General features: G+C 52.4%; 39 protein-coding genes and 1 pseudogene (1 of these 40 running past the window's edge). 22 read left to right on the top strand and 18 right to left on the bottom strand.

Translation table 11 applies throughout. The annotated features are described in order from the left end of the window. From puuC to puuD, 3 genes are all read right to left on the bottom strand, one after another. Positions 1–1,291, bottom strand: the 5' portion of a protein-coding gene (puuC, locus tag OGV77_RS24130) for an aldehyde dehydrogenase PuuC (protein ID WP_087051676.1). It extends 197 nt beyond the left edge of the window; only the first 1,291 of its 1,488 coding nucleotides appear in the window; the start codon lies at positions 1,289–1,291; its stop codon lies beyond the left edge, outside the window. A gap of 138 nt (positions 1,292–1,429) precedes the next feature. Further along, positions 1,430–1,987: an HTH-type transcriptional regulator PuuR gene (puuR, locus tag OGV77_RS24125; protein WP_047413199.1), complete on the bottom strand. Its 558-nt coding sequence runs from the start codon at positions 1,985–1,987 to the stop codon at positions 1,430–1,432. 25 nt (positions 1,988–2,012) lie between these two features. Then, entirely contained in the window at positions 2,013–2,777 is a 765-nt protein-coding gene (puuD, locus tag OGV77_RS24120) for a gamma-glutamyl-gamma-aminobutyrate hydrolase (protein ID WP_043015313.1), read from the bottom strand. A gap of 212 nt (positions 2,778–2,989) precedes the next feature. Between puuD and OGV77_RS24115 the strand changes: the two genes are divergently transcribed. From OGV77_RS24115 to OGV77_RS24100, 4 genes are all read left to right on the top strand, one after another. After that, positions 2,990–4,408, top strand: coding sequence for a glutamine synthetase family protein (locus OGV77_RS24115; protein ID WP_087051675.1), 1,419 nt, complete (start codon positions 2,990–2,992; stop codon positions 4,406–4,408). 343 nt (positions 4,409–4,751) lie between these two features. Beyond that, complete coding sequence (locus OGV77_RS24110; RefSeq protein ID WP_047413195.1) at positions 4,752–6,140, top strand: APC family permease; 1,389 nt, start codon at positions 4,752–4,754, stop codon at positions 6,138–6,140. Between the two features lie 176 nt (positions 6,141–6,316). Next, on the top strand, positions 6,317–6,907 hold the full coding sequence (locus OGV77_RS24105; RefSeq protein WP_051642623.1) for a YiiX/YebB-like N1pC/P60 family cysteine hydrolase: 591 nt from the start codon (positions 6,317–6,319) through the stop codon (positions 6,905–6,907). 244 nt (positions 6,908–7,151) lie between these two features. Next, positions 7,152–7,715: a DJ-1/PfpI family protein gene (locus tag OGV77_RS24100; protein ID WP_043015316.1), complete on the top strand. Its 564-nt coding sequence runs from the start codon at positions 7,152–7,154 to the stop codon at positions 7,713–7,715. A 48-nt stretch (positions 7,716–7,763) separates the two neighbouring features. Here the strand turns inward: OGV77_RS24100 and OGV77_RS24095 are convergent, their stop codons facing one another. Continuing rightward, a complete protein-coding gene (locus tag OGV77_RS24095; protein ID WP_087051674.1) occupies positions 7,764–8,510 on the bottom strand; it encodes an SAM-dependent methyltransferase in 747 nt (248 codons plus the stop codon). Positions 8,511–8,520: 10 nt separating this feature from the next. Beyond that, the gene (locus OGV77_RS24090; protein ID WP_003021255.1) at positions 8,521–8,778 is read right to left on the bottom strand and encodes a YjhX family toxin; all 258 of its coding nucleotides are present in this window, start codon (positions 8,776–8,778) and stop codon (positions 8,521–8,523) included. A 1,312-nt stretch (positions 8,779–10,090) separates the two neighbouring features. Here OGV77_RS24090 and pepT point away from each other — a divergent pair. From pepT to OGV77_RS24065, 5 genes are all read left to right on the top strand, one after another. Next, a complete protein-coding gene (pepT, locus tag OGV77_RS24085) occupies positions 10,091–11,347 on the top strand; it encodes a peptidase T (RefSeq protein ID WP_047413179.1) in 1,257 nt (418 codons plus the stop codon). Then, on the top strand, positions 11,344–12,705 hold the full coding sequence (gene dcuC, locus OGV77_RS24080) for a C4-dicarboxylate transporter DcuC (protein WP_043015319.1): 1,362 nt from the start codon (positions 11,344–11,346) through the stop codon (positions 12,703–12,705). Before pepT ends, dcuC begins: the two co-directional genes overlap by 4 nt. Before the next feature lie 298 nt (positions 12,706–13,003). Next, positions 13,004–13,639, top strand: coding sequence for a DUF2913 family protein (locus tag OGV77_RS24075; RefSeq protein ID WP_043015320.1), 636 nt, complete (start codon positions 13,004–13,006; stop codon positions 13,637–13,639). Positions 13,640–13,730: 91 nt separating this feature from the next. Continuing rightward, on the top strand, positions 13,731–13,976 hold the full coding sequence (locus OGV77_RS24070) for a hypothetical protein (protein ID WP_043015321.1): 246 nt from the start codon (positions 13,731–13,733) through the stop codon (positions 13,974–13,976). Between the two features lie 286 nt (positions 13,977–14,262). Beyond that, positions 14,263–15,822 carry a methyl-accepting chemotaxis protein gene (locus tag OGV77_RS24065; RefSeq protein WP_087051673.1) on the top strand — a complete coding sequence of 520 codons (1,560 nt, stop codon included), beginning with the start codon at positions 14,263–14,265 and terminating at the stop codon, positions 15,820–15,822. A 90-nt stretch (positions 15,823–15,912) separates the two neighbouring features. On the opposite strand, the gene OGV77_RS24060 is transcribed toward OGV77_RS24065, so the two are convergent. Next, positions 15,913–16,542: a LysE family translocator gene (locus OGV77_RS24060; RefSeq protein ID WP_047413170.1), complete on the bottom strand. Its 630-nt coding sequence runs from the start codon at positions 16,540–16,542 to the stop codon at positions 15,913–15,915. 109 nt (positions 16,543–16,651) lie between these two features. Between OGV77_RS24060 and OGV77_RS24055 the strand changes: the two genes are divergently transcribed. From OGV77_RS24055 to foxA, 3 genes are all read left to right on the top strand, one after another. Further along, complete coding sequence (locus OGV77_RS24055) at positions 16,652–17,557, top strand: LysR substrate-binding domain-containing protein (RefSeq protein ID WP_047413165.1); 906 nt, start codon at positions 16,652–16,654, stop codon at positions 17,555–17,557. A gap of 121 nt (positions 17,558–17,678) precedes the next feature. After that, complete coding sequence (locus tag OGV77_RS24050; protein ID WP_075145097.1) at positions 17,679–18,662, top strand: helix-turn-helix transcriptional regulator; 984 nt, start codon at positions 17,679–17,681, stop codon at positions 18,660–18,662. 121 nt (positions 18,663–18,783) lie between these two features. Then, positions 18,784–20,892 carry a ferrioxamine B receptor FoxA gene (foxA, locus tag OGV77_RS24045; RefSeq protein WP_087051671.1) on the top strand — a complete coding sequence of 703 codons (2,109 nt, stop codon included), beginning with the start codon at positions 18,784–18,786 and terminating at the stop codon, positions 20,890–20,892. Between the two features lie 99 nt (positions 20,893–20,991). On the opposite strand, the gene OGV77_RS24040 is transcribed toward foxA, so the two are convergent. The 4 genes from OGV77_RS24040 to OGV77_RS24025 form a co-directional block, all read right to left on the bottom strand. Continuing rightward, positions 20,992–21,501, bottom strand: a complete 510-nt coding sequence (locus OGV77_RS24040; protein WP_223306664.1) for a hypothetical protein — start codon at positions 21,499–21,501, stop codon at positions 20,992–20,994. A 182-nt stretch (positions 21,502–21,683) separates the two neighbouring features. Further along, complete coding sequence (locus OGV77_RS24035; protein ID WP_087051709.1) at positions 21,684–22,781, bottom strand: 4Fe-4S binding protein; 1,098 nt, start codon at positions 22,779–22,781, stop codon at positions 21,684–21,686. Positions 22,782–23,000: 219 nt separating this feature from the next. Next, positions 23,001–24,389 (bottom strand): diguanylate cyclase, encoded by a 1,389-nt coding sequence (locus OGV77_RS24030; protein ID WP_047413160.1) that lies wholly within the window; start codon positions 24,387–24,389, stop codon positions 23,001–23,003. A 79-nt stretch (positions 24,390–24,468) separates the two neighbouring features. Next, the gene (locus OGV77_RS24025; protein ID WP_043015327.1) at positions 24,469–25,101 is read right to left on the bottom strand and encodes a LysE family transporter; all 633 of its coding nucleotides are present in this window, start codon (positions 25,099–25,101) and stop codon (positions 24,469–24,471) included. Between the two features lie 247 nt (positions 25,102–25,348). Here OGV77_RS24025 and yahO point away from each other — a divergent pair, with 247 nt between their 5' ends. Then, positions 25,349–25,624, top strand: coding sequence for a DUF1471 family periplasmic protein YahO (gene yahO / locus OGV77_RS24020; RefSeq protein ID WP_003830901.1), 276 nt, complete (start codon positions 25,349–25,351; stop codon positions 25,622–25,624). A gap of 32 nt (positions 25,625–25,656) precedes the next feature. Here yahO and prpR read toward each other — a convergent pair whose 3' ends face one another. Continuing rightward, on the bottom strand, positions 25,657–27,267 hold the full coding sequence (gene prpR, locus OGV77_RS24015) for a propionate catabolism operon regulatory protein PrpR (protein WP_087051670.1): 1,611 nt from the start codon (positions 27,265–27,267) through the stop codon (positions 25,657–25,659). 252 nt (positions 27,268–27,519) lie between these two features. On the opposite strand from prpR, the gene prpB reads away from it, so the two are divergent. The 4 genes from prpB to prpE all read left to right on the top strand — a co-directional run bounded on the left by prpB (position 27,520) and on the right by prpE (position 33,112). Further along, positions 27,520–28,401, top strand: a complete 882-nt coding sequence (gene prpB, locus OGV77_RS24010) for a methylisocitrate lyase (RefSeq protein ID WP_087051669.1) — start codon at positions 27,520–27,522, stop codon at positions 28,399–28,401. A gap of 124 nt (positions 28,402–28,525) precedes the next feature. Then, a complete protein-coding gene (gene prpC, locus OGV77_RS24005) occupies positions 28,526–29,695 on the top strand; it encodes a bifunctional 2-methylcitrate synthase/citrate synthase (protein ID WP_043015330.1) in 1,170 nt (389 codons plus the stop codon). 39 nt (positions 29,696–29,734) lie between these two features. After that, positions 29,735–31,186 (top strand): bifunctional 2-methylcitrate dehydratase/aconitate hydratase, encoded by a 1,452-nt coding sequence (locus tag OGV77_RS24000; RefSeq protein WP_087051668.1) that lies wholly within the window; start codon positions 29,735–29,737, stop codon positions 31,184–31,186. A gap of 39 nt (positions 31,187–31,225) precedes the next feature. Continuing rightward, entirely contained in the window at positions 31,226–33,112 is a 1,887-nt protein-coding gene (prpE, locus tag OGV77_RS23995) for a propionate--CoA ligase (protein WP_087051667.1), read from the top strand. Between the two features lie 44 nt (positions 33,113–33,156). Here the strand turns inward: prpE and OGV77_RS23990 are convergent, their stop codons facing one another. The 5 genes from OGV77_RS23990 to OGV77_RS23970 form a co-directional block, all read right to left on the bottom strand. After that, positions 33,157–33,429 carry a YceK/YidQ family lipoprotein gene (locus OGV77_RS23990; RefSeq protein WP_087051666.1) on the bottom strand — a complete coding sequence of 91 codons (273 nt, stop codon included), beginning with the start codon at positions 33,427–33,429 and terminating at the stop codon, positions 33,157–33,159. A gap of 153 nt (positions 33,430–33,582) precedes the next feature. Next, positions 33,583–34,194: a galactoside O-acetyltransferase gene (gene lacA, locus OGV77_RS23985; protein WP_043015334.1), complete on the bottom strand. Its 612-nt coding sequence runs from the start codon at positions 34,192–34,194 to the stop codon at positions 33,583–33,585. Positions 34,195–34,223: 29 nt separating this feature from the next. Further along, positions 34,224–35,477, bottom strand: coding sequence for an MFS transporter (locus OGV77_RS23980; protein ID WP_087051665.1), 1,254 nt, complete (start codon positions 35,475–35,477; stop codon positions 34,224–34,226). Positions 35,478–35,534: 57 nt separating this feature from the next. Beyond that, positions 35,535–38,612, bottom strand: coding sequence for a beta-galactosidase (locus OGV77_RS23975; RefSeq protein WP_087051664.1), 3,078 nt, complete (start codon positions 38,610–38,612; stop codon positions 35,535–35,537). 121 nt (positions 38,613–38,733) lie between these two features. Beyond that, a complete protein-coding gene (locus OGV77_RS23970) occupies positions 38,734–39,825 on the bottom strand; it encodes a LacI family DNA-binding transcriptional regulator (protein WP_141110925.1) in 1,092 nt (363 codons plus the stop codon). 155 nt (positions 39,826–39,980) lie between these two features. Here OGV77_RS23970 and OGV77_RS23965 point away from each other — a divergent pair, with 155 nt between their 5' ends. Then, positions 39,981–40,589 carry a class I SAM-dependent DNA methyltransferase gene (locus OGV77_RS23965; RefSeq protein WP_087051663.1) on the top strand — a complete coding sequence of 203 codons (609 nt, stop codon included), beginning with the start codon at positions 39,981–39,983 and terminating at the stop codon, positions 40,587–40,589. Here the strand turns inward: OGV77_RS23965 and OGV77_RS23960 are convergent. After that, positions 40,586–41,536, bottom strand: a complete 951-nt coding sequence (locus OGV77_RS23960; RefSeq protein WP_087051662.1) for a GlxA family transcriptional regulator — start codon at positions 41,534–41,536, stop codon at positions 40,586–40,588. The genes OGV77_RS23965 and OGV77_RS23960 overlap by 4 nt on opposite strands. A gap of 19 nt (positions 41,537–41,555) precedes the next feature. Further along, the gene (locus OGV77_RS23955) at positions 41,556–42,332 is read right to left on the bottom strand and encodes an MBL fold metallo-hydrolase (RefSeq protein ID WP_087051661.1); all 777 of its coding nucleotides are present in this window, start codon (positions 42,330–42,332) and stop codon (positions 41,556–41,558) included. A gap of 307 nt (positions 42,333–42,639) precedes the next feature. On the opposite strand from OGV77_RS23955, the gene OGV77_RS23950 reads away from it, so the two are divergent. The 4 genes and pseudogenes from OGV77_RS23950 to OGV77_RS24935 form a co-directional block, all read left to right on the top strand. After that, positions 42,640–44,277, top strand: a complete 1,638-nt coding sequence (locus tag OGV77_RS23950) for a ShlB/FhaC/HecB family hemolysin secretion/activation protein (protein WP_226792009.1) — start codon at positions 42,640–42,642, stop codon at positions 44,275–44,277. Between the two features lie 12 nt (positions 44,278–44,289). Continuing rightward, a complete protein-coding gene (locus OGV77_RS23945; RefSeq protein WP_286503000.1) occupies positions 44,290–56,142 on the top strand; it encodes a hemagglutinin repeat-containing protein in 11,853 nt (3,950 codons plus the stop codon). A gap of 5 nt (positions 56,143–56,147) precedes the next feature. After that, positions 56,148–56,522 carry a CDI toxin immunity protein gene (locus OGV77_RS23940; protein WP_000171782.1) on the top strand — a complete coding sequence of 125 codons (375 nt, stop codon included), beginning with the start codon at positions 56,148–56,150 and terminating at the stop codon, positions 56,520–56,522. A gap of 707 nt (positions 56,523–57,229) precedes the next feature. After that, positions 57,230–57,671, top strand: a pseudogene (locus tag OGV77_RS24935) (VENN motif pre-toxin domain-containing protein); the annotation flags it as partial.

Genomic DNA, 57,671 nt, shown 5'->3' with positions numbered 1-57,671 from the left:
TCCAGACCGCAGCGCCCAGGCCGTAGTCACTGTCGTTAGCCAGCTTAAGGGCTTCGGCTTCGCTGCTAAAACGGGTAACGACCAGTACCGGACCGAAGATCTCATCGCGGCTGACGTGGGTTTGCGGCGCGGTATCGACAAAAATAGTCGGGCCGATAGCCGCCGGATGTACGTGGCTGCGGCCATCCAGCGCCAGCGTGCCTTGCGCTTCACCGTCGCGAATAAAACCGTGCACGGTGTCGGCATGCGCGTTGTCGATAAGCGTGCCCATCGTGGTTTCCGGATCCAGTGGGTTGCCGGGCTGCCAGTTTTTCGCCTGCTCTTTCAGCAGCGCGATGAACTCATCGGCAATACTCTCTTCCAGCAGCAGACGCGTACCGGCGATACAGACCTGACCCTGGTTATAGAAGATACCTGCCGCAGCATTCGCGGCGGCTTTCGGTAGATTCGGACAATCGGCAAACACGATGTTGGCGCTTTTACCTCCGGCCTCCAGCCAGACGCGTTTCATATTGCTGTCGCCCGCGTCTTTGAGCAGTTGCTTGCCGGTGCGGGTCGAGCCGGTAAAGGTGATCACATCAACATCCGGATGCAGCGACAACGCCTGGCCCGCTTCGTGACCATATCCGCTAACAACGCTGAGAACGCCATCGGGCAAACCCGCTTTTTTAGCCAGCGCAGCAAGGCGAATGGCGGTCAGCGGTGATTTTTCGGAAGGTTTGAGGATCACGCTATTGCCCGCAGCCAGTGCCGGGCCAAGTTTCCAGCAGGCCAGCAGCAGGGGAAAATTCCACGGGACGATAGCCGCAATCACGCCCACCGGTTCGCGCACAATCAGCGCCAGATCGTTCACCGAGGTGGTGGCAACTTCGCCATAGACTTTATCTATCGCCTCGGCGTACCAACGGATGGCACGTGCGGCGCCTGGAATATCATCACGCAGGCTATGGCGAATCGGTTTACCGGTATCGAGCGTTTCCAGTAGCGCCAGTTCCTCGTGATGCTGCTCCATTAAATCGGCGAGTTTGTGCAGTACCGCTTTGCGCTCCGTGGGTGAGGCTTGCGACCAGTCCCCGCGTTCAAATACGGTACGGGCTGCGGTGACCGCGCGGTCCACATCCGCTTTTTTACCGCGGGAGACTTTAGCCAGTGGACGTTGTCCTGCCGGATCCAGCGTAATAAAGGTTTCGTTATCAGCGGCGGTACAATATTCGCCGTTAATAAATAAACGGGTTTCCGGCGAATAATGGCTGGCTTTCTCACGCCAATATTTAAGATTCTGAAAGTTCATAGCTACTCCTTTTATATCAATAAGATAAAGTTCGTTGCTGTTCTTTTTCAGGCAAAATCAGGCTGCACGATGCCCCAGGGATGTACCCTGTTAATGCGCGTTACTTAAGAAGGCCTGAGAAACTCAGGCCGCTACTTATTAGAAAGTGGTGGGAGTGTGGGCACTGATGATGCGGCAGATCCCTGCCGAGGTGTTGCTGAAACTATGAGGTATGCCGGTGTTTATGGCATAACTTTGTCCTGCAACCAGAGGATACGTTTGACCATTGACGGTCAGTATCACTTCACCTTCCAGTATTGTGCCAATCTCTTCACCCTGGTGTTTAATTCTCTCCCCGGTTGTCGTGCCTGGCTGATAGGTTTCAAACATCATTGCCAGCGTACGATTCGGATTTCCGTTGTGTACCAGCTTCATGGATACTCCCTGACTCCCGATCTCAATCAAATCTTCCTGATTGATAACCACCTGCGGTTCGTCAGGCTTTTCCGGTTCCGCGAAGAACTCGGAGAGCGACAGCCCATATACTTTCAATAGCTTTTGCAGCGTACTGATGGCAGGACTGACTTTATCCTGCTCTATGGTGCTGATGGCGCTATGCGTTAACCCAGACAGTTCGGCGGCACGACGCTGCGAAAGACCCAATTGCTGGCGGATCTCTGACAAACGTTTACCCGGCGCCAGGCCGTCATCGCTCATAATTGCATTTCCTTAACAGTAGTGGTCAGAGTCGCTGTTTTTCAGCGAGGTGGTTCTGACAAGCGGTGATAAAACCTTCAAGTAACAAACGCGACAGGGCGTATTCGCTACTGTTCCATTCCGGGTGCCACTGCACGCCGAGCGCGAAAGGATGGTCATGGACGCTGGCAGCTTCCACTAATCCATCCTGCGAGCGTGCTTCCACGCGCAGCTGCGGGCCAAGTGTTTTTGCGCCCTGACCATGCAGGGAGTTAACCCAAAACGTGCTGCAACCTGGTATTAACTGAGATAGCAATCCTCCCTGTTGAACCTGAACTTCATGAGATGGCGCATATTGCTGCTCCACCGGGAGTTCTGCATCTTCACGATGTTCCAGGAACTGTGAGTGATCGCACAGGCGACGATACAGAGTCCCGCCAGTGGCGACAACTAATTCCTGTAAGCCCCGGCAGATGGCGAAAATGGGAATGCGCCTTTCGAGCCCGGCGGTAATTAGCGCCATGCTCAGAAGATCACGCCCGGGATCGGCGTCAGACTCATCGCCATTTTCACCATAGAGGTGCGGCTGCACATTGCTTGGGCTTCCTGGCAGGAAGATACCATCCAGTTTCGGTAACAGTGCGTTTAGCAATTCGGGTTCCGCGAGCGCATGGGGAAGCGCTATCGGTAATCCACCGGCATTTAATACCGCATTCAGGTACTTTTCTTGCAGAGTCTGGGTCTGGTGACCCTTAAGCCTGTTCCTGCACATCACGACACCAATAACTGGCTTGTCAAATATATTGCCCATGATCGACCTCACGTTTTGGAATAAATTATTGCCAAACGGTTCCTTGTTGCGCCATTCCGTTCATTATTTTCTCAATCTAGCAGCGGAATAACCTTCTAGCAAACTTAATTTAACATTTGACAAACAATTTATTTGCATCCAGAGTCGAAGAGTGGACATTATATTTAACAGTCAAATCACAGAACAGCTTACCAGGCCAACGGCGGTGAATCATGGAAACCAATATCGTAGAAGTTGAGAATTTTGTTCAGCATTCTGAAGAGAGACGAAGTAGCGCGTTTGCGCGTGAAGTTAAACAGTATCTGGAACGGTATCCCAATACGCAGTATGTGGATGTGCTGTTAACCGACCTTAATGGCTGTTTTCGCGGTAAGCGCCTTCCGGTTGCAGGATTACATAAATTAGAGAAAGGCTGCTATTTCCCGGCATCCGTTTTCGCGATGGATATTCTTGGCAATGTGGTCGAAGAGGCGGGATTAGGCCAGGAGCTTGGCGAACCGGATCGGACCTGTGTTCCGGTGGCCGGCACGTTAACCCCTTCGGCCGCCGATCCGGAGTTTATTGCGCAGATGATGCTGACGATGCTGGATGAAGATGGCGCTCCCTTTGACGTTGAGCCGCGGAACGTACTTAACCGACTCTGGCAGAAACTACGCCAGCGCGGTCTGTTCCCCGTCGTAGCGGTAGAGCTGGAGTTCTATTTACTCGATCGTAAGCGCGATCCCGAAGGTTATCTGCAGCCGCCGTGCGCGCCGGGAACGGACGATCGTAATACCCAAAGTCAGGTTTACTCTGTTGATAACCTGCACCACTTTGCAGATGTGCTCAACGATATCGATGAACTGGCCCGTTTGCAGCTGATCCCGGCAGACGGCGCGGTAGCTGAAGCCTCCCCGGGGCAGTTTGAAATCAATCTCTACCATACCGATAACGTACTCGACGCCTGCGACGACGCGCTGGCGCTGAAACGCCTGGTACGGCTGGTGGCAGAAAAACACAAGATGCATGCCACGTTTATGGCAAAGCCTTATGAGGAGCATGCCGGTAGCGGGATGCATATCCACATCAGCATTATGAATAACAAAGGCGAGAACGTGCTGGCAGATGCGAATGGCGATGATTCCGCATTACTTAAGCGTGCGCTTGCCGGGATGATTGATCTGATGCCCGCGTCAATGGCGTTGCTGGCGCCGAACGTGAACTCTTATCGCCGTTTCCAGCCGGGGATGTATGTTCCGACCCAGGCTTCCTGGGGGCACAACAACCGTACGGTGGCGCTGCGTATTCCCTGCGGCGATCGTGATAACCATCGGGTTGAATATCGCGTGGCGGGGGCGGATGCTAACCCGTACCTGGTGATGTCGACCATTCTGGCGGGGATCCTCCACGGTCTGGATAACGAACTGCCGTTGCAGGATGAGGTGGAAGGCAACGGACTGGAGCAGGAAGGGCTGCCGTTTCCTATCCGCCAGAGCGATGCGCTGTGGGAGTTCATGCAAAATGACAATCTGCGTGAATTGCTCGGGGAGCGTTTTAGCCATGTGTATCATGCCTGTAAAAACGATGAGCTGATCCAGTTTGAACGCCTGATAACCGACACCGAAATTGAGTGGATGCTGAAAAACGCCTGACCGTTGTACAGGCCATTAATAAAGAAGTTGCATCATGCGGGCTGAGCGGAGCCAGCCCGTAAAAATTGCAGGATCACCTGCCATTTCCCGGATGTCGCGTAATGGAGCGCGGGCGACAACGGGTCTTCAGATAACCGACAGAGTTTGTGACGAGGAAATGTGATGATGCCTATGTTTAAAAAACAGCCCCGCGTGAGCATCCATGGCTCCCGCAGTAAGTACGGACCGCTCCTGTGCGGTGCAACATTGACGCCTTTCTTATGGCTCTCCTCCCCGACACGACCCAGGTCTGCTGTACCCACGTTTCGAACGCAGATCAGGGCTCGTCGCGGGGAGGAAAGCTATGTCGACTAATCCTTCTGCGGATCATGCTGCCCAGCCGGGCAAAGCACAGCTGCGAAAATCCCTGAAGCTGTGGCAGGTGGTGGTGATGGGGCTGGCCTATCTCACACCGATGACGGTGTTTGACACCTTTGGCATTGTTTCGGGTATCAGCAACGGCCATGTTCCGGCCTCTTATCTGCTGGCCCTGGCGGGAGTACTGTTTACCGCCATCAGTTATGGAAAGCTGGTGCGCCAGTTTCCACAAGCCGGTTCGGCCTATACCTACGCGCAAAAAGCGATTAATCCGCATGTGGGGTTTATGGTCGGCTGGTCGTCACTGCTTGACTATCTTTTCCTGCCGATGATTAACGTCCTACTGGCGAAAATTTACCTTTCCGCGTTGTTCCCGGGGGTTGCGCCATGGATTTGGGTAGTGATGTTCGTGGCGATCCTCACCGCGGCCAATTTGAAAAGCGTTAACCTGGTGGCGAACTTTAATGCGCTGTTTGTCCTGGTACAGGTGGCGATAATCGTGGTGTTCATTTTCCTCGTGGTACAGGGGCTGCATAAAGGCGAGGGGGTAGGGACCGTCTGGTCGCTGCAACCGTTTATCAGCCAGAATGCGCATTTGATCCCGATTATCACCGGGGCGACCATTGTCTGTTTCTCGTTTCTCGGTTTTGATGCGGTAACGACGCTCTCTGAAGAGACGCCGGATGCCGCACGTACCATCCCAAAAGCTATTTTCCTCACCGCGCTGTACGGCGGACTGATCTTCATTGCCGCTTCGTTCTTTATGCAGTTGTTCTTTCCAGATATTAGCCGATTTAAAGACCCGGATGCGGCGCTGCCGGAGATTGCGTTGTACGTCGGCGGTAAACTATTCCAGTCAATTTTCCTGTGTACCACCTTTGTGAATACGCTGGCGTCAGGTCTGGCGTCGCATGCCAGTGTTTCGCGTCTGCTGTACGTGATGGGCCGCGATAATGTCTTCCCGGAGAAGTACTTTGGCTATGTTCATCCGAAATGGCGTACACCCGCGCTGAACGTCATTATGGTCGGGATTGTGGCGCTGTCGGCCCTGTTTTTTGATTTGGTGACCGCTACGGCGCTGATTAATTTTGGCGCGCTGGTGGCCTTTACGTTCGTTAATCTCTCCGTGTTTAACCACTTCTGGCGTCGTGAAGGACGCAAGCATACCTGGCAAGAGAAGTTGCACTATCTGGTATTGCCGATGGTCGGTGCCGCCACCGTTGCCGTACTGTGGGTGAATCTGGAGGTGACATCGTTGACGCTGGGACTGGTATGGGCCGGCGTTGGGCTGGTGTACCTTGCCTGGCTGACCGGACGTTTTCGTAAGCCGCCGCCGCAGTTTGATGCCGCGAAATCTGAGCGGGCCTGGGAGTGATGGGGAATAAATCAGACGACGAACCACATTGCTATTTCGGGTATTAACAACAGGGCGTGCCGTCAAGGGCGCCCTCGGCCGTAAAAAGAGATCCGGTATCGTTATTTCGTCGTAGAGAGATATAGCAGCAGGTTGGATAAACTTTTAATGCCATCCTTTTTCTGTTCGAGGTTCACATGCCAAATCATATTGATTTAGCACAAGTCAAAGCGATGAAAGTGGTTAATTATGCCACGTTGCGTGAAACGTTAAAATCAGGTGACCTTTTTTTCGCCTCCGGAGACTACCTGGTATCAAAAGCAATTGAAAAGATGACTGATTCACCATGGAGCCATGTGGGGATTGTTTTTGTTTTACCGCAAATAGATCGGGTGTTGCTCCTGGAAAGCGTGGAAGATATGGGGGTACGGCTTGCTCCATTATCAAAATACTTATCAGATTATGATGATATTGGGAAACCTTACAAAGGCCGGGTTGTTCTCGCCAGGTATGATGCGTTGTCTAAGTCTGCCGTTGAGCAAGTAGCCGCTTTTGGTCTTAATGAACTAACCCGTCCATATGATAAAGAAGAAATAGCACGCATCCTTGCGAGGATAGCACTTGGGAAGGGAAAATCGAAAAAGGACAGGGAATACATCTGCTCCGAACTCGTCTACGCTTGCTTCAACAATGCCGGAATTAGCATTGCATATAATCCGAAAGGATTTATTAGCCCTGAGGATGTATGGCAGGATTCTCATATTTCTTTGATAAATAGAATATTGTAAAGGCCGCCATTATTCAGAATAGTATTTAATACTGGTGCAATCACGGCATCATTATAGAGATTAAAATGGGTTCAGCCGGCGGTGAATCATCACATGCCTGTATCTGATGGAGGGACAAGGATAACTACTTTCTGACGTCGGTTACGGCGTGTTCTGTTGTCTTTATTAATGCCGTGAAATGCGTGGGCTATAGTAAAGATGGCCGTTATTTCTCATCATTAATAATCGAGAGCGGGGGATGTGAATGAAGAAGATACTGATGCTGGTCGGAGATTATGTCGAAGATTATGAAACGATGGTGCCTTTTCAGGCACTGCAAATGCTGGGCCATCGTGTTGATGCTGTCTGTCCGGATAAAAGCCAGGGTGACTACGTTCAAACCGCTATTCATGATTTTGATGGGGCGCAGACCTACAGTGAAAAGCCCGGGCATCGTTTTACGTTGAATGCGAATTTTGCCGAGGCGCGGGCCGCAGATTACGACGCGCTGCTGATCCCTGGCGGACGTGCTCCGGAATATCTCCGATTGAATCCGGATGTCATCAAGCTGGTGCAAGATTTCAACGCAGCCGGTAAACCTATCGCCGCGGTTTGTCATGGGCCTCAGCTGTTAGCGGCGGCGGGGGTGTTAGAAAATCGGACCTGTAGCGCCTATCCGGCCTGTGCGCCAGAGGTTCGTCTGAGCGGTGGACATTACGCAGACATCGGTATTGACCAGGCCCACGTTGATGGCAATCTGATTACCGCGCCGGCATGGCCCGCGCATCCGCAATGGCTGGCTAAATTTGTTGAAGTATTAATGAAGTAAGCCATGAGAAAGTCGGTACAACCTGCCTGGCTATACCGACTTTACCTATTACCTCTGCATAAGTGCGAACACGCCCCAGCCAATGTATTCACGGGTGAATGCAACGTGGCGTGCTGGTGAACCTCTCAGTTGTTCTCTGACTTCCGGGGCAAAGTCATCGTTCGGATTTGCCTCCAGCCACCGGCGCATCGTTAACCATTTTGCCGCCTCGTATCTGTCCCAACCCTCCTGGTCAGCCAGTACCATTTCAACCACGTCATAACCGAGCTGGTCGAAAGACGAAACGAGTTCCGGCAGAGAGAGGAAATCAGTCACTGACGTCGCGCCGCAAGTCTGGGCAATCTCCTCCGTTGCGGGCATCTGACGCCAGTATGATTCGCCGATGAGTATGATCCCGCCGGGTTTGAGACTTTGTTCCAGCTGTCTGACCGTTCCGGCAACGCCGCCTGCAATCCAGGTTGCGCCAACGCAGGCGGCAATATCGAATTTTTCTTCAGCGATATAACCTGTTGCATCGGCATGAATAAAACGCACGCGCTCAGTGACGCCCAATTCTTTGGCTCGTAGAGTGGCTTGCTCACTGAACAGCATGCTCATATCGAGACCTACGCCGGAAATATTATGATCGCGTGCCCAGGTGCACAACATCTCACCCGATCCGCTGCCAAGGTCCAGGATGCGGGTGCCTGAGGCCATTCGCAAAGCCTGACCTAACGTGGCGTATTTCTGCGCGGTGAACGGATTATGAATGCGATGTGCGCTTTCGCTGATTGTAAAAATCTTCGGGATATCCATTTCTCTCTCCTTAGCGATTATCCAGTTGGGCGCGAACGTTGTTCAGCCCGGTAGTATTGATACGGTAGGGCTGACCATTGACGGATTTGATCAGCTTTTTGGTTCTGAGCTTTTTGAATACGTCGAGTGTGCAGTCGCAGAGAAGCAATCCTTCGCGGCTATAGCATTCGACGGAAGTGACGCGGCCTGAGGCATCGCGGACGTGAGCAATACGACCACCTTTGGCGAGAACGTGTAAGGTACGTTGTTCCTGACGGGATAAATTCATACTGGAAAACCTGTTTAATCATCATGTGCAAAACGTGCAAACACACAGCGGTGTCCGCATTCGATTTCGGCGCATTGATAACCAGTCCGGCCTGAAAAGGTCGGGAAGCTGATTATCAGATGATTACATTCTCCAGCATCAAAGCCTCGGGTTGAGTTAGAAGGTATTTACCTGCTGAATCATACCAGCAAGGAACAGCAGGGGGAATCTCCCTGTGGAAGAAGTGTGATCAGTAACGAAAAAGTGTATTTTGCTTATTTAACGACTTTTTAATTCTTGTTATGTGAAAATGCGTTGATGTATCAATATAATTTAATATTTGAACATCGTAAATATCGTCATCGTTAGCCACGCAGCGTTGCTGTTTAATTATTATGACATCATTGATTAATGCGATTAAAGTTTTCTGTTGCTTGCTTTTTTGCTTTGATAAATACTTCTTGATTATAAAAGTGGTTTTAAATTAAATTTTTAATTTCATTGTTTTAAGAATTTTCTTAATGTTGCTAAGTGTGTATACTCGATCCTGCAAGAAGCTCTTCTGTTATCATTAAAACTATAAATATGTCCTTAACACCCGTATTACCTCTGCCCTGAATCTCTTCTCAGGGGAGAGGTTTTTTTTGTATGTGGATAAATTTGTTAAGCACTTTGAATAAAATATTAATATTGTTGTTGGAGCCTTTTTAATAATGTCTTGTGAGATCTTTGTTCAACGGGTTTTGTAATATTGAAATAGTACCACTATGAACATATTCCATTGTGAATAGTATTAATCCACCTTAATTTATAGGGGTATTATTTGATTTCTCTTATAACTAACTGTTTTTCATGATAATGAGAAAAGCGTGATTTTGAGGTAATTGTGATTTTGTTCACGGATTTTAGTGCGCTAACTGGCTATTTGTAGAGAAGTGCAAACGGTTGCATGTAGCTGTAACAGTATTCGTTCATTAAAAAAATATAGCGATGGTACGTCTTATACCGGTGCAGAATACAGGAATCTAAATGATTTCTATTATCTCTTAGGTATACGGATAATATTTATGACTTCTGTTAGCTCAACACCATGGGAAATAGCAGTAAAAACAGACAGGGAATATGATTTCATCAATCAGAAAGGAGTTTTTAATCACAGGTACAACCACTGGCCTTTTTATCTTCCTTTATATAAATCGTTGTCGTAGTGCCCATAAAATCAGCGTTCTGGGATGAACGCTGATTTTATTCGGTTTTCAGATTCATCAACCCGCGCTGCATGCTGGTCTTCTCTCGCAGTACCTCTTAAATGATACATTAAGGATCACCTGGAATGGATATTGTTGAACGCTTTATAAACTACACGAAAATCAATACCACGACATCAAGGGAAAACGGCGCTAATGGGATAATGCCTTCTTCCCCAGGTCAAATGGAACTGGCAAAACTGCTTGCAGCAGAACTTGAAGCATTAGGAATGGAAAACATTGAGGTCAGGGATACCGCTATTGTGACGGCAACCTTACCTGGCAATACCGATGACGCGATCCCGGTGGTCTCCTTTTTTGGTCATCTGGATACCAGTGCGGAACAGACCGCAGACACCAAAGCACAGCGTCTGCATTATCGCGGGGGGGATTTATGCCTGAATAAAGAGCTGAATATTTACCTGCGCGAAAGTGAATTTCCAGAACTGAAAAATTATATCGGTGATGACCTGTTGGTAACGGATGGAACCAGTCTGTTAGGAGCAGACGATAAAGCCGCCATCGCCGCAATTATGAATGCCCTGGAGTATCTGATTACGCATCCGGAGATTAAACATGGGCCGGTGAAAGTCGGTTTTGTCCCGGACGAGGAACAGGGCCTGCGTGGCGCAAAAGCGTTTGATGTTGCGGCATTTGGTGCTGATTTTGGCTATACCCTGGACTGCTGCGGTATCGGTGAGTTTGTTTACGAAAACTGGAATGCAGGTGATGCGGAAATCATCTTTACCGGGCAGTCCGCACACCCGATGTCGGCCAAAGGTAAGCTCAAGAACTCACTGCTGATGGCGCATAAGTTTATTGCGATGCTACCAGGGGGAGAAGCGCCTGAGTATACGGAAGGGCGCGAAGGTTATTACTGGGTAAAACAGCTACAGGGTAACAGCGCCCGTACGGTCCTTAAGCTGGATATCCGCGACTTCAGTGAAGAAGGTTATAAGGCGCGAATGGCGTTTATCCGTCAGCTTGCCGTAAGCACCTGTGCGCTGTGGGGAGAAAACAGCGTGGTCTGTCATTTAGCCGATCGCTATCAGAATGTGTTTAATAGCCTGCAGGGTGATGCGCGCTATCCGATTGATATTGCATTACGCGCTTATCAGAAATGTGGCATTACCCCAGCCCCTGTCGCTATGCGTGGCGGGTATGATGGCGCGGTTCTGTCGCAAAAAGGATTGCCGTGCCCAAATATTTTTACCGGTGCTCATAACTTCCATTCAATTTATGAGTATCTGCCGGTGCGTTCCTTACGGGCTGCCAGCGATGTCGTGGTGGCGGTCATTGAGGAAACGTATACTGAGTTCTCGCAGCGGAGAGCTCAGCCATGATTCAGGTGTTAATCGCGCTTCTGGTTATCGTGATGGTGGCGCGTCTGATTCTGAAAGGTTATCGCGCTGAACCTGTGCTATTTATTGCGGGCTTAGTTCTGATGATTTGCACCGCGTTAACCGGATGGGGGACGGTATTACCGAAGGGCGTTGCCAGTACGGGGATTTCCTTCCTTGATCCTTTCGAGGTGATGCGCGATCTCTTCAGCACCCGTGCCGCCGATCTCGGCCTGATGATCATGGCGTTAATGGGATTTGCGCATTACATGGACCACATCGGGGCAAATGAAGCGGTCGTGCGCGTCGTCACGAAACCCTTACGGACGCTGCGTTCACCCTATGTGCTGCTCTTTTTCTCCTACCTGCTCGCCAGCCTCCTGCAGTTGGCCATTCCTTCAGCAACCGGGCTTGCCGTATTGCTGATGGGGACGATGTTCCCCATTATGCTGGGATTAGGGCTTTCTGCGGCTTCGGCTGCCGGGGTTATTGCCACTTCGCTTGGCGTGGCTTACACCCCGACGGCAATCGATGCTATCCGGGGCTCTAAAGCGGTCAATATGGATGTGGTGGAATATGTTGTCTACCACCAGGGACCCGCCGCGCTGGCAACGGTTCTGGTCGTCGGCGTTTGCCATTTTTTTTGGCAGCGACATTGTGACCGTAAAGCGGGGACGTTACCACGGGAAATCGGTAGCGCTGAGGTGACTGACTCAGGAAAAGCTCCGGCATTTTACGCGCTGCTTCCGATGCTACCAATTCTGATGGCAGTGGGATCATCCGAGATGTTCGTCAGCGGTATTAACCTGAATATTATCACCATTGTCCTCATTTCAATGGCAATTTGTATGCTGATCGAGTGGCTGCGGGTGCGTGATTTAAAGTCGGTATGCGAAGGATTCAGCCATTTCCTTAAGGGAATGGGCACTGCGTTTACTGGCGTGGTTGGACTGTTGGTGGCGGCGGGGGTTTTTGCTCATGGCATTAAGGTTATCGGTGCTATCGACCAACTTATACTGATGGCTGAACACGTGGGGTTACCACCGTTTGCCATGGCGGTGGTATTTGCGTTGGTGACGCTGGCCGCGGCTATCATTATGGGCTCGGGAAATGCGCCATTCCTCGCCTTTGTTGAGCTCATCCCGCAAATCGCCGCCAGCATGGGGGCTAATGCTGTTGCCATGATCCTGCCGATGCAGCAGGCATCGCATATGGGACGGGCAATTTCACCGGTATCCGGCGTGGTGATTGCCGTTTCCAGCGGAGCCAAAATAACCCCATTTGATGTGGTGAAACGGACCGCCGTGCCGTTGATCGTAGGTTTTGTTACTCATACTCTGATCATCGGTATTTTCTATTAACAATTGCAGGCACAGGCAAACCTCCGATTCATTGAATCTGGAGGTTTTCTGGTTTGATATGTTGTTGCATTGATTGCTGGTAATTATTATTAGCTTTCAGCTTTATTGAGCTATTCTTATTATTTGCGGTCAACCTTTCAACTATTAATGATTAATAAAGATAATGTGTTTCAGGTCTCTTATTTTACATTGAGATAAATTAATCTGGATCATATTTTGAGGTTTTTAGTTGTAGTAGTTTTTTAAATGGAATAATGCAAGGTCGACATGCAACAATGATTTATTTGGGTAGGTTTCAGTGGTAAAAGATTCAGGGAAAGTTAGTACGTTACGTCACCATTATCAGGATGACCTGGAAGCGTTTACCTGGAGTGCATTAGTTGCAATCGGTATCGCAACACAGGATCGTAAGATTAACTCTAAAATGTCAGAACATCTTTTTATTATGCATTGGCTGGCCATCGCTAAAAAAAGAAAACTCTTTTCAAGGAGTATCGTCAATGAGCTTCAGTGGTTAATTGATGAAGGAAAGAAAAAAAGCCTCAATGCACAGCTTAAATTTAAAATAGAATACCTGTACTCGACTTCGAGTGGTGATGTAACAATGCAAAACGACTATTTTAAGTTTACTCATACGATCGAGGTATTGAGAAATAATGGCTGGGAAAGCTTTTTGCTTACGCCGGAAAAATGGCGAGATCTGCATGAAAAAATTAAGGTAAGAGACGGTAATTTTATTTTTATGGATGACACCAGACTCCAGGAGTGCTTTGGCATTCAGGGAGAGATTGTTAACCCCTTCTGTATCCGGGTGTATGGTGATGTTGAGTTTGCAAAGTTAACTTTCATCAAACATAACCTCGCAGTTGAATTTGTAAAGCACATATCGAATGAGTTTTACCACTTCCATTTTCTTCAGGTAAGTAATGCTTAACTGACGAACTGAGCAGTGTGCTGATAATTCGAACAATGTATTGTTCTACATATCAATGTATCGGATATAAACCACGCGCCAAGGATAGCGAATGTTTACGCGAAAGTTAGCGATCGGCAGTGAATGGATTAGGTTGTCTAATATTCCAGACAACGTATCCATTTCTTTTCGGGGCGTTCTCGAGATAGCGGAAAGCACAGGTACGCCAGATGGCAGTACGCCTTTATTACGCTTAGAAAATGAAATGGCGCCAATCACCGTTGATTCGTTGTCCTGGGTGCGGGTTCCGGGCGATAGACAGGCAGAGGTTACCGTCTATATTCGCTGCCTGGTTTAAGTCAGATAACGCCAACTCAGCTATTCTCAATGGCTTGTTGGCGTTCAATTTGCGTATCATTTTATTATCCATAAATAATATTAATGTGGGTTTGTTCTGGTTTTATTTATCCCTGCTTGAGATATATGCGGCCGGCCGCAGAGTGTGGGTTCGTGCAACTAATTTATGACGAGAAAGCCAGCAAAAATACGTTCTGATAATTAACCATTTTACAGGTTAAGGTATTTCTTTGCGGGTCGATAACAATTAGGTCGTGGATGAACTTTATTGTTATGGAGATGTTCAAATGTTAAAGGATATGAGGATTAAAACCAGTCTGTTATTATTGCTGTTGTTATTCACTTTTATGCAGTTTTTTTCTAATGGATTTGAGCTCATCGATCTCAAAGAGAACCAAAAAAGTACACTTTTACTGCATAATGTCATTAAGGAACAGGATGCATTGCATCAGGTTGCTGAGGCTGTTTATAAAATAAGAGGGGGACTTGATAATATTCAGCTGCATAATGTGTCTGATACCCAACAAACATTGAGCCAGGCGCAAGAGGAGATTGGTAAAGCCAGAAAACAGTTCAATAATTTCTGGGACATACCAGGTTTAACCGCTGATGATCCGCAGATCGGTAAAGCTATCAGGGCAGCATTTGAACAACAAATGAATGCGGCACAAAAACATGTTGATAAATTAAATGAGATGATTTCTACCGGCAGTATTGTGGATACACAGGTAACTATCGAGCCTGAACTGCTTGCTATTCGCAAAAACTTTGATAGCCAGGTGGAGAATTATTACAAATCAACACTGTTGGTCGGTGAAAAGATCGTAGAACAGACCCATGTTCAGTTTAATAATTCAGTACTGAAGGTATCTGTGATCCTGATGGTAACAGTACTTATCTTTTTTATCTGCAATATCTGGATGAACCGGACAATCATTCGGCCATTAAATATCGTGTCTGAGCATTTTTCACGGATTGGTAAAGGCGATCTGAGTCATCCGGTTAAGGTATCGGGTAATAATGAGATAGGTTTGTTGTGTTTGAATTTACAAAATATGCAGAACGGTCTGCGTGAGACGGTCAGCACCATTCGCGATGGCGTCGAATCGATTAATACGGGTATGCAGGAAATTGCTTCCGGTAATTCAGACTTATCGACCAGAACGGAGCAGCAGGCGGCGGCAGTAGTGGAAACAGCTGCCAGCATGGAACAGATTTCGGTAACGACAAGAAATAACTCCGATAAGTCCCACCAGGCATCTGCCATGACCAGTGAAAGCACAGAAATGGCCCTGCGCGGCGAGCGTTTGATGAGTGAGATGGTCGAGAAAATTCACCTGATCAGCATCAATGCGCAAAGCGTAAACGAAATATCACATGTTATTGATAGTATTGCGTTCCAGACCAATATCCTGGCGTTAAACGCCGCGGTTGAAGCAGCACGCGCAGGTGAATCCGGGCGTGGGTTTGCCGTTGTAGCCAGTGAAGTCAGAACCCTTGCCCAGCGTAGCGCCGCCTCGGCGAAAGAGATCAGTGAACTGGTAGCCAAAGCGGCAATCAGCGTCAAAGAAGGCGTTGAGATAGCTGAAAATAGTGGGGTCATGATGGCGGATCTCGCCAAAGCGATACGCAACATCAACGTATTAATGGAAGATATCTCCGGCGCATCAGGAGAACAAAGCCGTGGTATTGAACAGATCCGGGTCGCGGTAACGCAGATGGAGCAAGTGACTCAACAGAACGCATCGTTGGTTGAGGAGATTGCCGCCACGACAGGCAGTGTGGAAGAGCAGTCGGCCATGCTGTCCGAGGCGGTGGCTGTATTTCAGGTGGAAGAAAAATCGTAGCATAGTGTTCAGGGCGTTAACCCGGCGCTGCTCATCTCATCAGTGGGTTATTCCGCCTGATGAGATGATTAGCTGAACAACTTGCCAGGCTTAATTTGCGAGTGAAAGTATTTGTAACGCGTTCACATTATAGATTACGCCAAATATCGCTACCGCCAGCAAAAACAGTGAGGAGATAAAAAGGCTGTGCCGGGTAAAACGTGCGGGCATCCAGCGTTTAAAAATCACGATGTAAAACGACAGCACTGCAACATCAAAAATAACCCACACCAGCGTTAGCGTCAGAATGCTGGTGGCGAAGTCTTGTGTAATGGCAATGAACTGCGGAAAAAACGCAACGAAAAACAGAATATCCTTCGGGTTGGCGACCCCGGTCAGAAAACCGTGGATTAGCCCGCTGTTATCGCGTTCTCGTGCACCCGGCGCGAAGTTTGGAATTTTGCCCCGCATGCCGTTAATCGCCATCACGCCGATATACAACGATCCCGCAAGACCCAGTACGCCAAGCCATATTGTAGAGATCGACACCACGCCTGCCAGCATCAACGCAGCCAGAGCAATCAGTACTAAAGAAGCGCCGTTAGTACCAACAAGCGTGATAAATGCCCGGCGGTAACCATACTGGGCTGCGGTGGCGGTAACCAGCGCCACGACGGGGCCGGGTGTTAGCAGCAGGGTTACAATGCTGAGGCTGTAGGCAGCCAGTAAAGTGAAATTCATACCTGATTATCCTGATGATATTTTCCATCAGTATTCCTCCTGAGTGACGCATTGAAAAACGAATAAAACTGCGCTTAACTGTGAGTAAAACTCAATATAGAAATTCACGATGACACTACCTCCGTTGTACGCCCTGAGGGCTTTTGAAGCCGCAGCCAGGTTGGGGTCGTTCAGTAAAGCCGCTATTCAACTTAACGTAACGCCGGGCGCGGTAAGCCGACATATTCGCACGCTGGAAGCATGGTTTGACTGTGAGCTATTTGTTCGCAGCGGCCCACGCGTTGAGATAACGCCTTCCGGCCAGGGGCTGGCGCAGCAACTGACTGTCGGGTTTCAGAGTCTGGAACAGGCATGTCATGCTTTTCGCAGCAGCAGTCATCAGTTGCGATTGAAAGCGCCGTCCACGTTGACGATGCGCTGGCTATTGGACGTGCTGCGCTATTTCCGTGAGGCGCATCCAACCCCAGTGATCGAAATTGCCAGCATCTGGATGGATACCGATTCGGTGGCCTTCAGCCGAGAACCGTATGACTGTGCGATCCTATTAGGGAATGGCCATTTTGGTGACGATACCGATAGCCGGTTACTGTTTCTTGAGTGGCTTATTCCAGTGTGCTCACCTGCGTTACTGGCGCAAGCGCAGCGTGATCTTTGTGCCTGCGAATTGATTCACCCCTCCGCCGATCGCCGCGACTGGCGTCGATGGCTACAACGCACCGGGAAGTTTCCTGCGTTGAATCTGGCACGTGGCAAAGTGTTCGACACGCTGGAACAGGGGAGTCTTGCGGCGATGAGCGGTCATGGTGTTTCTGTTGCCGATCTGTTGTTAAGCCACGCCGCTATTCAGTCCGGAATGCTGGCGTTACCGTTTAAAGATGTGGTGGCGACCGGCGAGGGGTATTACCTTGTTTGGCCAAAGGCTTCCACACGGCTCAGAAATATTGAGTTACTGTATCGCTGGTTAAAAGAGGCTGCGCCGTGTACCCCTACGGCAGATCTGAACTGGCTGGAGTAAGCGAATTATTTAGTTTTACCATATTGATAATAGTTCTCATTATTATTGTCGTGTTGTTCAGGGAATGGTAATGTTGCTTCAGTGATAAATCGTTAATCCCATTTCCTGTGCAGAAGACAGCATGAAGAACACCACCGCCCTGAATGCCTCCAGACGCGCTGCTCGCACCTTCTCCGTCAGCGAGTTTATGGATTTTGGTGAACGCTACGGGATTGATTACCGTTTTCCCCTGTTGGCGCAAAAGCCGGATTTACCGTCCTGCAGCCCCGTTCTGCAAGGTGAGGTGGAGGAGATGACGCTCCCCTGCGGAATGTGCGTGACGCACTCCGACGTACAGGTATTGCAACCTTACGAAACCACCTCCCGCCACAGCAGCCCTCTCTATATGCTGGTAGTCATGGAAGGTTGCGTGATCCTGACGCTCAACGGGCAGGAGCATATGGTGCGTTCCGGGATGGCGTTTAGCTCACGCCTGAGCGAGCACCAGACGATGCGTGCCCGCCATCATGCCGACTGCAAACTGCGAACCTTATCGCTTGGTCTGTATCCCGACGGCGCGTGGCGCACGGGGTTGCTTGAATCATTGATGCGTGAGTGGGAAAGATGCCAGACACCGACGCTTATATGGCAGGTACCGGGGTTTTTACTCAGCGGACTGCAGTACGCGCAGCAGAGCACGATTAGCCATGTTTCTCGCCAGTTGATGCTGGAAGGGCTGATATTACAACTGTTCGGCCATGGCCTTAGCGTGTGTCAGGTTGAGAGCGGCAAACGCCTTGCGGCCAGCGGTGAGCAACAACGGCTGGAGGTCGTTCGCCGTCTGCTGGAGCAGAGTCCCGAAAATGACTACACCCTTAATGAACTGGCCCAACGCGCGGCGATGAGTCCCAGCAGCCTGCGCAGTAAGTTTCGCGCAGCCTATGGCTGTTCGGTATTCGACTACCTGCGCGATTGCCGTCTGGAACGTGCGCGCGGATATCTACTGGAAGGATATAGCGTACAACAGGCGGCCTGGATGTCGGGTTATCAGCACGCCACCAACTTTTCTACCGCTTTTCGTCGCCGTTACGGCTTTTCGCCGGGCGATTTGCTCAAACCTTGCTAATCCATATTTGCGTTTTACGCACGTGATTTCCTGACAATTTGGCACTGCGCATAGGCAACCTGGCATCCGGCATAGCTATCTCCGTCAGCAAAAAGGTAATAATTCTCACTTACAATTAGACATGCCTTTGGAGATATTCATGTTCGCGAAGACTCGCTTGGCGCTGCTGGTGGGATGGGTTACCGGCAGCGTGGCTTTTCCTCTGCTGGCGCAGGAAACAACAAAAAACGATACGGTGGTTGTCACCTCACAGATGCAGAGCGGGGCCACGAAGCTTGCCACGCCGGATATTGAAACGCCGCAGTCGGTATCGATCGTTACCCGTGAACAATTTGAAGAGCAGGGCGCAACCAGCGTGCGCCAGGCCGTCAGCTATACGCCGGGGGTGTACAGCAATCAGATTGGCGCTTCCAATCGCTTTGACTACATCGTGCTGCGCGGCTTTTCTGACGGCAGCCTGGACAACGTCTATCTCGATGGTCTGAAGATGATGGGCGACACCAACTCTCACAGCTCGCTGGTGGTCGATCCGTGGTTCCTCGAAGATATCGAAGTGGTGCGCGGCCCGGCTTCCGTACTGTATGGCCGCTCCTCTCCGGGCGGTATTGTGGCGCTGACCTCACGTAAGCCATCGTTTGATGCGGGTGGAGAAGTAAAGCTGTTTGCCGGCAACAATAACCAACGCGGCGCGGCGTTTGACGTCACCGGGGCGCTGGATGATAACGATCGCGTGGCGGCGCGACTGAGCGGAATGACGCGTTACGCGGACTCGCAGTTTGGTCCATTGAAGGAAGAACGTTATGCGCTGATGCCCAGCCTGACCTGGCGCATCACCGACCAGACGCGTCTGGATCTGATGGCCTATCTGCACCGTGACCCGGAAGGCGGTAGCCATTCTGGTCTGCCGTATGACGGCACCGTGGTTCCGCATTACGGACAAAAGATCTCCAACACCTTTTACGAAGGCGAGGATGATTACGATAAATACGATCGCCGTGAAAACATGGTGGGCTACAACATTGAGCACCTGTTTGATAACGGCTGGTCGGTGCGGCAAAAGCTGCGCTACCTGCATACCGACGTGGAGCTGAACCAGGTCTATGCGGCGGGCTGGCTGAATGAAACCGAACTTAATCGCGGCTACTCCGGCTCCGATGAAAAAATGTCGGCGATTACGTTGGATAACCAGCTCGACGGCAGCTTTGATACCTGGCAGGTTAACCACCGTCTGCTGGTGGGGATCGACTATCAGGATCGCAGCAATAATACCACTGGCTACTACGGCGCGTTCCCGCCGATTAACGCCTTTAATCCGGTGTACGGCGCGAAGCCTGATTACATCGACATGTATGCGCGCGAAAAGCACAAGCTGCGTCAGACGGGGTACTATTTACAGGATCAGATGTCATGGGATCGCTGGCGTATTACGCTTGGCGGTCGCTACGATCAGGTCAGCGTCTCTAACATTGATAAGATCAACGATACCCGCAGCGATCTGGATAAAAACAACTTCAGTACCCGCGCCGCTCTGCTCTATTTATTCGATAACGGCTTTGCGCCGTACGTGAGTTATTCCACTGCCTTTACGCCAACCAGCTTTGCCGATGAGAACGGTAATCTGCTGGATCCGATGAAAGGCAAGCAGTGGGAAGCCGGGCTGAAATATGAGCCGGAAGGGCTCAACAGCCAGTTCAGCGCATCGGTATTCCGTATCAATCAGACGAATATCGCCACCAAAGAAGAGCCGACCGATCCGTACCGCTCGATTGGGGAAATTGAATCTGAAGGGGTGGAACTGGAGGCAATTAGCCAACTGACGGATAGCTTCCGTTTGCAGGCGGCGTATACCTATACCGACATTCGCTATAAGAAAAGCAGCCCGGAAGAGCAGGGTAAGCGCGCAGTGTATGCCCCGCGTAACCAGGCCAGTACCTGGCTGAGCTACGATGTGAAAAGCGGCCCGCTGGACGGCCTGACGTTGGGCTCAGGCGTACGTTATGTGAATGGTATTGCCAGCGATCGCCTGAATACTCACACTCTGCCGTCCTACACGCTGGTGGATATGGCAATTGGCTACGACTTAACGAATATCGGCATTAAAGGATTGAGCGCACAGTTGAACGTCAACAACCTGACCGACAAGCGCTACGTTGCGGCCTGTAACTCGCTCTCGTACTGCTACTTCGGCGCCGAGCGCAGCATTGTTGGTAGCGTTTCGTGGAAGTTCTGATGCTTTAGCCGGATGCGGCGCTGGCGCCTTATCCGGCCTCCGGCAGCGCGCAAATTGTATGCCTGATAAGCGCAGCGCATCAGGCATAGTGGATTGCGGCTATTTTGTAAAACCGTTTTGCATACAAATTTGCGCGCTGGTTCTCAGCGTAAAGGCGACCTTGTCCGGGTACTGACTGTAGTAGTTATGCTCTTCTTCCAGCCCTTTGGCCTGCGCCAGGCGTACCGTTTCCAGCGAGCAGGTACGGTAGACCAGGTCTTTATTCATATTGGTCTGCTTTTCGCGCTGTTTATCTGCAGACAGCGCCAGCCAGCTTTCGGACAGGGAGTAATCGTAGACCACCCGATTTCCTTTCGCCTGCACGTTCTCAATGGTAATGAATTCGTCGATTTTCAGCCTTGGCTGCCCACGCATTTTTTTCTTATCTTCTGCGGCGGCATATTGGGCCAGCGCATTAATATCCATGCTGGCTATTTTCTGCTTATAAATATCGACATAGGCGGCGGGTTGCTGATAATGCTGAGCGTAGGCGTTTCTTAATTCTCCGTCGCTCATCGTACAGCCCGCCAGAAATAAAGGTAATAGCAGTGCCAGTTTTATTTTAGTCATGATGTTATCCCGTTCATTATTGTGGTCCCAGTCGCCCATAACAGATAGAGAAATGATTAAGGGTGATAGTTAAGGTTGTATAAACGAGGACACGATGACACAAGTTCAATAGTCTTAAAATGATGTAACAGGCGGGAAACCCTGCCAGAATTGGCAGGGTTTTTGAACAGACTGATAAAGAATTAATGGCCGATCATGTTTGCTTTCGGGATCAGCTGGAAATACATGTGATCGGGTACCGGTGTATCCCAGACATTGGCATATACAGCGTAACCAATAGTGGCAAACAGAATTCCCAGCACCAGTATTGTCATGGCAACACCCGACAGCGCCGTCTGGCGCCATAATGGTTTACCACCGTTGCCTTGCGCACCTGGCGGTGTCTGCAGGGAAAAGCTCAGCGTTGAGGCTACCGGGCAGGATTCAACGCAGGTCATGCAGCCAGTGCATTCCACGGTTCGCACCTGAATCAGCCTGTCTACCGGGATATTCGACGGGCAGTTTTTCGCGCATTTCCCGCAGTCGATGCAACTGTCGGCATTGCGGCGGATTTTAAACGGTGAGAGCAGCGAGAAAAGCCCAAGCAACGCGCCGTAAGGGCACAGATAACGACACCAGGCGTTGCGAATAAACAGACTCAGAATGCTGATAACCACCACGGAGATAAGCGTGGCGGAGCCAATATGGCGAAAGAAATCGAGCATCTTGACATCGATAATGATGCCATAGGCTGAGGTCAGAAAATATTGGATCCCCTGGGCGGGCATCGACAGGGCGATATACAAGAAGAAGCTCAGCAGCAAATACTTCAGGCTGAGCAGCGGGATATCCAGCCAGCGCGGCAACGTGAAGTTGCGACCGAATAATTTTTTGCCCAGATTGCCGAGCAGTTCGGAAAGCGTGCCCACCGGACATAACCACGAACAGAAGGCTTTTTTTAACAACAGGCTGATCAGGATAAACGCAACTAACAGCAGCATGGAGGCGGCATGGATGGGCGGAAGAAAACCGGTCTCCAGGGTATAGCGGATATTCATTAAGCCCGCTATCGGTAGCCATCCCTCAATACCGCCGGGCCTTGGTACATAGACGCTGGTACCGGCGGTTTCGAAATAGCGGACCCAATACCAGAACGTCACGCCAATATAAATATTGATAGCCAGCAGGAGAAATTGGGTGGCTTTTCGCCAACTGCTGGCATTGCGCCAGTCATTCCAGGGCAGTTTGCCTCCGGTCGTGCCTGGGCGGCGCTGCCAGCGCGTTCTCTTCTTCCCGTTCATGATTTTATACTGTCCCTCATATTTCCCCTTCTGCATTCAGAAGGCGTCATCACCGGGATATGCTAGCGCTATTCAGATTTGGTGTATTTGATTTGCATCTTATTACGCGGCTGTTATTTTTATCATGCGAAAATACCTGAATAATAATAACAGCCTGATATTTGTCACAGGTCAGATAAATACCCTGAACGGGGTATTTATTTCTCTGCAGAGCAATGGTTATTCCTGATAAACCTCAACGCGGTCACGACCATTACTTTTTGCCTGATAAAGTGCGCGATCGGCTTTATCAACCAGTTGTTTGTAGTCGGGATGATAGTCATATTCGGCAATACCGATACTGACGGTAATAGAAAACGTTTCTGTCGCAGAGGCGGCCATGCGCATCCCGGCAATTTTCATACGCAGCGTTTCCAGAATAATACTGGCCTGCGATTCATCTGACTCGACGAGCAGAATCATAAATTCTTCACCACCGTAGCGGAACACGTAATCGCTGCTACGGATATGATCATAAATAACCGCCGCGACGCTTTTGAGCGTCAGATCACCGGTATTATGTCCGAAGTTATCGTTAATTTGCTTAAAGTAGTCGATATCCAGCATTGCCAGGCTAAAAGGCTTACGCGCATGTAACGCCAGCGAGATTTCGCGTCGCATGATGGTCGGAATAAAGCGGCGGTTAAGCAACTGGGTCAGCGAATCTTTACCATTTTCCTGCTTAACCAGCGCCTCAAACATTGAGGCGAGCAGGAAATGGATTTTTGCTGAGAGCTGGCGAACATCCTGTAATAAGCTCATCCGTTCGGGCTCTGTCGGTTGATGCTGAGGTGACAGGGTGGTCGTCAGACGGGTGTCGATCTCTGCAATCAGTGATTCCATTTCGTTGAGCAAATTGCTGTTGCCAAGAATATGTTTTCCCTTATGCGAGAACCACATACCAAAATCAGAGTTCGCCAGAAATACCATTTCACCGAAAGGCATTGCGGTGGCAATGTTATAGATAAACTGGTTTTCCCAGTCAGTAAACGAACGGATTTGCCGCTCACGCTCGACGTTAACGTCATCGTAAATAGTCTGCAGACGATACTGCTCCTGAGTATGCAGCGAGTTTTGATGGCTTGGGGAATAGGAGACTGTCATGGCCTCCAGTGCGGTATCCATTGCCAGACTGCTGAAACAGATAGCATCGCTCAGCAGAGAGGACGAATAGTCCGCTTTGGTTTTCAACACCCGATACAGCTCATCTTTGAGCTTACGCGCGCCGCGGTTCACCAGATCGATGGGCAGACCGATGCGGGCATGCACCACGCCAATTTTGCGTTGTTTGGCCAGCAGTTGCGAGAGATCTTCATGCGCGCTGCCAAGGACGCTGCGCAGCCAGTCAAACATGCTGCCGCTGAGGCGGGTACTGACCTGTTCTGTATTGAGGAATAATGCGCTCTGGGCGTGGGAGAGCATATAGTCATAAAAAACGGTCACTAAATGGCGGATCTCTTCATCGCTTAACGATGTCAGGAGCGTGTGAACTTCAGGCGATGTTTGTCGTATCAGCGCCTGCCATTCTGTAAGGAGTAATGTGTCGTTTACCGGTTCAACCTGTTCCATCTCACTGCCACTCAACGTGCGATTAAAAATTCAGGCGGTATTACGGACAATTACCTCACGATGGTCAAGTTAAACTCTCTTATCGATGGCTAATACCTTCATAAATAAGCCTGAGCGCGAAGACACCGATAATGGCGCCAATCACCCGGCTGGCAACCCGCTGGATTCGGCCATAAGCACGGCGCACGGCGGGCAATGAAAACGCCTGACTGAGAAAAATACGCCAGATAACGGAAGACAATATTATGCCTGCCCAGGCCATCAACCTGGCCCACGTTGGTGTGTCAGCGCTTAAGGTGACCGAGAAGATACTAATAAAAAACAGCACGGTTTGCGGATTAGATAAATCCGTTAATAATCCACGGCGGAAAAACACATACCACGGGGCGGAAAGCGGCTGTTGTAACGTTGCCATTTGCGGCGTAGCCTGATGCCGGATGCTGTTCCAGGCGAACCACAGCAGATAGGCGCCGCCGACAATCTTAATCAACGAAAAGATCTCTTCACACTGGGTGATAAGCGTCGCCATACCAAAGAGCCCGAGGCCGGAGTAAAACGCATCGCCTAAGGCCACGCCCAGACCGGTCATGACGCCTGCGCGTCGTCCTGACGCCAGGCTGGTTTGCACCACCACAAACAGATTCGCGCCGGGATTAAAAAAAGTTAAAACAAACAGGCTGACGGTGAGTATGACGGCGTGCAGAGGTTCCATAGACAACGTATCCATTAGTGAGGGCGGAAGCAGGGTCAGCTAACACTATAATTTTAGTATCCACGTCATTCTGCGTATTCACTCACACTGCGCGTTTTGCGTATTTAACGATTAGCAAAATATCTTTATATTTCCGCCTGCTCTGGATCTTTTTATCAGCCTGAACTACTTATTAATCATCCTTGACTCGCGTGTCGAATGTTCAGGGGGCGATGATGGCATATATAACAAAACCTGGAGCTTTTATATGAAAACTGGATATAAAGTACTTATTGGTGCGTTAGCTTTAGTTTTTTCCAACGCCTATGCTGCGGAATTTATGACAAAACTTGAGTTTGAAAAGGTTGAGTCGCAGTACACAAAAATCGGTGATATTTCAACGAGTAATGAAGTTTCTGTTGCAGATGCTAAAGAAGAGCTGCTGAAGAAAGCTGAAGAGAAAGGCGCTGATGTGGTGGTATTAACCTCCGGCCAAACGGATAACAAAATCCATGGCACAGCGAATATTTACAAGAAAAAATAACACGCTGCTGTAAAAAATACGCCACCCGTCGGTCATTGTACTGGCGGGTTTTCTTTTAATCTGCGCCAGAACGTGGTTCTGCTAATTCCGAGATAGCGTGCAGCCGCGGTTTTATCACCATTGAATTGTGCCAGCACCTGCTGCGGCGTCAACGATGTGGATAGCTGTGGGGAGTCAGCAGCAACGACCAGTTCCGGTAACAACTGCTGCAGGAATTGTACATTCAGCTCAGGCTGCGGCTCGACGCTTAAAAACAGCGCCAGACGCTCCATCATATTACGCAGTTCGCGGATATTTCCCGGCCAGCCATAATTGAGCAACGTCGGTTGACTCAGTCCCAGCCCCTTACGCACGGGTTCAGAAAACGGCACATCCAGCTCCGCCAGCGACTGTTTTAAAAAGCCTTCCGCCAGCGGCAGGATGTCGGGCAACCGCTCGCGTAGCGGCGGCAGCTTAAGGCGTAAAATGCTCAGGCGATAAAACAGATCGGTACGAAACTCTCCCTGCTTCATCTCCTGCTCCAGATTACAGTGAGTGGCGCTAATCACACGTACATCGACCGGAATCGGCTGATGTCCACCGACCCGGGTAACTTCTTTTTCTTCCAGCACGCGCAGTAGTCGGGTTTGTAACGGCAGCGGCATCTCGCCTATTTCATCAAGAAACAGCGTTCCGCCGTGGGCGATTTCAAACAGGCCCGCACGTCCTCCCCGACGGGAGCCGGTAAAAGCGCCATCTTCATAGCCAAACAGTTCAGCTTCCAGCAATGATTCAGTGATTGCCCCGCAGTTGACAGCAACAAACGGCGGCGAGGGCTTCCCGCGGCGATTGTCCTGACGGGTGAAAAACTCACGGTGAATGGCCTGCGCCGCCAGCTCTTTGCCCGTGCCGGTTTCGCCCTGAATCAGCACCGGCGCACGCGAACGGGCGTAGAGCATAATGGTGTGCCGTACCTGTTCCATTTGCGCAGAGTGACCGCGCATATCCCCCAGCGCATAGCGGGTGCGTAGCGTATCGCCAGAGGCGTACTGACCGTGTCTGCGCAGCGTCAGCCGGGTCATATCCAGCGCATCGACAAAAGCCTGGCGCACGGTAGCTGCTGAATAGATAAAAATACCGGTCATGCCTGCTTCTTCCGCCAGGTCGGTGATCAACCCCGCGCCGACCACTGCCTGCGTGCCGCTGGCCTTCAGCTCGTTGATTTGCCCACGGGCATCTTCTTCGGTGATATAGCTGCGCTGTTCAAGCTGCAAATTGAAGGTCTTTTGAAAGGCGAGAAGCGCAGGGATGGTTTCCTGATAGGTAATGACGCCAATCGACGAGGTGAGCTTTCCCGCTTTTGCCAGCGCCTGTAGCACGTCAAACCCGCTGGGTTTAATCAGGATCACCGGAATCGATAAACGGCTTTTCAGATATGCTCCGTTGGAGCCCGCGGCAATGATGGCATCACAGCGCTCGGTGGCCAACTTCTTGCGGATATACGTCACCGCCTTTTCGAAACCAAGCTGAATAGGGGTGATGGTCGCCAGATGGTCGAACTCGAGGCTGATGTCGCGAAACAGTTCGAACAGACGCGTGACCGAAACCGTCCAGATAACCGGTTTGTCATCGTTCACCCGTGGCGGAAGATGCGTATCAGCCATAACCAACCCAAAAAGTAAGGAACCGAGTATTAGGGTTTAGTTGTGTTTCATAAATGTTGCAATGAAACGTGAAGGAACGTTTCATGAAACGATAGCTGACACGCTTTTGTGCAACACAGAGACAATGATTGACCTTAACATATTGTTTTTAAATTAAAATTCATAAATTAATTTAAAATTAAGGTCTTTGGCATACCCCTTGCTTTAAGTAAATCAACGAATGCTAACAAGTTGATAACAAGAGGACGGGATATGTCTCTACACTCCCCAGGGCTGGCGTTTCGCGCCGCGCTCAGCAAAGAAAATCCATTACAAATCGTAGGCACCATCAACGCCAATCACGCTCTGCTGGCCCAACGCGCCGGATATCAGGCCATTTACCTCTCTGGCGGCGGCGTCGCGGCGGGCTCTTTGGGTTTGCCGGATCTCGGTATTTCTACCCTTGATGACGTGTTGACCGATATTCGTCGCATTACTGACGTTTGCCCGCTGCCGCTGCTGGTGGATGCAGATATCGGTTTTGGATCGTCAGCGTTCAACGTGGCGCGAACCGTGAAGTCGATTGCCAAAGCCGGTGCCGCCGCGCTGCATATTGAAGATCAGATCGGCGCCAAGCGTTGCGGTCATCGCCCGAACAAAGCGATCGTCTCGAAAGAAGAGATGGTCGACAGGATCCGCGCCGCCGTGGATGCGCGTACCGATCCCAACTTTGTCATCATGGCGCGAACCGATGCGTTGGCGGTGGAAGGGTTAGAGGCGGCTATCGATCGTGCCCAGGCATACGTTGAAGCGGGTGCGGACATGCTGTTCCCGGAAGCCATTACCGAACTTGCGATGTACCGCCAGTTTGCCGATGCGGTACAGGTGCCGATCCTCGCCAATATTACCGAATTTGGCGCTACGCCGCTGTTCACCACCGATGAACTGCGCAGCGCGAACGTCGCGATGGCGCTGTATCCGTTGTCAGCCTTCCGCGCCATGAACCGCGCGGCGGAAAAGGTTTATAACGTGCTGCGTCAGGAAGGAACGCAAAAGAGCGTTATCGACATTATGCAGACGCGCAACGAACTGTACGAAAGCATCAATTACTACCAGTTCGAAGATAAACTCGACGCGCTGTACACAAAAAAGTAGCCACGTAGGCCTGATAAGGCGAAGCCGCCATCAGGCAATGCCGGATGGCACTGCGTTTATCCGGCCTGCGTAGCTACTCGCACACCCTCAGCACCCTACATATTATAAAAATGACGAGGACAACATGAGCGACACAACGATCCTGCAAAACAGTACCCATGTCATTAAACCTAAAAAATCGGTTGCGCTCTCAGGCGTCACCGCCGGAAATACCGCGCTGTGCACCGTAGGAAAAAGCGGTAACGACCTGCACTATCGCGGCTACGATATTCTCGACCTGGCGCAGCAGTGCGAATTTGAAGAAGTTGCGCACCTGCTGATCCACGGAAAATTGCCTACCCGCGATGAACTCAACGCCTACAAGATTAAATTAAAAGCGCTGCGTGGATTGCCCGCTAACGTGCGTACCGTGCTGGAAGCGCTACCTGCCGCCTCGCATCCGATGGACGTGATGCGCACCGGCGTCTCCGCGCTGGGCTGTACGCTGCCGGAAAAAGAGGGGCATACCGTTTCCGGCGCACGCGATATTGCCGACAAGCTGCTGGCGTCGCTCAGTTCAATCCTTCTGTACTGGTATCACTACAGCCATAACGGCGAGCGCATTCAGCCGGAAACCGACGATGATTCCATCGGCGGCCACTTTCTGCACCTGCTGCATGGCGAAAAGCCGTCGCAAAGTTGGGAAAAGGCGATGCATATTTCGCTGGTGCTGTATGCCGAGCATGAATTTAACGCTTCCACCTTTACCGGTCGCGTGATTGCAGGGACAGGCTCCGATATGTATTCCGCCATTATCGGGGCGATTGGCGCACTGCGCGGGCCGAAACATGGCGGAGCGAATGAAGTGTCGCTGGAGATCCAGCAGCGCTACGAAACGCCGGACGAAGCTGAAGCGGATATCCGTAAACGCGTTGAAAACAAAGAGGTGGTGATTGGCTTTGGCCACCCGGTTTACACCATCGCCGACCCGCGTCATCAGGTGATTAAACGCGTGGCGAAACAGCTTTCACAGGAAGGCGGTTCACTGAAAATGTACAACATCGCCGACCGCCTGGAAGAGGTGATGTGGGAAACGAAAAAGATGTTCCCGAACCTCGACTGGTTCTCGGCGGTTTCCTACAACATGATGGGCGTCCCCACTGAAATGTTCACTCCGCTGTTTGTCATCGCCCGCGTCACCGGCTGGGCGGCGCACATCATCGAACAGCGCCAGGACAACAAAATTATCCGTCCTTCCGCCAACTATACCGGCCCGGAAGATCGCGAATTTGTCGCGATTGAAGAACGTTGCTAATACCAAACCTCGAAAGATAAAAAACAGGAAATGTACCCTATGTCTGCACATATTTCGAACGTCCGCCCGGAATTTGACCGTGAAATCGTTGATATCGTTGATTACGTCATGAACTACGAAATCACCTCGAAGGTGGCGTATGACACCGCGCATTATTGCCTGCTGGATACCTTAGGCTGCGGCCTGGAAGCGCTGGAATATCCGGCCTGTAAAAAACTGCTGGGGCCGGTCGTCCCCGGGACTGTGGTGCCGAACGGCGTGCGAGTTCCGGGCACCCAGTTCCAGCTTGACCCGGTGCAGGCGGCGTTTAATATCGGTGCGATGATCCGTTGGCTGGACTTTAACGACACCTGGCTGGCCGCGGAATGGGGCCATCCTTCCGATAACCTCGGCGGTATTCTGGCTACGGCTGACTGGCTGTCGCGCAATGCGGTGGCGGTGGGGAAAGCGCCGTTAACCATGAAAAAAGTGTTAACCGGAATGATTAAAGCCCATGAAATTCAGGGCTGTATCGCGCTGGAAAACTCTTTTAACCGCGTAGGTCTCGATCACGTCCTGTTGGTCAAAGTGGCCTCGACGGCGGTGGTTGCCGAGATGCTTGGCCTGAGCCGGGATGAAATTCTTAACGCCGTGTCGCTGGCATGGGTCGACGGCCAGGCGCTGCGTACCTATCGTCATGCGCCAAATACCGGCACGCGTAAATCCTGGGCGGCAGGCGATGCCACCTCGCGTGCAGTACGTCTGGCGCTGATGGCGAAAACCGGTGAGATGGGATACCCGTCCGCACTGACGGCGAAAACCTGGGGCTTTTATGACGTCTCTTTTAAAGGTGAGTCGTTCCGCTTCCAGCGCCCGTACGGTTCTTACGTAATGGAAAACGTGCTGTTTAAAATCTCCTTCCCGGCCGAGTTCCACTCGCAGACTGCGGTAGAAGCGGCAATGACGCTATACGAGCAACTGCAGGCCGCAGGTAAAACGGCGGCGGATATCGAAAAAGTGACCATTCGTACGCACGAAGCCTGTATCCGCATCATCGATAAAAAAGGTCCGCTCGATAACCCCGCAGATCGTGACCATTGTATCCAGTATATGGTTGCCGTTCCGCTGCTGTTCGGACGTTTAACGGCGGCAGATTATGAAGACGGCGTGGCGCAGGACAAACGCATTGATGCCCTGCGCGAGAAGATCACCTGCTTTGAAGATCCGGCGTTTACTGCCGATTATCACGACCCGGAAAAACGCGCCATCGCCAACGCCATCACCCTGGAATTCACCGACGGTTCACGTTTTGAAGAAGTGGTAGTGGAATACCCAATCGGCCACGCGCGCCGTCGTAACGACGGCATGCCGAAGCTGGTCGAGAAGTTCAAAATCAACCTGGCGCGTCAGTTTCCGACCCGTCAGCAGCAGCGCATCCTGGATGTCTCCCTGGACAGAACTCGCCTGGAGCAGATGCCGGTCAATGAGTATATGGATTTATTTGTTATCTGAAACCCGACTCATCAGGCGTAAGTTCAACAGGAGAGCATTATGTCTTATAGCGAGTTTTATCAACGTTCGATTACGCAGCCGGAGTCGTTCTGGGCCGAGCAGGCCCAGCGTATTGACTGGCAGCAGCCGTATACACAGGTACTGGATCACAGCAACCCGCCGTTTGCCCGCTGGTTTTGCGGCGGCACGACCAATCTGTGCCATAACGCCATCGATCGCTGGCTGGACAAACAGCCCGAGGCGCTGGCGCTGATTGCGGTGTCATCAGAAACCGAAGAAGAACGCACGTTTACCTTTCGTCAGCTGTATGACGAAGTAAACGTCGCGGCGGCGATGCTGTTGTCGCTGGGCGTACAGCGCGGCGATCGGGTACTGGTTTATATGCCGATGATCGCCGAGGCGCACATTACGCTGCTGGCCTGCGCGCGCATTGGGGCGATCCATTCGGTGGTGTTCGGTGGTTTCGCCTCGCACAGCGTGGCGGCGCGCATTGACGACGCCCGACCGATGGTTATCGTTTCGGCGGATGCCGGGGCGCGCGGCGGCAAGATCCTGCCGTATAAAAAGCTGCTCGATGATGCGATCGATCAGGCGCAGCACCAGCCGCGTCATGTGGTATTGGTCGATCGCGGTCTGGCGAAAATGGCGCGGGTCGAGGGGCGTGACCTCGACTTTGCCGCCCTTCGCCAACAGCATCTCGGGGCGCGGGTGCCAGTTGTCTGGCTGGAATCAAACGAAACGTCCTGCATTCTCTACACCTCCGGGACAACCGGCAAACCGAAAGGCGTCCAGCGCGACGTTGGCGGCTATGCGGTCGCCCTGGCGACCTCGATGTACACCATTTTCGGAGGTAAAGCAGGCGGCGTGTTCTTCTGCGCGTCGGACATCGGCTGGGTGGTTGGACATTCCTATATCGTGTACGCCCCGCTGTTGGCGGGGATGGCGACGGTGGTTTACGAAGGGCTGCCAACGTATCCGGATTGCGGGGTGTGGTGGAAAATTGTTGAGAAGTATCAGGTCAGCCGGATGTTCTCGGCCCCGACCGCCATTCGCGTACTGAAGAAATTCCCGACCGCGCAAATCCGTAATCACGATCTTTCCTCGCTGGAAGTGCTGTATCTGGCGGGTGAGCCGCTGGATGAACCGACCGCCAGTTGGGTCACGGAAACGCTGGGCGTCCCGGTTATCGACAACTACTGGCAGACCGAATCCGGCTGGCCGATTATGGCGATCGCCCGCGGGCTGGACGACAGACCGTCGCGCCTCGGTAGTCCAGGCGTGCCGATGTACGGCTATAACGTGCAGTTGCTCAATGAGGTGACCGGTGAACCTTGCGCGGCGAACGAGAAGGGGATGCTGGTGATTGAAGGGCCACTGCCGCCAGGCTGTATTCAGACCATCTGGGGGGATGACGCGCGGTTTGTGAATACCTACTGGTCACTGTTTTCCCGCCAGGTATACGCCACCTTTGACTGGGGGATTCGTGACGCGGACGGCTATTACTTTATTCTTGGTCGGACAGATGACGTCATCAACGTGGCCGGGCACCGGCTGGGGACGCGCGAGATAGAGGAAAGCATTTCCAGCTATCCAAACGTCGCCGAAGTGGCGGTAGTCGGCGTGAAAGACGCGCTGAAAGGGCAGGTGGCGGTCGCGTTTGTCATTCCGAAACAGAGTGACAGCCTGGAAGACCGCGACATTGCTCATTCGGAAGAGAAGGCGATTATGGCGCTGGTGGACAGTCAAATTGGTAACTTTGGCCGTCCGGCGCACGTCTGGTTTGTATCGCAACTGCCGAAAACACGCTCCGGCAAAATGCTCAGACGAACGATTCAGGCGATCTGCGAAGGCCGCGATCCTGGCGATCTGACGACCATTGACGATCCCGCGTCGTTACAGCAAATCCGTCAGGCGATCGAGGAGTAGCGTCGTGTTATGCCCGGTGGCGCAATGCTTACCGGGCCTGCATTTTAATCCGCTTTCTTATACGGTCCGTGATAGTAATCAAACGGTGCATAAAGCGTATCGGCCACGAACGATAACGGCACATCAACAAATAACAGTGCTAAATCGAAATAGTTATAATCGTAAGCGCCCGGGTTTTTTAGTTTATCAATATCATGGTGCATACCCACGTAATACGTATCTGAATCCTCACCTGCCGTGCGTGCATCAATGCTGCCGCATCCTGAAAGTAATACGCTGATAAAGAGCGCCATTACCGCAACCGTCTTTTTGCTCATGCTATGACCTGGCTTCTCGCCCCGTTTTATCATAACGGTAAAAAAGCGGCTGGTTGTCCTCGGAACTTAAATTACCAGGTCAGGGTACATCATGTGAGGATTGCACATCGTAGGCCGGATAAACCACGTGAGTGGTGTATCCGGCATGACGGTTTAAATTGACGGATCCACTTTATAATTTTGGTAATAGTACTCTCTATCTCGTTCGTTAATGTTTCTTATTACCCTGCAAGGAACCCCCACGGCTACGACATCTGGCGGAATGTTTTTTGTGACCACGCTCCCCGCGCCAATAACGGAATTATCGCCAATCGTTATGCCCGGGTTGATGACTACGTTACTGCCAATCCATACGTTATTGCCGAGGGTGACCGGAAAGGAAAACATCTCTCCGGATTTCCTTAATTCGTGGTGAACAGGGTGACCCGTTACCGTGATCGTGACGTTTGGCGCAATTAAAACGTTATCGCCAATGGTGACCGTGTAATCATCCACAATGGTAAAGTTAAAATTGGCATAGAAATTTTTGCCAATGTGAATATTGCTGCCGTAGGAGAAATAAATGGGGGGCTCGATCCACGCATTCTCTCCCACGGTGGCAAACATTTCACGAATCAGTCTTTCCCTCTTTTCAACCTCCGATGGACGCGTATGGTTAAATTCATACATTAACTCTTTTCCGCGCAGTCTCTCCTGCGGCAGTCCCTCGCCCATATCGGTAAACAGCTTGCCTGCTTTTATTCGGTCTCTTATCGACATGCTCATCGAAGATATTCCCTCTGTGTCATTGGTCTTCAGGCTTGTTTACTTGCTGGAGTGAAAACGCGGGAAAACGGTCCCGGCCCGCTAAGGGTGAATACGGAAATTAGCGTGAAGCTCAGCGCAATGATCCCCAGCACCAGATACGCCCCCTGGAAACCAATGCTTTCATACATTTTTCCGGCCAGAACTGACATGAAAATCATGGCTAACTGTTTGAAGAAGCAGAAACACACCAGGTAAATCGTGGCCGAGAAACGCACTTCAAACTGACTGGTGATGTATTTGAAGCAACCGACAATCAGGAACGGTATCTCGAACATATGCAGCGTTTTGAGGATCACGACCTCCAGCGCAGTGGTGGCAAATGATGAACCAATGATCCGCACCGACATGATCGTACCGGCCAGCAGCAGGGCGTTCTTTCCGCCGATGCGGTTCACAATCAGCGGCGCAAAGAACATGATCGAGGCGTTGAGCAATTCCCCCATCGTCGTGACGTAGCCAAACACGCGGGTACCCTGTTCGCCGGTGGCAAAGAATGAGGTAAAGAAGTTGGCGAACTGCTGGTCAAATACGTCATAAGTGCAGGAAACGCCGACCACGTACAGGGAGAGGAACCAGAGTTTCGGTTGTTTGAATAATTCCAGCGCCAGCTTCAGGCTGAATGCCGAGTTGTTGGCACCTACCGCATCCGCGACTTTTGCTGAAGAGGGGGCATCTGTTTTTGAAAAGAGCAGCAGCAATGCCAGAATGACCGCACAGCCAGAACCTAACCAGAAGACAAACTGGTTATTGATGGTGAACATAATTCCGGCAATTGAGGCGCACAGCGCCCAGCCCACGCAGCCAAACATGCGCGCGCGACCAAATTCAAAGTTGCTTCGGCGGCTGGCCTTTTCAATATAGGCTTCAATCGCCGGAGCGCCGGCATTGTAAATAAAGCCAAGATAAATCCCGCCGACAATCGAACCCAGTAAAATATTAACCTGTAATAACGGGCCAAAAACGTAAATAAAGAACGGGGCAAACATTACCAGCATTCCGGTAATGACCCACAGCAGGTGTTTACGCAGGCCAAGCTTATCGGAAAGCAGTCCGAAAATTGGCTGGAATAATAACGAAAACAGTGAAATACAGGCGAAGATTATCCCGGTGTCACTTTTACTGATCTGATTTACATCGTGTAACCAGATAGGGAAGAAGGGGAAATAGGCACCCATAATGAAAAAGTAAAAGAAGAAGAAAAAGCCGAACATCCAAAAGTTAGTGTTTTTTAAATAATACATAACAGACTTCCTCAGGAAAAATAAGGGCAGGTCATAACCTGCCCATTATTATTATGTTTAACCCCAGATAACCTGGTAGTGATAACGTCCGGCGCTCAGCTGAAATTCCGGCGACACGGAAGGACTCCACGAATCATCGCCGCCGACGCCCATATGGAAGCCATCAATATTGAGCCAGGTGCCCGCCTCAGGTTGCAGCAGATGGCGGTGGCTGGTTTCCATCAGTTGCTGCTGGCTAAAGCGGCTGATGTTGAACAGGAAGTCTCCGCGCCACTGGTGCGCGCCGTAGTGCAGTTCACGCGTGCCGCAGCGCAAACCGTTTTCGCCCGGGAAAACATACGGGGTGTACATCTCATCTAGCGACAGATCCCAGCGATCGAAACAGGCGGCACTCAGGCGATCCGGGTAGTTCTCATGCGGACCGAGACCTAACCAGTTCACTCGCTCTGCGACCTGCGACAGTTGGCAGCTCAGGCCGATACGTGCCGGATGCGGCGTACCGCTGGCAACGTCGACATCCACCGTTATTTGCATTTCACCCTTGCCGTCGATGCGGTAGCTTTTTCGGCTGACGAACAGCGTTTCACCCTGATACTGCCACGCATGTTCGGTGGCGATCAGTACCGCATTGCTCAGCGTGTCGGCAGCACAGTGCAGTAACGTTGCTTCGACCTGATAATGACCGGCAGCCTTCCAGCGTTCAATCCAGGCATTAGGGTCGATGCGGGTTGATTCGCTCACGCCGATATCGTTATCCAGCGGCGCGCGGGTGAACTGGTCGGTCAGTGGGGTTAACAGTTGGGCTTTATCGCCAATCCAGTACTGTGTCAGCAGGCCAGACTGACGGTCGAATTGCCAGCGCTTGTTATCGTTCTCAACGGTAAAGATGTTTTCGCTAACGTTAAGCTGTGGCGCGAAACAGTGAGTTGGCAGCCGTGCCAGGCTGAGTTTTTCTTCCAGCTTCCACTGCTGCCAGGCGCTGATATGCCCGGCGTCTGACCACGCGGTTGCCTGAGGTTGTTCTACGCGCACCGTCAACCACAGCTGGCCTGCGGTTTCCGGCATCGGGACATCAGGCAGGGTAATCACCTGGCGGCCCTGTGGGGCGATATCCAGAACGATTTCTCCGGCGGCCAGCGGATTGCCGTCCTGAGCTATCGACCAGTGCAGAACTTCGTTATCGCTGCGGCGGAACAGGTATTCGCTGGTCACTTCAATCTGGCGTTCAGCGCCCGGCAGTAACGTGAACTGGAAGAACTGCTGTTCATGTTTGGCCTCGTATAACGCCGGATGCGGAGTGCGATCGGCGAATACCAGTCCGTTCATGCAAAACTGACGATCGTTAGGTGTGTCGCCAAAGTCGCCACCGTAGGCTGACCATGCCTTGCCGTTATCATCATATTTAATCAACGACTGATCCACCCAGTCCCAGACAAACCCGCCCTGCAGGCGCGGATACTGACGGAACGCTTGCCAGTATTTGGCGAAGCCGCCAAAACTGTTGCCCATGGCGTGGGCGTATTCGCAGAGGATCAGCGGACGCTGCTCGCCGGGCATCGACAGCCACTTTTTAATCGACCATTTGGGGACTGCGGGGAAGGGCTGATCCTGATCTACGCGGGCGTACATCGGGCAAATAATGTCGGTCGCCGCGGTATTTGCGCCGCCGCCTTCATATTGTACCGGGCGTGACGGGTCTGCTGATTTTATCCAGCGGTAGAGTGCGTCGTGATTGACGCCATGGCCGGATTCATTGCCCAGTGACCAGATGATAATGCTCGGATGGTTGCGATCGCGTTGTACCATGCGCGTGACGCGCTGGCTCATGGCAGGCAGCCAGGCGGGATCGTCGGTGAGGCGGTTCATCGGCACCATGCCATGGGTTTCAATGTTGGCTTCGTCGACGACATACAGACCGTAGCGATCGCACAGGGTGTACCACAACGGATGGTTCGGGTAATGGGAGCAGCGCACGGCGTTAAAGTTATTCTGCTTCATCAGCAGAATATCCTGCACCATCGTCGCCTCGTCCATCACCTGGCCGTTGACCGGATGGTGCTCATGACGGTTGGTGCCGCGAATCAACAGCGGCTTACCGTTAAGTAACAGCAGGCCGTTTTCAATACCAACCTGACGAAAGCCTACGTCACAGGCTTCCGCTTCAATCAGCACTCCGTCCGCGGTGCATAACTGCACAACGCCACGGTACAGATTGGGCGTTTCGGCACTCCACAGCGCCGGCTTTTCGACGTTCAGACGCAGGGTAACCCGGTCATGATAAGCGCCGCGTTCATCAATAATCTCGCTGCCGAGTGGGGAGGTCGTTTCGTGAGTGAGCGTTTCACCTTCCCACAATTGCAGGGTGACGCGTAACTCTTCGCTCGCGTTGCCCGCCACTCTGACTTCCGCCTCCAGTACGGCGCGGCTGAAGTCGTCGTTAAAATGGGTGTTAATGCGCAGGTCGCGGATTTGCACAGTGGGCTTATGCAGCAAAGATACGTCGCGAAAGATCCCGCTCATGCGCCACATGTCCTGGTCTTCCAGATAACTGCCGTCGCTCCAGCGCAGCACCATCACGGCCAGACGATTTTCGCCGCGTAACAGATAATCGCTAAGATCGAACTCCGATGGCAGGCGGCTATCCTGACCGTAGCCGACCCAGCGGCCGTTGCACCACAGATGAAACGCGGAATTGACGCCGTCAAAAATAATGCGTGTCTGACCTTCATCTAACCACGCGTCTTCAATATTGAATGTGAGCGAGTAACATCCTGTCGGGTTCTGTGGCGGAACGTACGGAGGATTAACCGGGATTGGGTAGGTGACGTTGGTATAAATTGGCGCATCGTAACCGTCCATCTGCCAGTTAGAGGGAACGTTGATAGTGTCAGCCTGTGGCAGATCGCTTGTCAGCCAGCTTTCCGGCACTGCTTCCGGCGCGGGAAACCAGGCGAATTGCCACTGGCCATTCAGCGAACGTAACTGAGTCGAGCGCTGATTAGTACGCGCATCATCCGCTGAGCGCCAGCTACAGAACGGCGGGTGCGCCTCCAGACGGTTGAGCTGCGTGACGCCGGGATTTTCCCAGTCGCGACGTTTCAGAACAGCGGAGAGTGAATCAGTGTTCAGGTTCATAACGGTATCCTGTTTGAATTTGTTATTCGCTCACAATTTCAATCAAAATACGAATAAGCGATCCCAACTGTAAAGGATAGGGCGTTCAATGAGTGAACTGACTCACACAATTGTTATGCGTTCACAATTTTGGTGTGAGCTGAGAAACTTGCCGTGCCAGCTGGATCAGTGAATCTGCCAGCGCCTGGGGAGAGGTGGTTTGGGTATCGGGTGGCAGAACCGTTTTGCGTTTAACCAGGGTTACGGGCAGCAGTTGGTTGCCCACGGTCGATTCGCCACGGGGAAGTTGCAGCAGCCTGTCGACGCTGGTTTCACCCAATAACGGAAAATCTTGCCTGATGGTGGTCAGCGGTGGAATGTAGCAGGCGCTGTCCTCAGTGTCATCGTAGCCGATCACTGAGATATCCAGCGCCACCCGCAGACCAAACTCGCTGATTGCCCGCATCGCGCCCAGCGCCATCTGATCGTTCGCGACCAGCATGGCGGTGGGGAGGTTACCGTCATTAAGCATATGCAGCGTTTGCTGAAAACCGGACATCGCGCTCCAGTCGCCTTCCAGCTCCGCGGTGGGTTGCAGCTGGTAGTGCGCCAGATATTTGTGCCACCCCGCATGCCGAAGCCTTGCCGAAACAGAAGTGTGCGGCCCGCTCAGCAGGGCGATCCGTTGATGTCCGTGCTGCACCAAATGCTCAACGCCGAGGCGCGCGCCGTCGTCATGGGAGAAAATCACGCTGTTAATTGGCGTCTGGTCAGAGACATCAAGAAACAGCACCGGCACCGTACCGCAGGCGGCAGCCACGGCAATGGCGTCTTCTTCGTCCAGCGGATAGTTGATGATAAGCCCGGTTACGCGCTGAGAAAGCAGGTTATGCACCGCGGCTTTACATGCCTCAACGCCGCTGCGCTCGACCATGGCGATCACCACGCTGGCACCCGACTGGTCGGCGCGGGATTTTATGGCGGCAACGATTTGCGACGGGGCATGCAGGGCAAGGTTCGCCGTCACGACGCCAATCAGCGGCGTCTGTTTTCCCGCCAACTGTTGTGCGACGCGGTTAGGGATGTAATTGAGCTCCGCCATCGCGGCCTCAACTTTCTGTCGGGTTTTTGCGGAAACGTGGCTGGCCTGATTCACGACGCGCGAGACGGTCTGGTAAGAGACTCCTGCATGGTCTGCCACATCGTATAGCGTTACCGGTTTCACGTTTATCACCCCTTTCATGACGTTATCTGCGCGCTATGATGCCACAGCGGGACGGTTTTGGGGGATTTGCGCATAGGTTCTGCGAGGCGCATTCCAGGGTTGCGCCTCGTGTGCTGGAGGATTTATCGTCGTTGTGCTTAACAGAATAAAAAAGTGAGGACATTGTGAGCGATTCTGCGGCAAATAATATTCTGTCCATCTACCGACGCCATGCGGATGCCTTTGCCAGTCAGCGCTCACGCGCCCTGTTCGAGAAAAGCTGGCTGGATAAGTTCATCACCGTGATGGGCGGGCAGGGCAGCATTGTGGATATTGGCTGCGGCAACGGTCAGCCGATTGCCGGTTATTTTATCCAGCAAGGCTTTCAGCTTACGGGCATTGATGGTTCCCCGGCGATGCTGGCCCGCGCCCGGCACTCATTTCCCGCACAGCGCTGGCTGGAGCAAGATATGCGCGAGCTGGTGCTTAACGAGACGTTCGACGGCCTGATCGCCTGGGACAGTTTTTTCCATCTAACCCAGCAGGACCAGCAAAAGATGTTCCCGATTTTTGACCGCCTCAGCCATCCCGGTAGCGCGCTGATGTTCACCAGCGGTACGGACAACGGCATTGCCATGGGGCAATTTGAGGGCGAGCCGCTGTTTCACGCCAGCCTCGCGCCGGACGAATACCGCGCATTGCTGTCAGCGCATGGCTTTGCGGTGGTCGAGATGATGATGGAAGATCCGCAGTGCGCCGGACATACCATCTGGCTGGCGCAAAAAAGAGGCTAATCGCCGCGAAAGGTTTTACGCCATTCAGCCGGGCTAACGCCAAAATGGGATTTAAAATGTTGGCGCCAGGTGACGGGCGACTGAAAACCAACCTGTTCGGCGATACGTTCAACGGGTAACTGGCTGGACTCCAGCAACGTCTGGCTACGACGCAGGCGCTCGGCAATCAACCATTCGGCCACGCTTGACCCGGTGGCCTTCATAAAATGGCGGGTGAGTGTGCGACGACTCATCATCACCCGCTGCGCCAACTCGTCAAGATTATGCGGTTCGTTGAGATGCAGACGCAAATAGTCGAGCAGGATGTTGATGCGCTGATCTTTGGTATTTTTTGCCACCGGTTGTTCGATAAACTGTGCCTGGCCACCCTCGCGATGTGGCGGCACAATCATCCGTCGGGCAATCTGATTCGCTACCGTGCTGCCAAAGCGCTGACGGATGACATACAGACAGCAATCCAGCGCGGCGGCGGTGCCTGCCGAGGTAATAATGCCGTCGTCATCCACGTACAGCGCGTTGATATCCAGACGGGCCGCCGGAAAGCGCGCCTGAAAATCCTGCTCGAACTCCCAGTGCGTAGCCGCCCGTTTGCCATCCAGCAGACCGGCATAGCCGAGGACAAACGCGCCCAGACATAGCCCGACAATCTGTGCGCCGTTTTGTCGTGCGCGGTTGAGCGCATCCAGCAGGCTTTGTGGTGGACGATGCGCGGTGGCACCCCACCAGGGGATCACCACGATGTCGGCGGCCTCTACCGCTTCATAGCCGTAAGCGGCGGTAATGGAGAAGCCATCCTGTGAAGAAACGATCCCCGGCTGTTCGGCGCACAGTTGCACCTCAAAACGCTTTTTCGCCGCCACTTTGTCACTGAAAATAATACACGGCACCGAGAAGTGAAACGGGCTGAAATCTTCCACGGCAACAATGGCGACGTTAAGCGGTTGCATACGGTTCCTCTGTGGGTTTTTAAAACGTCAGGGTTTCGCCATCTTCCGGCACGTTAACAAATTGCGCAATCTGGTTATCGCGGGCGTATTCTTGCAGTGCCGCGCGGGTCAGCAGACAGTGGTTAATCGCCTCCATATGGGTCGCCACAATTTGTGCTTCGGGTAGCGTGAAGTGGGTTTTGAGTACATCTTCCGCGCCCATGATGATTGGGCCAAACCCGATAACGTGGGCAAAACCTGCGTTCAAAATAACCACGTCTGGCTGGAACGTCCGCATATTGTTTTCCACCTCGTCGCGCCAGATGGTGTCCCCAACCAGATACAGCGTTTTTTCCGCCGGATGCTGGAAGATAACCCCGCAGGCATCACCCAGACGCTCAGCCATTTGCGGGATAGCGTAGGCGCGATCCGAACCGTGTTGACCGCCGGTTTTACGCAGGGTGATATCGCCGATCATGGTGTTCTGCGCCAGTACGTTCACTTGTGTAAAACCCTGCTCGCGCAGCACCTGCGCATCGTAATCGTTTTGCACATAAATAGGTTTGTCTTTCGGCACGACGCGAGCTGCGGCCTCATCCCAGTGATCTTCATGCAGATGGGTCACGATCAGCGCGTCGACGTTGAGCAGGGTTGCGATATCAACGGGCAGATCGACGGTTGGGTTGCGGATCTCCGCGCGTGCCGTTCCGGCAAAACCCGGATACGCGCCTTTCGCTGCCAGCATCGGATCGATCAGAAAAGTCATTCCACCAAAGGTGATGCGCTGTGTGGCGTTACGAATTTGTGTGATGTTCATGGTATTTACTCCACGTGTTGGGTCAGTGGTGTCATCGTAGAGTGTTGTCCAGAAGATGAATGTGGGCAAATGGGCGACTAGCGATGAGATTGGGCCAACAGAGTAAGAATAATTTAATTTAAAAATATAAAAAATCCTAAAATGCAATAGGAATGAAGTGAAAAAGCACTTAATGTCTTTACTTTTGTTTACATTTTGTGCTTTTTTAAAATGGTCGACTGTGCTTTGCAGTCAAGTTCGCTTTCGTACTTTTTTGGGGGTTGGGGTGACGTTCAGGGATGAAAGAAAGTTGGCATTACTGATTGGGATGTTAATTTTGCCGTTCACAACTGCTTCTGCCGCACCACTCTCTCCTGCGGATCGTAATACCATTCAGCAGCAACAGCAGCAGCTACTTAATGAAAACCAGCGTCAGCGTGAAGAGCTGGAGCGTAGCGTTACGTTGCCTGAAACCGTAACGCCGAAAACACCAGCCCGGGCTGAAGGGCCGTGTTTTATGATTTCGCGCATTGATATTGACGGCGCAACGAAGTTGTCCGCCGCTGCCTCGGCAAAGCTTATCGCGCCGTGGGTGAATCAATGCCTGGATATTCCCCGGCTGACGGAACTGACAAATGCAATTTCCGACTGGTATATCAGTCGAGGCTATATCACCAGTCGTGCCTTTTTAACCGAACAGGATCTCTCATCCGGGGTGCTGCATATCGCGGTGCTTGAGGGGAAATTGCAGCAAATACGTCTGGAAGGCGTCCCATCGCGCACTCTGCTGATGACCTTTCCCGGAATGGAAGGAAAAATTCTCAATCTGCGTGACATTGAACAGGGGATGGAGCAGTTGAACCGCGTTCGCCAGACGCCGGTGGAAATTGAAATTTTGCCGGGCAGTCAGCAAGGGTTCTCAATAGTTAACCTCACCGCCACGCCAGAATTTCCACTCAATGGTTCAGTAAGTTTTGATAACAGCGGGCAAAAGAGCACCGGAACCGGGCAACTCAGTGGTGCATTATTTTTCAATAATATGCTCGGCCTGGCAGATAAATGGTTTATCAGCGGCGGACGCAGCAGCGATTTTTCCAGTAGCAAAGATGCGCAGAACTTTGCAGCCGGTGTGAGTATTCCTTATGGCTACGGACTGCTTGATTACAGCTACAGCTGGAGTAACTACCTCAGCACTATTGATAACAATGGTTATGCCTGGCGTTCCACTGGTGATAGCGAAACCCATCGGTTGAACGGATCCTGGGTTTTGTTTCGCAATGGTGATGTCAAGACCGCTGCATCGCTGGGTCTCACGCATCGAATTAACCGTAACAGATTGAATGATGTCCTGCTGGAAACCAGTAGCCGCAAGCTTTCCAGCGTTTCGCTGGGCATCAACCATACGCAAAAAATTGCTTCTGGCGTTGCGACGTTTAACCCTTCATTCACCCAGGGCGTGCCGTGGTTTGGCGCAGAGGATGACAACGATAAACAGGGGGATGTTCCAAGGGCGGAATTTCGCAAATGGAGCGTCAATGGCAGTTTTCAGCGCCCGTTGGCAGAAAGACTGTGGTGGCTTAGCAGCGTCTATTTTCAATGGTCTGTGGACCGACTCTACGGCAGTGAACGCCTGACGCTGGGCGGAGAAACCTCCGTTCGCGGTTTTAAAGAACAATACATTTCTGGAGATAACGGCGGCTACTGGCGCAACGAAGTGAATTATTCGCTGTTTACGCTGCCGGTATTCGGACAGATTGGCGCGATGGCGGCATTCGACGGCGGCTGGCTGAAACAGGATAGCGTTGACAGGTATGCCTCCGGCACGTTGTGGGGGGCTGCGCTGGGATTAACCAGCTCAGGTCGCTGGTTTTCTACTCAGTTTACCGTAGGAACGCCAGTTAACTATCCGGACTGGCTGGCCCCGGATCATCTCAATGTGTATTACCGCGTTGCGGTGGCATTTTAAGGAACAAGGGTGATGAAAAAGGATCAGGTTCGTTTTTCCCAGCGTTTGCTAAGCGGCATGTTGAGTTTCCTGCTGGCTACCCAACCACTGCTTCCGGCGATGGCTGCCGTCATCACGCCTGAAGGCAATACGCAGATGGATAAAGCCGCCAATGGTGTTCCGGTGGTGAATATTGCCACGCCGAACCAGTCCGGGATTTCACACAATAAATATAACGACTACAACGTGGGAAAAGAGGGGCTGATCCTTAACAACGCGACCGGGCAATTTACCCAAACTCAGCTCGGCGGCATTATCCAGAATAACCCAAACCTACAGCCAGGAAAGGAAGCTTCAGGGATCATCAACGAAGTTACCGGCGCTAACCGTTCGCAACTGCAGGGCTATACCGAAGTCGCGGGGAAAGCCGCCAACGTCATGGTCGCTAACCCCTATGGCATTACCTGTAATGGTTGTGGATTTATCAACACGCCTAACGCCACCCTGACCACTGGTAAACCTGTGTTGGACGCCAATGGCAACCTGCAGTCGCTGGATGTAAGCAAGGGCAGCATTACCATCGAAGGTAAGGGGTTGGATGGTAGCCAGAGCGATGCAGTGTCGATTATTGCTCGCGCCACGGAAATCAATGCTGCGCTACACGCCAAAGATTTGACAGTTATCGCTGGGGCGAATCGCGTTGCGGCGAATGGCCAGACGAGCCCGCTAAATGGCGAAGGAGAAGCACCGAAAATCGCGGTTGATACCGGCGCGTTAGGCGGCATGTATGCTAATCGAATTCATTTGGTCTCCAGCGAGAAAGGGCTGGGGGTCAACCTCGGGAATCTGAATGCCCGTCAGGGTGATATCACCCTCAATGCTAACGGGAAATTAACGATCGGCAACAGTCTGGCAAATGGTGGTCTTTCTGCCAGGGGCGAAGGCGTCACGCTAACCGGTAGTCATAAGACCGCAAGCGGGATGACCATCAACAGCACCGGGGCGTTAGCGCTACAGGATGCAAATCTCTCCAGCGGCGCAAACGTGCAGTTGGGTAGCGATGGCAAGGTGACGATCGATGGTGGCGGGATTGCCGCAGCTGGCGAGTTGCAGGTGGCTGCTAAACAGGATGTAGCCGTTGCTGCAACCACCCTGGTTAGCCAGAAAAACACCTCACTGCGCAGTGACGGCTCGCTGACAGTCACCGACGGCAACCTGACCAGCAAAGAAAAACTGGATGTCGAGGGTACTCATGGACTGACGCTGACCCGTTCCACGCTGGGTAGCTATGCTGATGTTAGCCTTAACAGTAACGGCGATCTGTCGGCGAAAGGGGGATTGCTCTCAGCAGGTAACGGATTAACGCTGAAGGCGCAGCGCATAGCACTGGATAACGCCAGTCGGGCCGATGCGAAAGGCGCATTAAGCCTGACCGGTAGCGAAATGAACAACCAGGGACAGGTTAATGCGGGAGATGCTTTATCTCTCTCCGGTGACCTCCTCGTTAATGGTGGTCAACTGGCGGCAATCGGCAGTCTTGATACTTCTGTCAGCAGCCTTAGTAACACAGGTCTGATGCAGGGTAACAGCGTATCGGTCCGCAGCGGGTCGCTGGATAATATGGGCACGCTGGCGAGCGGCAGCCAGCTTTCAGTTCAGACGGCATCGCTCAACCAGCAGGGGATCCTGAGCGCGAAAAACGATGCGGATATCCGGGCAGATGTCACGCTGCGTAATAGTGGAAAGTTGCTCTCTGATGGCACTCTAACGGTGCAGGCCGCGTCAGTTGAACAATATGGCGTCCTCTCTGGCAACCAGGGGGTAACGCTCAATGCTGAAAACCTCACTGCCGCGAAAGATTCGCTGATCGCCGGGCAACAAGACATACGGTTAAACGTTACGCAAAACCTTAACCTGAACGGTCAGGTTAATGCCGCCGGTGCGCTTAACGTCGGCGCAAAGCAACTGACTACCGGCAAAGACGGTCATTTACAGAGCGGTCTGGACCTTGCGATTACCGGCAATAGCGTGATGCTGGACGGCGTACAGGCGGCGAAAGGTTCGCTGGATGTGACGGCTGACAGGCTCAGTCATGGCGGGAAATCCACCGGGGCACGCGTTGGTTTCAGCGCACAGCAGTCAGTTGATAACCATGGCGAACTGTTGGCAGACACCCTGACGCTCAGCGCGGCGACGCTGACTCATAGCGGCAGCGCCAGCGCTGAACGCATCTCGATTATTGCACCTGAACTGCTGACCAGCAGCGGCTCTCTGATAGCCGACACGCTAACTCTCCACAGTCAGCATGTTGTGAATAGCGGTCTGATGCAGGGCAACGCGGCAATGGACCTACAGATTGATAAGTTAGATAACCTTAGCGGCGGCTCGCTCTATGCCAGGCATTCTCTGGCGTTGGATATTCCGTATCTGACCAACCATGGGCTGATTACCACCGACGGTTCATTGCATCTCAACGGCCGCCAGTTGGTTAACGGCGGAGAAATTAACGGCGTTAATCTGCAAAGTGAATATGCGACGGTAAAAAACGAGGCCGCGGGGCGCCTGCTGGCGGACACGTCATTATCTGTTAACGGACAGCAGACAGATAACCTCGGACTCATGGCTGCTGATACTCTCGCGCTGAACAGTCAGGACGTGAAAAACGACGGGAATGTGTTGTCGGTGGGTGAATTGAGCCTGAAGAGTCAGACCCTGCACAACACCGGCTTGCTGCAGGGCGGCACGCTGAATCTGGAAGCAAATACGTGGCAAAACAGCGGTAATGCGTTGGGTGAAACGGGGGTAACGGCGACAGTACACGACGCGTTCACTAACCAGGGTAAGGTACTCAGTCAACAAGGTATGACCGTGCATGCCGCCAGTGCGAATAACAGCGGAATGCTGGCGGCGAAGGTGCTGGCATTACACGGCGATCTCAGCAACAGTGGGATCCTGCAGGGGAATCAGACGCTCGCCTGGGATGGCAATCGCTTCACTAACCTTGCTGGTGGGCAGGTGACCAGCGGTGAAGATCTACAGCTTAGCGGAAAACGTTTCGAAAATGATGGCCAACTGGAGGGCCGTACGGCGGCGATTAGACTGGATAACCTGCACAATAGCGGCAGCGTTCAGGCACTGGATAGCCTGAAAATTAAGGCTAACGGGCGACTGGATAACCAGGGATCGCTGCGCAGTCTCAACCTGTTCGAGTTGGCTGCGGCGCAGTTGTTTAACGACAAAACGATTGCAGCAAAATCCCTTAGCATTTCCGCGCCGGAGCTTATGAATAACGGCATTGTGCAGGGTAATTCGGCACTACAGCTCACCACCCGCAATCTGTTCAATGGCCAACAGGGGCAGTTGGTTAGCGGTGCGGGGCTGGATTTAGGCCTCGATTCGCTGGAAAACCACGGTCTGCTGCTGACAAATACCAACTTCACGCTGCGCGGCAACACATTAATTAACGCCGGTGATATTCAGGCCGATTCCCTGGACCTGACGCTGGCAAACTCAGTTGAAAACCAGGGTAACCTGGTGGCGAAACAGGGGGCGTCGATAAATACTGCCTCTCTGGATAACCGCGGTACGCTGGCGGCGAAAAGTGTCACTCTGGATGGAAAATCCATCCGTAACAGCGGTCTGGTTCAGGGTAATGACAGTACCTCGGTTTCTGCGAATAACTTCACCACGGATGCTACAGGTAAATGGTTGGCCGGTAATGCGCTGTTGGTGCATACCGGTGCGATGGAAAACGCCGGCGTACTGCAGGGAAATACCCTGACATTCACTGCCGACTCGCTGAATAACAGCGGCGTGCTTAACGGTTTACATGGCCTGGAAGGCAAGCTATCCGGGCGACTTACTAACCCCGGACACATTCAAAGTGGCGGCGCGCTGGCGCTTACGGCTGATGATATCAACAGCGCCGGACGTATTGCCGGTGACAGGCTGACACTTGCAGCCTCGACGTTAAACAATTCAGGCCTGTGGCAGGGGACGAACGGGCTTGCGCTGTCTGGTGATGTTCTCACGACGGGTACAACCTCCCGTACGCTGAGCGGCGGCGCGTTGACCTTTGATGCTGGCAATATAACGACGCAAGGAACGCTGCAGGGGCAGCAGCTTACACTGACCGCTGATAACTGGCTGCACAAAGGATCGCTGATAAGCCTGGGTAATCTGACGGCTACTGTAAACAACGGCCTTACCACATCAGGCGATGTGATGAGTCATGGCGGAATGTCACTAACCGCGCAGCAGCTTGATAACAGCGGAAAACTGCTCAGCGAGAGCGACGTAACGCTCGACGGCGCACAGTTCGATAACAGTGGCACGGTACAGGGAAATACCCTGACCCTGCAGCAAAACCGGATCCACAATCAGGGCACGCTGACCGGCCTGCAAAGCCTGACGCTGGAGGCTCGTCAGCGTCTGATGGCGCGAATGGCGATGGCTTCACCGCAACAGGAATTGATTAACGCAGCAGGTGGTTCACTGCTGACGCAGGGGGCGCTGAAACTCACTTCTGGCGATGTGACGAATAATGGCACGTGGCAGGGACAGTCCGTTCTGCTCAGTGCGCAAACGCTGACAAACAATGGGGCAATACAAAGCGCCGACGCCCTGCAACTCACGCTCGCAAATAACCTGACTTCTGCGGCTGGCAGCAAAATTACCGCCCTTGGTAACGCGACGCTACAGGCGCTTTCTCTGACTAACTCCGGGCAATGGACGGCGAAAAATCTTACGCTGAAGGGGACAACCCTTGATAACAGCGCGGCGGTTAGCGGCGTAAATGCGCTCACGCTTGCCATGAACGGCGCGGTCAGGCAGCAGAAAGCGGGCAGTATGCTGAGCGGCGGCGCGTTGGATCTGACTGCGGCGTCAGTCACCAACGAGGGTAAAATTCAGGGTGCGACGCTGGGCATGACGACCGGCGCATTGACCAACAGCGGAAGACTACAAGGGGATAATGGCGCAACGCTGTCGCTGAGCGGTGATTTGATAAACCAGGCTTCCGGGGAGATTGTCAGCCGCCAGGGGCTGACGCTTTCTACGCCAGTGCTGTCCAACTACGGTTTGATGCAGGGCGGTGGAGAGACTCATCTTAACGCCACAACACGCGCGCTCAATGACGGCAAACTGCTTTCCGGCGCGGGAATGACGCTGACCACGGAAGAATATTCCGGCGCAGGCTGGTTACAGGCGACAAATCTCATTCTGAATGCGACAACGGCCACCAATGACGGTAACTGGCTGGCCGATAGCGCCACGCTTGCAGGGACCCGGTTTACCAACCAGGGAACCGCGCAGGCCGGTCAACTGTCGGTGAAATACGAGCAACTGACGAATAACGGTACGCTGTTAGGGAACTCGCAGCTGAGTGTGAATGCCAGCGAAGTTAATCAGAATGCGGCCGGGAAACTGTTCAGCGGCGGCGACCTGTCCGTTGAAAGTCGCGGGCTGGGTGCGTTGGGACAGGTGGTTGCGCTGGGTAATCTGACGCTGAAACTGGTGAATGGTTTTACTGCGCAAAGCGCGTTTGCCGCGGGTAAAACGCTGACCATTACCAGCGATGGCGCTATCGACAACCGTAGCGTGCTTCAAGGGCAATCGCTCAACCTGGCGGCGGGCGGACAGCTCAGCAATAACGGGCAAATTACAACGGGCAACGGTGCGAGCCACCTCAGTGGCAGCAACGTGGCGCTCAATGCCGCCGGAACGTTACAGGGCGGTGGCGATATTACGCTGACCAGTCGCGGTAATATTTCAGTCGCTGGTTTCACCGGAACGCGTGGCTCTCTGACGCTCAATGCACCGGGCGCCATCGTCAATACGGCGCTGTTGTACGCGGCAAATAATCTGGCGCTTTATGCTAACACCATCACCAACCAGCGCGGCGATATCCTCGCGGGCAACAATCTGTGGATGCAGCGAGATGCTGCGGGCAATGCCAACAGCGAAGTGGTCAACACCTCCGGCAATATCGAAACCCAGAACGGTGATATCACCCTCAAAACAGGACATCTGCTGAACCAGCGGGATGGGTTGAAAACAAACCAGACACAAATAGCTGGATCAAACAGTATTCCAGGGATAGGTGATGCGACAATAAAAGTTGATATAAGCGAATTACCGTCAGGCTCCTATGGTGTTAATGGTTATTCCTACACAACAGAATCAGGAGCCTGTAACGCACATGGAGCCTGTAGCTACCACCATTATTATCAGTATTACTACGCGCCGTTCAAAGATACCGCGACGCAAAAATTCATTTCCAGCCAGGTAAAAACAGAGGTTTCCAGCTCTGGCGGCGCAGCTCGTATTTCATCAGGGCGAAATCTGTCAATTGGCGCAAACACGCTGGATAACGCAGCCAGTACTATTCTGGCAAATAATAATATCGACCTTTCAGGAAGCACATTAAATAACCAGAGCTGGCAGTCCGGGACGCTTACTGATTATCTGGTTTATACCTATACCCCAGAGAAATACTCACGTCAGAAATTTGCCGTAAATAATATAGATGTGTTACCTCCGCGTTATAACGAGGGGAGAAACAGTAAAGGTGAAACTATTGTGCTTCCTAAAGAACGCACAATAACATTTACCCTGGAAGGGCATGACCGGGTTCAGGAAGGGGGAGAAACGTACCGTTCTGTGATTCAGGCGGGCGGTAATGTAAACGCCAGGTTTACTGCTTCTATTGGCAACGAAAACGCAACCTCTGGTGGGGGACGGGTTAGCAATACCATCGTTACCCCGACCCTCAACACCCTCAGCAACCAAACTATCAGTAATGGGGTGCAAAAGCAGGCACTGGCTGGCAATGACACGGTGAGCGTCAGTTCCCCACAGTGGAACGATCGACTGCATGACGCATTGCAGCAGATTAACGGCGGAGGCTCGCTGGAAAGCGGTGGCGTATCAGACTCTACGCTCAACCCTGTTTCTACCACGCAGAAAGGTAACGCCAGCCTCGGTCAACTCAATGGCCTGATTAACCCAGGCGAGAAGGGCGTGAATGCCGCCGGGCAAAATCAGGGCAAAACGGTGGATACCAGCGCGTATCCGTTACCTTCCGGAAACAACGGGTATTTCGTCGTCTCTGACGATCCGAAAAGCCCGTACCTGATCAACGTTAATCCGAAACTGAACGGTCTTGGTCAGCTCGATCCCAGCCTGTTTGGTGATTTGAATGCAATGCTGGGTATCAAACCTGGCGAAGCGCCGCGTGAAACCAATATTGCGTATACCGATCAAAACCAGTTCCTGGGATCGGCCTATATGCTCGATCGTCTCAAACTGAACCCGGAATATGACTACCGCTTCCTCGGTGATGCGGCGTTTGATACCCGCTATGTCAGTAACGCCATGCTGAATCAGACGGGAAGTCGATATATCAACGGTATTGGTTCTGACCTTGACCAGATGCGTTATCTGATGGATAGCGCTGCCAGCACTAAGCAGTCGCTGGGACTGAAATTTGGCGTGGCGCTGACGGCCGATCAAATAGCGTCCCTTGAGCACAGCATGCTGTGGTGGGAAGCCGCGACCGTCAACGGTGAGACAGTAATGATACCGAAGCTGTATCTCTCGCCGAAAGATATCACCGTGAACAACGGTAGCGTCATTGCCGGGAATAATGTCCAACTGACTAGCGGGAATATCACCAACTCCGGCAGTACGCTGTTGGCGAGAAACGATCTCACTCTCGACAGCCAAAACAGTATTAACAACCTTAACAATAGTCTGATGCAGGCCGGGGGCAATCTCGACCTGAGCGCGAGGGGTGACATTAATAACGTCAGCTCCGTCATCAGCGGAAAAACGGTGGCGCTGGAAAGCCTGGGCGGCAACATCAATAACCTGACGCTGGCGGAACAGATTGATGTGAGTGCCAGGGACAAATACCGCAATGTGAGCTTTAAAGATACGTTGCCGGGGTCTACGGCATCCATTACCGCGCAGGACGGATTGTCGCTCTCGGCAGGCAAAGATATCACCGTTACGGGCGCCAATCTCTCTGCGGGCGGTTCATTGTTGATGGAGGCGTGGGGAGATATTGCGGTAAATGCCAACCAGATTAACGATGCCCGGAGCCACTCCGGACGCTGGATAACCGAGACTAGCCGTTCGTCAGTGGACTGGCAGGGTAGCACTATCAGCGCGGGCGGTAACCTCGGTATCAATGCCGGGAATAACCTCAACGTCACCGCCAGCGATGTTAACGCGGGGGGGAATGCTCAGCTTACAGCGGGTAACGATCTCAATCTGAATGCGGCCACCACTCAGCAAAGTAGCCGTAACGGCGGCAGTGAATCGCACAGCACAGGGCTTTCCCGTACCACCGTGTCAGCGGGTGACAATCTGGTGTTGAAAGCGGGCCAGGATATTAATTCCCATGCGGCCGGGCTGGCTGCGGAGAATGATGTCGGTCTGCTGGCCGGGCGAGATGTCAACCTGCTGGCTGACGCAACGACAGACGGCGACAGTTATCGTGCGAAGAAGAAAACCGTGGTCAATGACGCCGTACGCCAGCAGGGAACGGAAATTGCCAGCGGCGGCGACGCCGTCATTATTGCCGGGCGTGATGTAAACGCACAGGCAGCGGATGTTACGGCGCAGGGCGATATCGGCGTAACGGCAGGCCGGGATGTGAATCTTACGACCGCCACAGAGAGCGATTATCACTACCAGGAAACCACGAAAACCAAAAAAGGATTCCTCAGTAAAAAGACTACCCATACGATTGAAGAAGACAGCGCTACGCGGGAAAAAGGCGCGCTGCTGAGTGGGAACAATGTGACGGTCGCCGCCGGGAATAACATTCTGGTACAGGGCTCAGCCGTTGCCGGTGACGGCAATGTGGCGCTGGGGGCTGGCAACAATGTGGATATCGTTGCTGCCACCAATACGGATACCTCATGGCGCTTTAAAGAGACTAAAAAGAGCGGTCTGATGGGGTCGGGCGGGATCGGTTTCACCATCGGTAGCAGTAAAACGACGCACGATCTGCGCGAACAAGGCACCACCCAAAGCGAGAGCTTCAGCACTGTCGGCTCAACGGGGGGCAACGTCAGTATCACCGCAGGCCAGCAGGCACATATCGGCGGCGCGGATATCATCGCCCAGAAAGATATTGCTGTTCGCGGCGACAGCGTACTTATTGAACCGGGTCATGACAAACGCACCCGTGATGAGAAGTTTGAGCAGAAAACCAGCGGACTGACGGTGGCGCTGTCGGGGGCTGCTGGCAGTGCGGTGAACAGCGCGGTTTCAGCAGCGCAGGGGGCAAAACAAAGCAGCGATTCCCGACTGGCGGCACTGCAGGGCACGCAGGCAGTGCTCTCCGGAGTACAAGCCGGCCAGGCCGTGGCTCTGGATCAGGCGAAAGGGACCGCTAAAGACAATACCAATACGATAGGTATTAGTGCCTCTCTGGGCTCACAGTCCTCAAAATCGACCTCCCATAGTGAGCAGGATTCAACGACGGGAAGTACTCTGAACGCAGGCAACAGCGTCAATATCACGTCCACAGGTAGCGATATTACTATTGCTGGTAGTGAAGTGAAGGCCGGTAAGGATGTGGCACTGGATGCCGCCCGGGACGTGAATCTCATCGCTTCACAGGATACGCAACTGACAACCGGTAAAAACAGTAGCAGCGGTGGCAGTATTGGCGTGGGTATCGGCGTGGGCTCTGGTGGTGCGGGGATCAGCGTCTCGGCGAACGCCAACAGCAGCAAAGGGCATGAGAAAGGCAACGGTACCTGGCAGAATGAAACCACGGTGGATGCGGGTAATCAGGTCACGATACACAGCGGGCGGGATACCACGCTTGCTGGTGCGCAGGTCAATGGCAAACAGGTGACGGCGGATGTAGGCCGCGATCTGACGATAACCAGCACACAAGATAGCGACCACTACGACAGTAAACAGAACAGCGTGAGCGGAGGAGTGGGGTACACCTTCGGCGCGGGGACCGCTTCCGCAAGTCTTAATGCCAGCCGCGACAGGATGAAGAGCGACTTTGATTCAGTGCAGGAGCAGAGTGGCATCTTCGCGGGTGACGGTGGCTTTGATATCACAGTGGGCAAGCACACCCAACTGGATGGCGCGGTCATTGCTTCTACCGGTTCGGCGGATAAAAACAGTCTGGATACGGGCACGCTGGGCTTTGGCGATATCCACAATCAGGCAGATTACAAAGTGGAGCACCAGGGGGGAGGGATCAGTACAGGGGGCAGTATTGGTCAACAGTTCGCGGGTAATCTGGCGAACGCCCTGATTGCCGGAGGTGGCAGCAGTGGGCATGCGGAAGGAACAACGCAGGCGGCGGTGAGTGAGGGGACGATAACGGTTCGCGACACGGAAAATCAGAAGCAGGATGTCGCCGGTCTGAGCCGTGATGCGGAGCATGCAAACGGCAGCATCAGTCCGATTTTTGACAAGGAAAAAGAGCAGAAGCGCCTGCAGGAAGTGCAACTGATAGGCCAGATAGGTAACCAGGCGGCGGATATCGCGAGGACGCAGGGTGAGATAAATGGCCTGAATGCGGGTAAAAAAGCGCTGGCAAAGGAAGGTATTCCTGAGCCGGATGTGAACGCCAGTGATGAAGAAAAAGCAAGATACCAGACGCAACTACGGAACTCAGCGGCATATAAAACCGAGCAGGCAAAATACGGTACGGGTAGCGATATTCAGCGGGGTATTCAGGCTGCCGTAGGCGCTCTGCAGGGGCTGGCTGGCGGTGATATTGGCGCGGCGCTGGCGGGTGCATCGGCACCGGAGCTTGCCAATATCATAGGCCATAAGGCGGGCCTCGATGAGGATGATATCGCGGCTAAAGCCATCGCGCATGCGATACTGGGCGGTGCTGCGGCGGCTATGCAGGGGAACAATGCAGCAGCCGGAGCGGCTGGCGCAGCGGCAGGAGAGCTTGCTGCGAATGCGATACTGAAAACGATGTATCCGGGCAAGCACGTCAGCGAGCTGGATGAAAGTGACAGGCAGTTAGTCAGCAATCTTGCGACTATCGCATCCGGTCTGGCAGGTAATCTGGCCGGTGGTGATTCGAAAAGCACGACAACGGGTGCGCAGTCTGGTAAAAACGCAGTTGAGAATAACTATCTGAGCAGTAAGCAGTTAGATGCCTGGTCCGCTGAAATGAAGTCCTGTCAGGCGAAAGGCGGTGACTGCGGCGGTATTATCAAAAAGTACGAAGAGTTGAGTACGGCACAGCAGAAGCAACTGATCAGCGACTGTGCAGCTAGCCCGGCAACCTGCCAGCAGAAATACGGTGATGTACTGACTGACAGTCTGGCGGTGAAGCAGGCAATAGATCGTGCTCTGGGTGAAGATATCCCGATCAAGATGGTCTACGATCTGACGGCGACTTTTGCGCAGCAAATGCAGGCCGAAGGGGTTGTCGCGACCAACAAAGTCTCGGAAGCACTCCAGAAAGAATACGGTCTGGATGAAGTTCAGGCGGGAATAGTCGCGAGCGCTGCGGCGTCAGCATTTGGGGGAATTAGTAAGGCTAAAGGGAATTCCCAGCCTAAAATTGAACAAATCCTCAAGCCAGAGAAAAACTGGGAAACTGCTCGAAACAAGGCATTGGATCTTGTAGGTAATTTAGGAGCGGACTCTAAGCCAGTTATCGGACGTTTGGAAGTCAGCGCTGGTAATGGGAAAGTCATAGGGCGGCAATCCAGCGACGGAAAAGTTGGTTGGCGTGTTGATTATGATCCTGAAAAAGGCACACACATCAATATATGGGATTACTCGCAGGGTAAAGGCCCTGGAAAAGCGGTGAAGCAAGTCATACCTTTTGAAGGCAATGAAAAGTCTTTTGAAACAATATTGAAACAGCTAAACAGGTAGAGCAAATGACTTTATTTGATGAGTGTCGGGAAGCACTGAGTGCTGATTTTAATATAGTAGAGGGGCTGGCTCAGCAGGAGGCTCTGGGCATTTTAAATAAGTATCCTCTCGCGAAAGGAAGTGTTACTTGGTCAGAGATCAGGCATTCTGATTATGAGAGTTTTGATGAGCTATTGAGTGCAAACTCTGTAAAAAACGATGACATGTTTGTCTTTGCAGATGATGCAAGTATTCCAGTTTTTAGGTCAAATCTAAGATTAATCGCTGAAAATATCTATGACGTAACAGCTTTATCGCCCAAATTATTCATTTTTAATGATGAAGTGATAATACAACCTTTATTCCCAACTGATATGTTCCGTTTAGGAATCAAGAAATAGTGGGAAAGCTTGCAAATCCCGGCCATTATGCCGGGATTTTTTTTGCGCGTCATCTGCCATAGCTTTACACGGTTTTCCTCTCAACAGCGGGACAGGGTAACAACGCAAAAAAAAACGTGGAGAAAATGCAACAGGGAAAAACCGCTGTAACTCACGGAAAGCACAGGGCAAAACTGTTTCATCACAGCAATGTGCACAGGATCGAGTTGTTGTTGAGAATAATGCGCTGGCAATCCCAGCTCCGCCGCCACCGGTCGCAGGCAACAATACCGGCGATGCGGTGAACGATGCCAACAGCAACGGCCCTGGACAAGAAGCTGAAAGAAATGAAGGAGGCGCTGGATAAAGCGACCCAGTGTTCCTTCGGTCGGGCCTGTTCTGCTGATGATGTAGGGCAGACAGAAGGGCCGAATGCGGGCAATAACCTGACGGATGCTGAGAAGGCTGAATTTGGTGGTGCAGGTTCAGGAACGCCGGGCGGCTGGGAGCCGCAGGATGAGGAGAATGCGCAGAACAGTCAAAAGCAAAATATTACTGTTGAGGATTTAACCTCGACATCATCGAAGGGGCCTGAAACTACAGGGCGTTCAAAACTTTTCGAAAGAACAGGTGGTAGTAATGCTGCTAATAAAGAGTTCGATGCCTTATCTCCCACAGAAATTAAAGAAATACCAAGTGGAAGGGGCGGTAAACTACCCGATGGGCGAACGGTTAGCGATATTCAGCGGGGTATTCAGGCTGCCGTAGGCGCTCTGCAGGGGCTGGCTGGCGGTGATATTGGCGCGGCGCTGGCGGGTGCATCGGCACCGGAGCTTGCCAATATCATAGGCCATAAGGCGGGCCTCGATGAGGATGATATCGCGGCTAAAGCCATCGCGCATGCGATACTGGGCGGTGCTGCGGCGGCTATGCAGGGGAACAATGCAGCAGCCGGAGCGGCTGGCGCAGCGGCAGGAGAGCTTGCTGCGAATGCGATACTGAAAACGATGTATCCGGGCAAGCACGTCAGCGAGCTGGATGAAAGTGACAGGCAGTTAGTCAGCAATCTTGCGACTATCGCATCCGGTCTGGCAGGTAATCTGGCCGGTGGTGATTCGAAAAGCACGACAACGGGTGCGCAGTCTGGTAAAAACGCAGTTGAGAATAACT

This window comes from Citrobacter sp. Ce129, from assembly GCF_030334545.1.
Lineage (GTDB): Bacteria > Pseudomonadota > Gammaproteobacteria > Enterobacterales > Enterobacteriaceae > Citrobacter > Citrobacter europaeus.
Note: the sequence above shows the minus strand (reverse complement) of the source record. Positions and strands in the feature narration are given on the sequence as shown.

Coding starts and splice junctions, on each gene's coding strand:
- OGV77_RS23945 (WP_286503000.1), top strand. CDS start 44,290: ATGAAAAAGGATCAGGTTCGTTTTTCCCAGCGTTTGCTAAGCGGCATG.
- OGV77_RS23950 (WP_226792009.1), top strand. CDS start 42,640: ATGTTAATTTTGCCGTTCACAACTGCTTCTGCCGCACCACTCTCTCCT.
- prpR (WP_087051670.1), bottom strand. CDS start 27,267: ATGGCTGATACGCATCTTCCGCCACGGGTGAACGATGACAAACCGGTT.
- yahO (WP_003830901.1), top strand. CDS start 25,349: ATGAAAACTGGATATAAAGTACTTATTGGTGCGTTAGCTTTAGTTTTT.
- lacA (WP_043015334.1), bottom strand. CDS start 34,194: ATGAGCATGTCGATAAGAGACCGAATAAAAGCAGGCAAGCTGTTTACC.
- OGV77_RS23990 (WP_087051666.1), bottom strand. CDS start 33,429: ATGAGCAAAAAGACGGTTGCGGTAATGGCGCTCTTTATCAGCGTATTA.
- prpB (WP_087051669.1), top strand. CDS start 27,520: ATGTCTCTACACTCCCCAGGGCTGGCGTTTCGCGCCGCGCTCAGCAAA.
- OGV77_RS24040 (WP_223306664.1), bottom strand. CDS start 21,501: ATGACTAAAATAAAACTGGCACTGCTATTACCTTTATTTCTGGCGGGC.
- OGV77_RS24035 (WP_087051709.1), bottom strand. CDS start 22,781: ATGAACGGGAAGAAGAGAACGCGCTGGCAGCGCCGCCCAGGCACGACC.
- OGV77_RS24065 (WP_087051673.1), top strand. CDS start 14,263: ATGTTAAAGGATATGAGGATTAAAACCAGTCTGTTATTATTGCTGTTG.
- OGV77_RS24095 (WP_087051674.1), bottom strand. CDS start 8,510: ATGGATATCCCGAAGATTTTTACAATCAGCGAAAGCGCACATCGCATT.
- pepT (WP_047413179.1), top strand. CDS start 10,091: ATGGATATTGTTGAACGCTTTATAAACTACACGAAAATCAATACCACG.
- OGV77_RS24070 (WP_043015321.1), top strand. CDS start 13,731: ATGTTTACGCGAAAGTTAGCGATCGGCAGTGAATGGATTAGGTTGTCT.
- puuR (WP_047413199.1), bottom strand. CDS start 1,987: ATGAGCGATGACGGCCTGGCGCCGGGTAAACGTTTGTCAGAGATCCGC.
- OGV77_RS24055 (WP_047413165.1), top strand. CDS start 16,652: ATGACACTACCTCCGTTGTACGCCCTGAGGGCTTTTGAAGCCGCAGCC.
- OGV77_RS23955 (WP_087051661.1), bottom strand. CDS start 42,332: ATGAACATCACACAAATTCGTAACGCCACACAGCGCATCACCTTTGGT.
- puuD (WP_043015313.1), bottom strand. CDS start 2,777: ATGGGCAATATATTTGACAAGCCAGTTATTGGTGTCGTGATGTGCAGG.
- OGV77_RS24025 (WP_043015327.1), bottom strand. CDS start 25,101: ATGGAACCTCTGCACGCCGTCATACTCACCGTCAGCCTGTTTGTTTTA.
- foxA (WP_087051671.1), top strand. CDS start 18,784: ATGCCTTTGGAGATATTCATGTTCGCGAAGACTCGCTTGGCGCTGCTG.
- OGV77_RS23975 (WP_087051664.1), bottom strand. CDS start 38,612: ATGAACCTGAACACTGATTCACTCTCCGCTGTTCTGAAACGTCGCGAC.
- prpE (WP_087051667.1), top strand. CDS start 31,226: ATGTCTTATAGCGAGTTTTATCAACGTTCGATTACGCAGCCGGAGTCG.
- OGV77_RS24115 (WP_087051675.1), top strand. CDS start 2,990: ATGGAAACCAATATCGTAGAAGTTGAGAATTTTGTTCAGCATTCTGAA.
- OGV77_RS23960 (WP_087051662.1), bottom strand. CDS start 41,536: ATGCAACCGCTTAACGTCGCCATTGTTGCCGTGGAAGATTTCAGCCCG.
- prpC (WP_043015330.1), top strand. CDS start 28,526: ATGAGCGACACAACGATCCTGCAAAACAGTACCCATGTCATTAAACCT.
- OGV77_RS24100 (WP_043015316.1), top strand. CDS start 7,152: ATGAAGAAGATACTGATGCTGGTCGGAGATTATGTCGAAGATTATGAA.
- OGV77_RS24110 (WP_047413195.1), top strand. CDS start 4,752: ATGTCGACTAATCCTTCTGCGGATCATGCTGCCCAGCCGGGCAAAGCA.
- OGV77_RS24105 (WP_051642623.1), top strand. CDS start 6,317: ATGCCAAATCATATTGATTTAGCACAAGTCAAAGCGATGAAAGTGGTT.
- OGV77_RS24050 (WP_075145097.1), top strand. CDS start 17,679: ATGAAGAACACCACCGCCCTGAATGCCTCCAGACGCGCTGCTCGCACC.
- OGV77_RS24000 (WP_087051668.1), top strand. CDS start 29,735: ATGTCTGCACATATTTCGAACGTCCGCCCGGAATTTGACCGTGAAATC.
- OGV77_RS24060 (WP_047413170.1), bottom strand. CDS start 16,542: ATGAATTTCACTTTACTGGCTGCCTACAGCCTCAGCATTGTAACCCTG.
- OGV77_RS24030 (WP_047413160.1), bottom strand. CDS start 24,389: ATGGAACAGGTTGAACCGGTAAACGACACATTACTCCTTACAGAATGG.
- dcuC (WP_043015319.1), top strand. CDS start 11,344: ATGATTCAGGTGTTAATCGCGCTTCTGGTTATCGTGATGGTGGCGCGT.
- OGV77_RS23940 (WP_000171782.1), top strand. CDS start 56,148: ATGACTTTATTTGATGAGTGTCGGGAAGCACTGAGTGCTGATTTTAAT.
- OGV77_RS24090 (WP_003021255.1), bottom strand. CDS start 8,778: ATGAATTTATCCCGTCAGGAACAACGTACCTTACACGTTCTCGCCAAA.
- OGV77_RS23980 (WP_087051665.1), bottom strand. CDS start 35,477: ATGTATTATTTAAAAAACACTAACTTTTGGATGTTCGGCTTTTTCTTC.